At 37.1% G+C, this 57,671-nt stretch carries 63 protein-coding genes and 1 riboswitch (1 of these 64 cut by a window edge); of the genes, 43 read left to right on the top strand and 20 right to left on the bottom strand.

What is annotated here, in order from left to right:
- On the top strand, window positions 1-396 hold a 396-nt coding region (locus tag ACQKMV_RS03770), incomplete at its 5' end, for a hypothetical protein (RefSeq protein ID WP_427502417.1).
- On the opposite strand, the gene ACQKMV_RS03775 is transcribed toward ACQKMV_RS03770, so the two are convergent.
- The 5 genes from ACQKMV_RS03775 to ACQKMV_RS03795 all read right to left on the bottom strand — a co-directional run bounded on the left by ACQKMV_RS03775 (window position 314) and on the right by ACQKMV_RS03795 (window position 3,757).
- On the bottom strand, window positions 314-946 hold the full coding sequence (locus ACQKMV_RS03775; protein ID WP_427502418.1) for a response regulator: 633 nt from the start codon (window positions 944-946) through the stop codon (window positions 314-316). The genes ACQKMV_RS03770 and ACQKMV_RS03775 overlap by 83 nt on opposite strands.
- Entirely contained in the window at window positions 921-1,958 is a 1,038-nt protein-coding gene (locus ACQKMV_RS03780; RefSeq protein ID WP_427502419.1) for a sensor histidine kinase, read from the bottom strand. The genes ACQKMV_RS03775 and ACQKMV_RS03780 overlap by 26 nt, the downstream gene beginning before the upstream one ends.
- The gene (gene liaF, locus ACQKMV_RS03785; protein ID WP_427502420.1) at window positions 1,955-2,638 is read right to left on the bottom strand and encodes a cell wall-active antibiotics response protein LiaF; all 684 of its coding nucleotides are present in this window, start codon (window positions 2,636-2,638) and stop codon (window positions 1,955-1,957) included. Before liaF ends, ACQKMV_RS03780 begins: the two co-directional genes overlap by 4 nt.
- Window positions 2,639-2,749: 111 nt before the next feature.
- Complete coding sequence (locus tag ACQKMV_RS03790) at window positions 2,750-3,388, bottom strand: PspA/IM30 family protein (RefSeq protein ID WP_427502421.1); 639 nt, start codon at window positions 3,386-3,388, stop codon at window positions 2,750-2,752.
- A 15-nt stretch (window positions 3,389-3,403) separates the two neighbouring features.
- Window positions 3,404-3,757, bottom strand: coding sequence for an ABC transporter permease (locus tag ACQKMV_RS03795; protein ID WP_427502422.1), 354 nt, complete (start codon window positions 3,755-3,757; stop codon window positions 3,404-3,406).
- A gap of 284 nt (window positions 3,758-4,041) precedes the next feature.
- On the opposite strand from ACQKMV_RS03795, the gene sirA reads away from it, so the two are divergent.
- From sirA to ACQKMV_RS03810, 3 genes are all read left to right on the top strand, one after another.
- Window positions 4,042-4,467 (top strand): sporulation inhibitor of replication protein SirA, encoded by a 426-nt coding sequence (gene sirA / locus ACQKMV_RS03800; RefSeq protein WP_053594363.1) that lies wholly within the window; start codon window positions 4,042-4,044, stop codon window positions 4,465-4,467.
- Between the two features lie 104 nt (window positions 4,468-4,571).
- Complete coding sequence (locus ACQKMV_RS03805) at window positions 4,572-4,790, top strand: YneF family protein (protein WP_427425249.1); 219 nt, start codon at window positions 4,572-4,574, stop codon at window positions 4,788-4,790.
- 111 nt (window positions 4,791-4,901) lie between these two features.
- A complete protein-coding gene (locus ACQKMV_RS03810) occupies window positions 4,902-5,405 on the top strand; it encodes an S-ribosylhomocysteine lyase (protein ID WP_427502423.1) in 504 nt (167 codons plus the stop codon).
- Between the two features lie 289 nt (window positions 5,406-5,694).
- Here the strand turns inward: ACQKMV_RS03810 and ACQKMV_RS03815 are convergent, their stop codons facing one another.
- Window positions 5,695-6,666 carry an alpha/beta hydrolase gene (locus ACQKMV_RS03815; protein WP_427425251.1) on the bottom strand — a complete coding sequence of 324 codons (972 nt, stop codon included), beginning with the start codon at window positions 6,664-6,666 and terminating at the stop codon, window positions 5,695-5,697.
- 256 nt (window positions 6,667-6,922) lie between these two features.
- On the opposite strand from ACQKMV_RS03815, the gene ACQKMV_RS03820 reads away from it, so the two are divergent.
- Both ACQKMV_RS03820 and ACQKMV_RS03825 read left to right on the top strand, forming a co-directional pair.
- On the top strand, window positions 6,923-8,107 hold the full coding sequence (locus ACQKMV_RS03820; RefSeq protein ID WP_427502424.1) for an acetyl-CoA C-acetyltransferase: 1,185 nt from the start codon (window positions 6,923-6,925) through the stop codon (window positions 8,105-8,107).
- Between the two features lie 23 nt (window positions 8,108-8,130).
- Window positions 8,131-8,397, top strand: a complete 267-nt coding sequence (locus tag ACQKMV_RS03825; RefSeq protein WP_427502425.1) for a YqkE family protein — start codon at window positions 8,131-8,133, stop codon at window positions 8,395-8,397.
- A gap of 58 nt (window positions 8,398-8,455) precedes the next feature.
- Here ACQKMV_RS03825 and ACQKMV_RS03830 read toward each other — a convergent pair whose 3' ends face one another.
- Window positions 8,456-9,031 carry a Fic/DOC family protein gene (locus ACQKMV_RS03830; protein ID WP_427502426.1) on the bottom strand — a complete coding sequence of 192 codons (576 nt, stop codon included), beginning with the start codon at window positions 9,029-9,031 and terminating at the stop codon, window positions 8,456-8,458.
- Complete coding sequence (locus ACQKMV_RS03835; RefSeq protein ID WP_337991185.1) at window positions 9,015-9,191, bottom strand: Zn-dependent hydrolase; 177 nt, start codon at window positions 9,189-9,191, stop codon at window positions 9,015-9,017. Before ACQKMV_RS03835 ends, ACQKMV_RS03830 begins: the two co-directional genes overlap by 17 nt.
- A 392-nt stretch (window positions 9,192-9,583) precedes the next feature.
- On the opposite strand from ACQKMV_RS03835, the gene ACQKMV_RS03840 reads away from it, so the two are divergent.
- Window positions 9,584-10,084: a GNAT family N-acetyltransferase gene (locus ACQKMV_RS03840; RefSeq protein WP_427502427.1), complete on the top strand. Its 501-nt coding sequence runs from the start codon at window positions 9,584-9,586 to the stop codon at window positions 10,082-10,084.
- A 27-nt stretch (window positions 10,085-10,111) separates the two neighbouring features.
- Here the strand turns inward: ACQKMV_RS03840 and ACQKMV_RS03845 are convergent, their stop codons facing one another.
- Window positions 10,112-10,582: a VanZ family protein gene (locus ACQKMV_RS03845; RefSeq protein ID WP_427502428.1), complete on the bottom strand. Its 471-nt coding sequence runs from the start codon at window positions 10,580-10,582 to the stop codon at window positions 10,112-10,114.
- Window positions 10,579-11,478 (bottom strand): aldo/keto reductase, encoded by a 900-nt coding sequence (locus ACQKMV_RS03850; RefSeq protein ID WP_427502429.1) that lies wholly within the window; start codon window positions 11,476-11,478, stop codon window positions 10,579-10,581. Before ACQKMV_RS03850 ends, ACQKMV_RS03845 begins: the two co-directional genes overlap by 4 nt.
- 76 nt (window positions 11,479-11,554) lie before the next feature.
- Between ACQKMV_RS03850 and ACQKMV_RS03855 the strand changes: the two genes are divergently transcribed.
- The 12 genes from ACQKMV_RS03855 (at window position 11,555) to ACQKMV_RS03910 (ending at window position 22,418) form a co-directional block, all read left to right on the top strand.
- Window positions 11,555-12,091: an NUDIX domain-containing protein gene (locus tag ACQKMV_RS03855; RefSeq protein ID WP_427502430.1), complete on the top strand. Its 537-nt coding sequence runs from the start codon at window positions 11,555-11,557 to the stop codon at window positions 12,089-12,091.
- 73 nt (window positions 12,092-12,164) lie between these two features.
- Window positions 12,165-12,677 carry a hypothetical protein gene (locus tag ACQKMV_RS03860; protein WP_427502431.1) on the top strand — a complete coding sequence of 171 codons (513 nt, stop codon included), beginning with the start codon at window positions 12,165-12,167 and terminating at the stop codon, window positions 12,675-12,677.
- 125 nt (window positions 12,678-12,802) lie between these two features.
- Entirely contained in the window at window positions 12,803-13,267 is a 465-nt protein-coding gene (locus ACQKMV_RS03865) for a Fur family transcriptional regulator (protein WP_427425258.1), read from the top strand.
- Between the two features lie 167 nt (window positions 13,268-13,434).
- On the top strand, window positions 13,435-14,337 hold the full coding sequence (xerD, locus tag ACQKMV_RS03870; protein WP_427502432.1) for a site-specific tyrosine recombinase XerD: 903 nt from the start codon (window positions 13,435-13,437) through the stop codon (window positions 14,335-14,337).
- 89 nt (window positions 14,338-14,426) lie between these two features.
- Complete coding sequence (gene deoB / locus ACQKMV_RS03875) at window positions 14,427-15,608, top strand: phosphopentomutase (protein ID WP_427502433.1); 1,182 nt, start codon at window positions 14,427-14,429, stop codon at window positions 15,606-15,608.
- A gap of 14 nt (window positions 15,609-15,622) precedes the next feature.
- Complete coding sequence (locus ACQKMV_RS03880) at window positions 15,623-16,873, top strand: thymidine phosphorylase (RefSeq protein WP_427502434.1); 1,251 nt, start codon at window positions 15,623-15,625, stop codon at window positions 16,871-16,873.
- A gap of 355 nt (window positions 16,874-17,228) precedes the next feature.
- Window positions 17,229-17,582 (top strand): anti-sigma F factor antagonist, encoded by a 354-nt coding sequence (gene spoIIAA / locus ACQKMV_RS03885; protein WP_427425263.1) that lies wholly within the window; start codon window positions 17,229-17,231, stop codon window positions 17,580-17,582.
- Window positions 17,575-18,015, top strand: a complete 441-nt coding sequence (gene spoIIAB / locus ACQKMV_RS03890) for an anti-sigma F factor (protein ID WP_049668625.1) — start codon at window positions 17,575-17,577, stop codon at window positions 18,013-18,015. The genes spoIIAA and spoIIAB overlap by 8 nt, the downstream gene beginning before the upstream one ends.
- 10 nt (window positions 18,016-18,025) lie before the next feature.
- Window positions 18,026-18,817, top strand: coding sequence for an RNA polymerase sporulation sigma factor SigF (sigF, locus tag ACQKMV_RS03895; protein WP_427502435.1), 792 nt, complete (start codon window positions 18,026-18,028; stop codon window positions 18,815-18,817).
- A 15-nt stretch (window positions 18,818-18,832) separates the two neighbouring features.
- Complete coding sequence (locus ACQKMV_RS03900) at window positions 18,833-20,275, top strand: spore germination protein (RefSeq protein WP_427502436.1); 1,443 nt, start codon at window positions 18,833-18,835, stop codon at window positions 20,273-20,275.
- 249 nt (window positions 20,276-20,524) lie between these two features.
- Complete coding sequence (gene lysA, locus ACQKMV_RS03905; RefSeq protein ID WP_427502437.1) at window positions 20,525-21,844, top strand: diaminopimelate decarboxylase; 1,320 nt, start codon at window positions 20,525-20,527, stop codon at window positions 21,842-21,844.
- Window positions 21,845-22,043: 199 nt separating this feature from the next.
- Complete coding sequence (locus tag ACQKMV_RS03910) at window positions 22,044-22,418, top strand: GNAT family N-acetyltransferase (RefSeq protein ID WP_427502438.1); 375 nt, start codon at window positions 22,044-22,046, stop codon at window positions 22,416-22,418.
- Here ACQKMV_RS03910 and ACQKMV_RS03915 read toward each other — a convergent pair.
- Window positions 22,412-22,918, bottom strand: a complete 507-nt coding sequence (locus tag ACQKMV_RS03915; protein ID WP_427502439.1) for a DUF309 domain-containing protein — start codon at window positions 22,916-22,918, stop codon at window positions 22,412-22,414. The two genes, ACQKMV_RS03910 and ACQKMV_RS03915, sit on opposite strands and share 7 nt — an antisense overlap.
- Before the next feature lie 55 nt (window positions 22,919-22,973).
- Between ACQKMV_RS03915 and ACQKMV_RS03920 the strand changes: the two genes are divergently transcribed.
- From ACQKMV_RS03920 to ACQKMV_RS03985, 14 genes are all read left to right on the top strand, one after another.
- Entirely contained in the window at window positions 22,974-23,753 is a 780-nt protein-coding gene (locus ACQKMV_RS03920) for a segregation/condensation protein A (RefSeq protein WP_427502440.1), read from the top strand.
- Window positions 23,725-24,318 (top strand): SMC-Scp complex subunit ScpB, encoded by a 594-nt coding sequence (gene scpB, locus ACQKMV_RS03925; protein ID WP_427502441.1) that lies wholly within the window; start codon window positions 23,725-23,727, stop codon window positions 24,316-24,318. The genes ACQKMV_RS03920 and scpB overlap by 29 nt, the downstream gene beginning before the upstream one ends.
- A gap of 91 nt (window positions 24,319-24,409) precedes the next feature.
- Window positions 24,410-25,480, top strand: coding sequence for a D-alanyl-D-alanine carboxypeptidase family protein (locus tag ACQKMV_RS03930; protein WP_427425271.1), 1,071 nt, complete (start codon window positions 24,410-24,412; stop codon window positions 25,478-25,480).
- A gap of 170 nt (window positions 25,481-25,650) precedes the next feature.
- On the top strand, window positions 25,651-26,238 hold the full coding sequence (locus ACQKMV_RS03935) for a hypothetical protein (RefSeq protein ID WP_427502442.1): 588 nt from the start codon (window positions 25,651-25,653) through the stop codon (window positions 26,236-26,238).
- Window positions 26,239-26,810: 572 nt separating this feature from the next.
- The gene (locus ACQKMV_RS03940) at window positions 26,811-27,542 is read left to right on the top strand and encodes a pseudouridine synthase (RefSeq protein ID WP_427502443.1); all 732 of its coding nucleotides are present in this window, start codon (window positions 26,811-26,813) and stop codon (window positions 27,540-27,542) included.
- A 349-nt stretch (window positions 27,543-27,891) separates the two neighbouring features.
- Window positions 27,892-28,425, top strand: coding sequence for a thiol-disulfide oxidoreductase ResA (gene resA / locus ACQKMV_RS03945; RefSeq protein WP_427502444.1), 534 nt, complete (start codon window positions 27,892-27,894; stop codon window positions 28,423-28,425).
- 13 nt (window positions 28,426-28,438) lie between these two features.
- Window positions 28,439-30,112, top strand: a complete 1,674-nt coding sequence (resB, locus tag ACQKMV_RS03950; protein ID WP_427502445.1) for a cytochrome c biogenesis protein ResB — start codon at window positions 28,439-28,441, stop codon at window positions 30,110-30,112.
- On the top strand, window positions 30,109-31,296 hold the full coding sequence (ccsB, locus tag ACQKMV_RS03955; RefSeq protein WP_427502446.1) for a c-type cytochrome biogenesis protein CcsB: 1,188 nt from the start codon (window positions 30,109-30,111) through the stop codon (window positions 31,294-31,296). The genes resB and ccsB overlap by 4 nt, the downstream gene beginning before the upstream one ends.
- Window positions 31,297-31,544: 248 nt before the next feature.
- Entirely contained in the window at window positions 31,545-32,261 is a 717-nt protein-coding gene (locus tag ACQKMV_RS03960; protein WP_049668637.1) for a response regulator transcription factor, read from the top strand.
- Window positions 32,254-34,029, top strand: a complete 1,776-nt coding sequence (locus ACQKMV_RS03965; RefSeq protein ID WP_427502447.1) for an ATP-binding protein — start codon at window positions 32,254-32,256, stop codon at window positions 34,027-34,029. Before ACQKMV_RS03960 ends, ACQKMV_RS03965 begins: the two co-directional genes overlap by 8 nt.
- An 86-nt stretch (window positions 34,030-34,115) precedes the next feature.
- On the top strand, window positions 34,116-34,649 hold the full coding sequence (gene sigX, locus ACQKMV_RS03970; RefSeq protein WP_427425278.1) for an RNA polymerase sigma factor SigX: 534 nt from the start codon (window positions 34,116-34,118) through the stop codon (window positions 34,647-34,649).
- Window positions 34,646-35,929, top strand: coding sequence for an RNA polymerase subunit sigma (locus tag ACQKMV_RS03975; protein WP_427502448.1), 1,284 nt, complete (start codon window positions 34,646-34,648; stop codon window positions 35,927-35,929). The genes sigX and ACQKMV_RS03975 overlap by 4 nt, the downstream gene beginning before the upstream one ends.
- Before the next feature lie 253 nt (window positions 35,930-36,182).
- A riboswitch (FMN riboswitch) is annotated at window positions 36,183-36,380 on the top strand.
- Window positions 36,381-36,602: 222 nt separating this feature from the next.
- Window positions 36,603-37,193, top strand: a complete 591-nt coding sequence (locus ACQKMV_RS03980) for an ECF transporter S component (RefSeq protein WP_427502449.1) — start codon at window positions 36,603-36,605, stop codon at window positions 37,191-37,193.
- Between the two features lie 429 nt (window positions 37,194-37,622).
- Complete coding sequence (locus ACQKMV_RS03985) at window positions 37,623-38,990, top strand: sodium-dependent transporter (RefSeq protein ID WP_427502450.1); 1,368 nt, start codon at window positions 37,623-37,625, stop codon at window positions 38,988-38,990.
- Between the two features lie 201 nt (window positions 38,991-39,191).
- Here ACQKMV_RS03985 and ACQKMV_RS03990 read toward each other — a convergent pair whose 3' ends face one another.
- Genes ACQKMV_RS03990 through ACQKMV_RS04005 form a run of 4 tightly spaced genes read right to left on the bottom strand, consistent with a single transcriptional unit; the run spans window position 39,192 to window position 42,905 of the window.
- Window positions 39,192-39,578: an STAS domain-containing protein gene (locus ACQKMV_RS03990; protein WP_427502451.1), complete on the bottom strand. Its 387-nt coding sequence runs from the start codon at window positions 39,576-39,578 to the stop codon at window positions 39,192-39,194.
- 48 nt (window positions 39,579-39,626) lie between these two features.
- The gene (locus tag ACQKMV_RS03995; RefSeq protein WP_427502452.1) at window positions 39,627-41,321 is read right to left on the bottom strand and encodes a methyl-accepting chemotaxis protein; all 1,695 of its coding nucleotides are present in this window, start codon (window positions 41,319-41,321) and stop codon (window positions 39,627-39,629) included.
- A 27-nt stretch (window positions 41,322-41,348) separates the two neighbouring features.
- A complete protein-coding gene (locus tag ACQKMV_RS04000; RefSeq protein WP_427502453.1) occupies window positions 41,349-41,771 on the bottom strand; it encodes an ATP-binding protein in 423 nt (140 codons plus the stop codon).
- Between the two features lie 3 nt (window positions 41,772-41,774).
- Complete coding sequence (locus ACQKMV_RS04005; RefSeq protein WP_427502454.1) at window positions 41,775-42,905, bottom strand: SpoIIE family protein phosphatase; 1,131 nt, start codon at window positions 42,903-42,905, stop codon at window positions 41,775-41,777.
- Window positions 42,906-43,339: 434 nt separating this feature from the next.
- Here ACQKMV_RS04005 and glnA point away from each other — a divergent pair, with 434 nt between their 5' ends.
- Window positions 43,340-44,674, top strand: a complete 1,335-nt coding sequence (gene glnA, locus ACQKMV_RS04010; RefSeq protein ID WP_427502455.1) for a type I glutamate--ammonia ligase — start codon at window positions 43,340-43,342, stop codon at window positions 44,672-44,674.
- 111 nt (window positions 44,675-44,785) lie between these two features.
- On the opposite strand, the gene ACQKMV_RS04015 is transcribed toward glnA, so the two are convergent.
- Window positions 44,786-45,883 carry a hypothetical protein gene (locus ACQKMV_RS04015; RefSeq protein WP_427502456.1) on the bottom strand — a complete coding sequence of 366 codons (1,098 nt, stop codon included), beginning with the start codon at window positions 45,881-45,883 and terminating at the stop codon, window positions 44,786-44,788.
- 356 nt (window positions 45,884-46,239) lie between these two features.
- Between ACQKMV_RS04015 and ACQKMV_RS04020 the strand changes: the two genes are divergently transcribed.
- Both ACQKMV_RS04020 and ACQKMV_RS04025 read left to right on the top strand, forming a co-directional pair.
- Window positions 46,240-46,416, top strand: a complete 177-nt coding sequence (locus ACQKMV_RS04020) for a hypothetical protein (RefSeq protein ID WP_427502457.1) — start codon at window positions 46,240-46,242, stop codon at window positions 46,414-46,416.
- A gap of 22 nt (window positions 46,417-46,438) precedes the next feature.
- Window positions 46,439-46,651: a hypothetical protein gene (locus tag ACQKMV_RS04025; RefSeq protein ID WP_427502458.1), complete on the top strand. Its 213-nt coding sequence runs from the start codon at window positions 46,439-46,441 to the stop codon at window positions 46,649-46,651.
- A 133-nt stretch (window positions 46,652-46,784) separates the two neighbouring features.
- Here the strand turns inward: ACQKMV_RS04025 and ACQKMV_RS04030 are convergent, their stop codons facing one another.
- Window positions 46,785-47,171 (bottom strand): NUDIX hydrolase, encoded by a 387-nt coding sequence (locus ACQKMV_RS04030; protein ID WP_427502459.1) that lies wholly within the window; start codon window positions 47,169-47,171, stop codon window positions 46,785-46,787.
- A 471-nt stretch (window positions 47,172-47,642) separates the two neighbouring features.
- Between ACQKMV_RS04030 and ACQKMV_RS04035 the strand changes: the two genes are divergently transcribed.
- Complete coding sequence (locus ACQKMV_RS04035; RefSeq protein WP_427502460.1) at window positions 47,643-48,506, top strand: AraC family transcriptional regulator; 864 nt, start codon at window positions 47,643-47,645, stop codon at window positions 48,504-48,506.
- A gap of 57 nt (window positions 48,507-48,563) precedes the next feature.
- On the opposite strand, the gene ACQKMV_RS04040 is transcribed toward ACQKMV_RS04035, so the two are convergent.
- Window positions 48,564-49,088 (bottom strand): GNAT family N-acetyltransferase, encoded by a 525-nt coding sequence (locus tag ACQKMV_RS04040; protein ID WP_427502502.1) that lies wholly within the window; start codon window positions 49,086-49,088, stop codon window positions 48,564-48,566.
- Between the two features lie 214 nt (window positions 49,089-49,302).
- On the opposite strand from ACQKMV_RS04040, the gene ACQKMV_RS04045 reads away from it, so the two are divergent.
- Window positions 49,303-50,073 carry a GNAT family N-acetyltransferase gene (locus ACQKMV_RS04045; RefSeq protein WP_427502461.1) on the top strand — a complete coding sequence of 257 codons (771 nt, stop codon included), beginning with the start codon at window positions 49,303-49,305 and terminating at the stop codon, window positions 50,071-50,073.
- A gap of 417 nt (window positions 50,074-50,490) precedes the next feature.
- The gene (locus ACQKMV_RS04050) at window positions 50,491-52,845 is read left to right on the top strand and encodes a M13-type metalloendopeptidase (protein ID WP_427502462.1); all 2,355 of its coding nucleotides are present in this window, start codon (window positions 50,491-50,493) and stop codon (window positions 52,843-52,845) included.
- Window positions 52,846-53,093: 248 nt separating this feature from the next.
- On the opposite strand, the gene ACQKMV_RS04055 is transcribed toward ACQKMV_RS04050, so the two are convergent.
- Window positions 53,094-53,360 (bottom strand): Parvovirus coat protein VP1-like protein, encoded by a 267-nt coding sequence (locus tag ACQKMV_RS04055; RefSeq protein ID WP_427502463.1) that lies wholly within the window; start codon window positions 53,358-53,360, stop codon window positions 53,094-53,096.
- 217 nt (window positions 53,361-53,577) lie between these two features.
- Here ACQKMV_RS04055 and ACQKMV_RS04060 point away from each other — a divergent pair, with 217 nt between their 5' ends.
- The 3 genes from ACQKMV_RS04060 (at window position 53,578) to ACQKMV_RS04070 (ending at window position 56,737) form a co-directional block, all read left to right on the top strand.
- A complete protein-coding gene (locus tag ACQKMV_RS04060) occupies window positions 53,578-54,624 on the top strand; it encodes a DUF418 domain-containing protein (protein ID WP_427502464.1) in 1,047 nt (348 codons plus the stop codon).
- A gap of 149 nt (window positions 54,625-54,773) precedes the next feature.
- Window positions 54,774-55,463, top strand: coding sequence for a hypothetical protein (locus ACQKMV_RS04065; RefSeq protein ID WP_427502465.1), 690 nt, complete (start codon window positions 54,774-54,776; stop codon window positions 55,461-55,463).
- Window positions 55,464-55,477: 14 nt separating this feature from the next.
- Window positions 55,478-56,737 (top strand): glutathionylspermidine synthase family protein, encoded by a 1,260-nt coding sequence (locus tag ACQKMV_RS04070; protein WP_427502466.1) that lies wholly within the window; start codon window positions 55,478-55,480, stop codon window positions 56,735-56,737.
- 43 nt (window positions 56,738-56,780) lie between these two features.
- On the opposite strand, the gene ACQKMV_RS04075 is transcribed toward ACQKMV_RS04070, so the two are convergent.
- Window positions 56,781-57,254 carry a YbaK/EbsC family protein gene (locus ACQKMV_RS04075; RefSeq protein WP_427502467.1) on the bottom strand — a complete coding sequence of 158 codons (474 nt, stop codon included), beginning with the start codon at window positions 57,252-57,254 and terminating at the stop codon, window positions 56,781-56,783.
- Window positions 57,255-57,387: 133 nt separating this feature from the next.
- On the opposite strand from ACQKMV_RS04075, the gene ACQKMV_RS04080 reads away from it, so the two are divergent.
- Window positions 57,388-57,671, top strand: the 5' portion of a protein-coding gene (locus tag ACQKMV_RS04080; RefSeq protein ID WP_427502503.1) for a PstS family phosphate ABC transporter substrate-binding protein. The gene runs 865 nt beyond the window's last position; 284 of the gene's 1,149 nt are visible here — the first part of the coding sequence; it begins with the start codon at window positions 57,388-57,390; its stop codon lies beyond the right edge, outside the window.

The raw sequence follows: 57,671 nt of genomic DNA on the forward strand, positions 1-57,671 counted from the left end.
ATCGCTGATAAAAGCTTGGAAATCGCTGATAACCCAGGTAGAATCGCTGATAAAAGCTTGGAAATCGCTGATAACCCAGGTAGAATCGCTGATAAAAGCTTGGAAATCGCTGATAACCCAGGTAGAATCGCTGATAAAAACGCAAAAATCGCTGATAACCCAGGTAGAATCGCTGATAAGAGCGCGAAAATCGCTGATAACCTGGGTAGAATCGCTGATAAAAGGACGAAAATCGCTGATAACCCGGGTAGAATCGCTGATAAAAGGACGAAAATCGCTGATAAACCCAGCAAAATCACTGATAAATCAAAATTTACTTCGCTAGCCCGTTTTGAAAAGCGTAGACAACGGCTTGTGTGCGATCTTGAACATCGAGCTTCGATAGAATATTGCTGACATGTGTTTTTACTGTTTTTAAGGCAATGTATAAATCGTCGGCGATTTCCTGATTTGCTTTTCCTTTAGCCATTAGTAATAATACTTCCATTTCACGTTCGGTAAGCTGCTCATACAGTGGGGTACTATTACCGTGGCGCATGCGATGCATCATTTTTGATGTTACTTCTGGCTCTAAAACGGTTTCGCCACCCATTGTTTTGCGAATGGCTTCGGCGATTTGCTTCGCATTTGACGTTTTTAAAATATAGCTGACTGCTCCAGCCTCTAATGCAGGGTAGACTTTGTCATCATCTAAAAAACTTGTCACCATCATAATTTTTGCTTCTGGCCAAGCAGCTAAAATTTCAGCTGTCGCCTCAGCACCTGTCATGACTGGCATCACATTGTCCATTAAAATAATGTCAGGACGTAGGGCAAGAGCACGTTCCACTGCCTCTTTGCCATTTTCAGCTTCACCTACAACAGTGATATCTGGTTGTGCTGATAGATAGGCGGAAACACCAATCCGCACCATTTCGTGGTCATCCACTATTAACACTTGAATCATTCACTTCAACCTCCTTATGTAGGGGAATTTTAACCTCTACAATTGTACCTTCTCCAGGCACTGATACAATTTTGTACGTACAGCCAATTTCTACAGCGCGTTCAGCAATGTTTTGAAGTCCATAAGAAGTAGATTTATCGGCTTCGACATCAAAGCCGAGGCCATTGTCCTGAATACGTAAAATGGCTAAGTCATCGCGGGCAACAAGCAGTAATTCAACTTCGCTAGCTTTTGCATGGCGTAACGTATTCGATAAAGCTTCTTGTGCAATACGGAATAAATGATCTTCTTCCGCTTTAGATAATGACATTTCTTCAAGCTCATATTCAATATGAAAAAATACTTTTTGTTGCAGCTCAATAATAAGTTCTTCGAGCCCTTGTGCCAGTGTCTTATTATGCAGAGCTACTGGACGTAAATGTAATAATAATGCGCGCATTTCAAGCTGTGCCTGTTGTACAACTTTTTCGACCTGCTTTAAGCTTGTAGCATTTTCATCGGTTTCGGTTAATGCGGAAAGCAACATCGAAGCTGCGAATAATTGCTGTGATACAGAATCATGGAGTTCACGAGCAAGGCGTTGACGTTCAGCGATAATTCGCTCTTGAATAATTTTATCGTTAGCTTCTGCACGCTCATTGGATAAGCGCTGTAAGCTTTTTCGTTGAGTATCAATTAACTCACTTGTTTGAACTAAAGCTTTTTTCAATGGTTTTGGTAAAGGCTGTTTTTTAGGTAATACAAAATCAGGTTCAACTAACTGTTTCACGATACGGGTTGCCTGAGCTTCTCTTGCACGGGCGGTCATACTGATCCAGCTTGCAATCAGTAAACTAAGCCCAAAAAGTGTGACGACAATGAAACCACCTAGTGGGAAATTATTGTAATTCTGCTGCCATAATGGCTCCCATGTTTTTTCGTTTGGCTCGCCCCAAACAGTGACAAGGAGACCAAATGCAGCGCTCATTAAAATAAAAAATAGAGTAAATATTCTTGAGATAAAGGCAATCATTTACGTAGTACCTCCAAGTCTCCAAGCCATGTTGCAACATGTATAACTAGTGTACGCTTTGCATCCTCAGGGTTTCCATCTGAGAAACTTACACTTTCATTAAGTATACGTTGTGGCCCAACATGTAGGCATTTTAATTCACCAAACAAGGTCGTATATTGTAAGCGGAATGGAATTTCATATGGGATATAAATTTGTACCTTACCAATGCCTTGTCGAATCGTAATGAGACTTGTACCAGCTGGTAAAATTGTTTGTGTTGTATCAATCGTAATGTCGCCTGCAAGTCGTTGAATTTGAACATCTTGCCATTTGTAGGCTTCTAATGGTGCAGGCATTGTACCAAATAATTCGTTTTTCGCAGCAGGAAGCTTTTCGAAAAGCTCCAAACCAACAACTTTCGGTTCGTTTTCTTTTTGCAAGTATTGATAGAGCATATATAAGAGAATGATGACGATAAATAAGCGTAAACTCCACATTGTAAATAGTGCAATCGAGATAAAGAAAATTCCTGTCCATTTAAAGAAACGATTTTTTTTCGAGAAACTTAAATAGAGAAGTCCTGCCCCAATCAATAGACAAAAGGCGCCACCGTTATTAAAAATTGTAAGCTCCACAAAAACGAGTAAAAAGAAACATAGTACCAAAAATGTGAGCTTATTAGTTGTGATACTTTTCAAGAGGGTCACCCTTCCTTCTACTAAGAGTATAAGAGAGGGAATGGGTCCCTCTATTTCAAAACGTGAAAGAATGCGCCTCTAAATATGGCGCATTTCTTTCATTATAACATGTTATTTATTTTCAATTAGCAGAGGTGCGTTTTCTTCAGTAGCATTTTTTTCTAGCTGTGCAAGACGAGCTTCAAAAGTTGTTACTTCATGATCTTTGTCGATTTGGTTAGCAAGCTTATCGATATATGATTCTAAATCTTCAAAGTTGGCTTTATTGTTTTTAGCAATCATACCGTCCATTTGATGGTGAGCACGGGTTACGTTTTCTTTGCCCATAAGCTGTAATTGACGTACTTTCATATCTTTAATTTTGTGTTTCATTGTTTCAAATTTGCGTTCAAGTTCAAAGTACTCACGTGCATTTGCTTCAATACTAGTTTGTAATGTATTGTTACGTGCTGTATAAGCAGCAACTTCATCAGAAGCAAAATCGATTAAATCTTGCTCACCGCTAGTAGTAGCTAATTTAAGTTGAGCCTCACGTTTAGCAAGTAATTCTGCGTTTTGCTTAAATTCCTGCTCTAGTTTTTCTTTTAATTGACCTTGACGCTCTAATAATTTCCCAGTTTGCTCAGTTTGTTTTTCTGCTTCACGAATGTATTGGTTTAACATCGCAATTGGATTTTTTTGTTCCTTCTTATCAAATGCATGATGTAAATCTGCCTCTATTGTATATTTAAAACGTTGAAATAAATTCATTTAAAATCTCTCCTTTTATTTTGTTAAGTTTGACCATTCTTTTTCAAAGTTTGTAAATGGATCTTCTTCTTTAGCTTCAATCGTTGGGATTTTTACATCTTCGCCATTCCATTTTTTATAGATAACATAGATGATAGCGATTGCTGCTAAACCAACCATTGCTGGGATATTAGATACTGCTGATAGAACACCAATCAGACCTACTGTAAACCAAAAGATTTTGCCGAATGTCGATTTGCTTGCAATGTAGAAGTGCATGCCAAGTGCTACAAACAATCCAGAAAATAGTAGACCTGCAAGTGGTCCGATTAATGCAAGTGCAACACATCCTGCGATGATGCCTCCTGTTAGTAGAAAAAATTTTCTCATATGTTTTAGCTCCTTTCGTTTGTAACTTTATATTACCTATTTGAGAGCTTTGCTAAAACGGACTGGAAATTGATTTTTCTCTAGGTCTTGAGGCTGAGAATATTCTAAGCACTATAGAAGAAGCTCAAATTTGTAGAAACTTAATTAGCCATAAAGCATTTGATAGAACCGAAAGTAGAAAGTTTTCGACAAAAATAGAAGATGAATACCTCCTTCTTTTGACAAATAAAAGAGTTTGGATGAGCTATACTTATGAAAAAGAAATGAGCGAAGGAGGATTTCTAGTGAGAACCTATTCCATATATAAAATAAAAGAAGAGCATTTAACGTTTATTTTTGGCAGAGAGCGTAAGTTATTAGAAATGATGCAAGGCTGTGAAGACGCTAACGAGAAATCCTTAAAAGAGCTTGCGTATATATGTGAAACCGTTCGCTTCGATGAAATTGCTGCGATGCTAGAGGCGCAACTAGATTCCAAGTATGCACATTTAGAGAGAGCTCGCAATGCTTTATTTTTAGAACATCCTATAAAAGGAAAGATGGCTATTTATTTAGTGGAACGCAAAATTTGTGTCTATTGTGAGGGATCACGTATGCTCGATTTGGATCTGTTCCAAATGCTTGCGAAGATGAGCGAGCGCTTTATTGCATTTAATAAACAAGATAATGAATGTGGATGGTTGAAACCCATGAAGTATACAATGCATTAAGAAAATTCACTATAATATATATAGTAACACGCTTCTATTTGGTGTATAATGGAGCGTGGAGAGTTTTTTTCTCGGTATATATTGTAGTGGAGGAGGTTGGTTGTATGCCTACATGGGGCTGGATTATTATTGTAGTTATCGCATTAGCAGCGGGCGCAGCACTTGGTTTCTTTTTAGCTCGTCAAGCTATGATGAAATATTTAAAAGAAAACCCACCGATTAATGAACAAATGATTCGTATGATGATGGCGCAGATGGGTCGTACGCCGTCTGAAAAGCAGGTACGTCAAATGATGTCACAAATGAATAAATTCCAAAAATAAGAGGAATTTTTAAAGAGCAACTAGTCCAAGCCAGGGTTAGTTGTTTTTTATTGTATTGATAATTCCGATAATTCATAAAAAACATACAATTCTATAGGAAAACTCGTTATAATGGAAATATTCTATATAAAGGGGTTGTGTGCATTGCAGAAAGAAAAAACAAATGTTGAAAGCTTTGATTTAGATCATACGAAAGTAAAAGCGCCCTATGTACGTTTAGCAGGTGTTAAAACAGGAAAAAATGGCGATGAAGTATACAAATATGATATTCGTTTTAAACAGCCAAATAAAGAGCATATGGAAATGCCTGCATTACATTCCTTAGAGCATTTATCGGCAGACATTATCCGCAATTACTCTGATCATATTGTTGATTTCAGTCCAATGGGGTGCCAAACAGGCTTTTATGTGTCGCTAATAAATCACAATGATTATGAGGACTTATTAAATATTTTGGAAAAAACATTTACGGATGTAACAAAGGCCACTGCAGTCCCTGCGTGCAATGAAGTGCAATGCGGCTGGGCAGCTAGCCATAGTCTAGAAGGTGCACAAGCGTTAGCTAAAGAATTTTTAGCAAAACGTGATGAATGGCATATTGTTTTTGCTGAATAAAAAATTAAAAAACCTTGCGTGCAGTTCAGTCGCAAGGTTTTTTATGTTGTCTGTGAGAGTCATGCCACTTTGCTTTTACACAAATACATTGTTGAAGGAATTATAATGACATACTGAGTGAATTGGTTGATTGGAGTGAAGACTGACGCCCTCAGGAAGCTCCGCTCTGTGCGAAAGCAAAGCGGCAGCGATAAAAGCGCCCAGTCGGAACGGAAATCAACCCCTCGCTTTGCAAGAACTATTTTTTATTTAAATGACACCTTTTGACACATTAGTGTTTTCATTCGTCCTAAAAATGAAATGGAATGACATTAGACGAAGAAGAATCACGATTAATTTTTTGATAAATGAAATTTTCTAAAAAGTCATGGATTAAATCCTCATATTCAGCCATATTTTCATTAAAGGATTGAGCATGAGCACCGTTATCAAATAGCTTCAGCTTCTTAGGTCCAGTTTTTTTATTGTATAAATCCAATGTCATGGAAGCTGGAATAAATGTGTCAGGAATACTATGGATAAAAAGTACTGGATTTTCAATGTTTGTCACAGCTTCGGAAGGTGTCACACTTTTAAAAGAATAACCGTCTCGCAAGCGGACAAAGAAATCTGCAAAACGAATTGGAATAATCGAGCCGTATTTAAATTCTGTCTTCGCAATTTGTCTAAGCAGCATTGAAAAATCAGAAAACGCACAATCAGAAATATAGAAATCCGCACCATCCTCTATAGTTCCTGCATATAGTAGCATTGTTGCGGCACCCATTGACTCCCCATGAATACCAAGAATGGCGTCTTCACCAATCATTGCCTTTACGGTTTTGACAACTGCGTCAAGGTCATTTTTTTCATAATAGCCGTAGCTAGTTGTTTTCCCACCTGTCTCCCCATGCCTACGATGGTCAAAAATAACGGAGTTGTAGCCAAGTCGTTCAAAAAGTTGAGCATATTTTACGGAGTTGATTTTATTTTCTGTAACCCCATGACAAATAATGATGGTATTATTCGTTTCCAATGGCTGAAACATAATACCACGAATAGTATAGCTATTTGGAGAGTCAATATTTAATTCACATTTTAAATTTTTATTGTACCAAGCTTCGTCAAAACGTTTAGCAGTGGTTTCACGTTCACGAACAAATTCAGGATCCTTTTGCTTAATGTACATTAATTTATTGGAGAGCGCGAAGCCAAACAGACCTGTTGCTGCTGCGGCAATCGTCGTCGTTATACCTGAAAATAAAAGCATTTTCTTTTTCATTATTAACACCTCCACGTCCTGTTTCTTTTGTTGTCTAGGCATACAAGCGACATCATTCGTATGTATGCACTTTTCTTATTTGTAATGTTCCCAACTGAGATTGTTTAAAACACGTCAACATTTTACATTATCTTTGGCAAAACTGCGATTATTTCTATTATCGAAAATCGTCAAAATATTTGTTAAAATAGATATATCTGCTAGTAGCATATGCATGCAGTGTTCATTTTTGAACGGGGAAAAGGGGAGAATGTTTATGTCGAAAGAGGTAGTAATAGTGAGTGCTGTACGTACAGCTATTGGTTCATTCCAAGGAACATTAAAGGACGTACCAGCGACAAAATTAGGGAGTATTGTTATTAAAGATGCATTAGCACGTGCTGGTGTAGCAGGCGGACAAGTCGACGAAGTCATTATGGGGAATGTCTTATCGGCTGGACTTGGGCAAAATCCAGCTCGTCAAGCAGCAATTGAAGCAGGTTTACCACATGAAGTATCTGCATTAACGATTAATAAAGTTTGTGGCTCAGGTCTAAAAGCAGTTCACTTAGCGACACAAGCCATTTTAGCAGGTGATGCGGATATTATCGTTGCGGGTGGCTTTGAAAATATGAGCCTAGCACCCTATGTTTTGAAAAATGCACGAGAAGGCTTCCGCATGGGAGATCAAAAAGTAGTTGATACGATGATTCATGATGGATTATGGTGTGCTTTCAATGACTATCATATGGGCGTTACAGCTGAAAATTTATGTGATGCCTATGAGATTTCTCGAGAAGAACAAGACGCCTTCGCAGCACGTTCACAACAGCGTGCAGAAGCGGCAATTGAAGCAGGGAAGTTTAATGATGAAATCGTAGCGGTGGAAATTCCTCAACGCAAGGGCGATCCTATTATTTTTGATAAAGATGAATTCCCGCGTCAAGGCGTTACAGCTGAGTCTCTATCAAAACTACGTCCTGCCTTTAAAAAGGATGGCTCCGTAACAGCAGCAAACGCATCAGGCATTAACGATGGTGCAGCAGCTGTCGTTATCATGTCGAAAGAAAAAGCGGACGAGTTAGGCATTCGACCAATGGCATTAATTACAGCGAATGCAAGCGCGGGTGTTGACCCAGCTATTATGGGAACTGGCCCTGTAACGGCAGTAAAGAAAGCATTAGCAAAGGCTGATGTAACGTTAGAAAATATAGATTTAATTGAAGCAAATGAAGCTTTTGCAGCACAATCTATTGCTGTAGATCGCGAACTAGGCTTTAATCATGATAAACTAAATGTGAACGGGGGAGCAATTGCTCTTGGCCACCCAATTGGTGCAAGTGGAGCGCGTATTTTAGTAACGCTTTTACATGAGATGGAAAAGCGTGATGCAAAAACAGGTCTCGCAACACTATGTATCGGTGGTGGACAAGGTGTGGCTACTGTAGTCAAGCGCCCTTGAAGTGAATAAGAAGGTGAATTGCAATGGGAAAGAAACGAAAACAACAGCAACGCGTGGATAGTAGCGTGACAGCTAGTCTACCAAAGCAGGAGGCAGTTACATTAGCCGATCAATTAGGCTGTGACGTGCTTGCTAAATTAAAAGCGGCAAAGCAAGATTTAACAGCGAAAGAGCAGGCCGCAGAAGAAGAGCGCCAAGCAAAGCTAGCCTTTGAGCGCAAGCAACGTGAGAAAAACAAATCGTTTGAAGAACTACTAAACGAATATGGCGATAAAGGCTCAAAATTCTAAAGAGAAACAGTGAATCCAAATGCGGGTTCACTGTTTTTTATGTGTTATCAGATTTTGATTAGATAAATTCGGTTGTATGAAAAAATAACCTTTCTAATAGTTCTGTATTGGTAACAGATTGAATCATCGCGTTTAAATAAGTTTCTTTATTCATATTTGTAAAGTTCCAATTAACACCTTTAGATTGTGCATATGCTTGCACAAAAATACGAATAGTACGCCCGTTACCCTCTCGAAAAGGGTGTAACATATTCAATTCGGATTTGTAATATGCCAATCTATTTGCTGCTTGATTAATTGTAGTCCAGGTGGGTTCATTATTTAATTGATAAAACAATTCATCTGCATAGGAATTAATAAATTGAAATTGACAAAACCTGGTAGAACCTTTCATTAATTGAACATCTCTAAAATGTCCAGCGAACGGATAAATATCTTGAAATAAATGAGCATGCAAACTTTGGAAGTCATGAAGATGGAACGACTTGATTCTATATGTTCCTTGTTCAATTTGTGTGGCTCTTAGAGAAAAAACAAATGCTTCTGCTAATTCAAGACTTTTGTAATCAGTAATGTCCAGAAGATTTGTTTTTAAAAGGAAGTCATCATTAAGTTTTTTATTGTACTTTTCCATTATTCAGAACTTCCTTAATAATGGTCGGTGAAATTTGTATACCAGAATTAACGATCTCAAGTACTTTTTTCTGAAGTGTAGGAGTTAGTGATAAATTTTCAAATTGTAAATTTTTAAGTACACGATTAAATTCAGGAGAGTTTAATTGGATTTGTTTCATTTTAAATTGCTCCCTTCTCTTACTTTTTATTATAAGCTGTTGTGACAACTTCGACAATCAAACACTTTCGCATAGTATCTTTCAAAACAATATGGAGTTCAATCAATTTTAATAGTCTAGAGGTTTTATTTTAATGACAAATTATTATTTCTATATTATTGCTTTATTGATAAAATGAGGATTAATCACTGAAGGGTGGGAGTGACTACGTATGTCAAATATAAGTTGATTGTAGTGGAGATTGGGCGCCCTAGGAAAGCGCTCAGTCGGAACGGAAATCAATCCTACTTTATGGTGATGAGCCTTATTTATTTAAAAATAAAAATCGGGAGACGCTGCCAATACATATATCTCTTAATAGTTTAGATAAAATCTATGATAGGAGAGAAAAAATGTTTGAATTAAGCACTAAAAGATTAAGATTAATCCCATTAAATGCAAAGTATTTAGAATTACTAATTCATGAAGAGAAAACATTGGAAATAGAGTTGTCATTAAATAAAGCAGTTTTTCTTGATGAAGAACTAAGACATGCTTTGAAGTTTAGACTATCGAAAGTATTAGAAGATGAAGAAAATTATATTTGGCATACAAATTGGTTAATCGTATTGAAAGAAAAAAACTGTATCGTTGGTGGCATTATGCTAAAAGGTCTACCGAATGAACAGGGTGAAGTCGTAATCGGGTACTATACATTTTCGCAATATCAGGGAAAGGGATACATGACGGAAACTGTTAGATTGATTAAAGATTGGTTACTACGTCAATCTAATGTAAAGTATGTGATTGCCGATACTGATAAAAATAATATTGCCTCACATAAAGTATTACAAAAAGCAGGGGCAACGTTATATTCAGAATCTGAAGAACTATATTTTTGGAGATTCCTATAAGATTATAAAAAAAGACAAAGGGAACTTTTAAAGTGCCCTTTGTCTTTTGAAAATTTTCCTCCCCAAGACGACAATTCCAACAAAAAGAATCGCCCCAGCAGTATCCAAAATAACATCCTGTCCGCTCATCATGCGACCTGGTGTAAAGCTTTGACGAATTTCATCAAGCGTTGCTATAAGAGCTGTCCCAGCAATAGCGACACCTGCGGCGAACCGACGTTTTCCCCATGCAAAGTAAATACCAAGTCCGATACATCCGAATCCAACAAAATGCGTTAATTTCCGAATTAAAAATTCTACAAACTTAAAGTAACCACGTTCTTCAACAGAAACAACTGTGTCCCAATAAGGAATTTTTAAAACAGATAATTGCTTTTCAAACGGTTTATTTGCTAATACTTGCTCCAATTCAGGAATAATAGACTGTTGTTCATAGGTCATACTGGAGGAAATCGCAAGTATTACTAAAAATGCTATTAAGATAAGCCATTTTTTCATCGGTGCTCCATGTATTGTTCGTCTTTGGTTAGTTCATTTGCAGCTTTAAAATCTGTTATCGAATCAATTTTTTCATAGGCAGCGAGTGTTTGCGCAAGCTGTTCCTGAGAGCTTGCACCAATCACTGTTGAAGCTATAGTAGGTTCTTTCAGATTAAAGGCGATTGCTAGTGCATGTAAATCGTCATAATGTGAAGATAAACCTGTTAATACTGCTGTTAATTCGTCCGCTGTGTATGTGTTAAAGCCATTGACACGCTGTAACCGTTCTTTCCAGCTATTTGTTAGTAAACCCTTTGCAACAGTACCACGTGTTACAACAGAAGCACCTTCACGTGCGATAAAGTCGAGCCATTCCTCTGGGCGACGATCTAAAGCACTATATTGCATCATGACACTTTTTGCAGAACTCTCTGGTAAAAAACGCTTTAGGACATTTGGTCTAATAGAAGAAACGCCATATTCTCGAATCAATCCATCCTTTTTTAAATCTTCAAATGTGTCGATAATTCCATCCCAATCGTCCTCGATAGTACCACCATGCAACTGATAAACATCGATATAATCAGTACCTAGTCGTTTCAAGCTAGCGTGTAGAGCTTCCTTTATATAAGAGGGAGATGCATCCCAATGCCAACCTTCTACACCTTCTGTCCATCGATTCCCAACTTTCGTAGCGACTACAACATCCTGACGACGCTTCCCTAAAATAGCTCCAATAATTTCTTCATTTGCCCCAAAATCATATAAATCGGCTGTATCGATGTAATTAATACCAGCATCTAATGCCATATCAACAATCTCAGCAGCCTTTTTCTTATCTGTCGAAAGAGACATGCCCCCTAAACTAATTTCTGAAATAAACAATTCACTTGAGCCAAGCTGTCTTTTTCTCATGCTAATGCCCTCCTTCGATTTCTCTACTTGTAATGGTACAATGAACATATCTGAAGAACAAGCGAGGTTATAGTCAATGAAAAAGTTTGAAGAAAAAACGACAAAGACTACACCCATTTATGACGGGAAAATTGTGAAACTACAAGTTGATGATGTCACTTTACCGAATGGTAATGTTGCAAAAAGAGAAATTATAAAGCATCCTGGTGCAGTTGCAGTTATTGCTATTACAGATGAGGGCAAGTTAGTATTAGTAGAGCAATATCGCAAAGCTCTAGAACGTTCAATAATTGAAATTCCAGCTGGTAAGCTTGAACCTGGTGAGGAGCCGATTGTGACGGCGCGCCGCGAATTAGAGGAAGAAACAGGTTACGGTGCACAAAGCTTAACTTATTTACAAGCATTTGCAACATCCCCAGGCTTCGCAGATGAGATCATCCATCTATTTGTGGCAAAAGATTTATATGAAATTGAAAACAAAGCAGATTTAGATGAAGATGAATTTGTCGAATTATTAGAAGTTTCGTTGGAAGAAGCGGGGCAAATGGTTGCAGATGAGCGTATATACGACGCCAAAACAGCGTTTGCTGTACTTTGGCTTGCGGTACAATAAGATAATAATCTTTAGCATAATAGAAGCGGACGAGCATAAGCTGTACAAACCTTGATAGAAAAGGAGCATGTTTATGTCTCGTACGGTGTCTTTATTTTATCACGCTTCCATCATTGCTGTGAGTTTCGTTTGTGGCGTTATCTTATTTCATATTATTGGTGGGCCGAATGCAGAGCCTTTTATTTCATTTATAGAGCCTCGTTTATCAAATGGGGACAGGCATTCTCTATTTCGTTTAGTGTTACCTGTTGCTGTTTCAATAGCTCTTGTACTATTGCTGGCAACACATAGTGTCTTGAAGGTTTTAGTACGTGTAACAGTAGCGATGCGTGCTACCTTTTTTGGCTTTAGCTCGGTTTTTTTATTACAAAAGCTTGAAGCTTTCTGGGTTTATACGATTTGGTGGTTTCCATTTCAGCTCATCTATTGTATATTGTTGCTAAACCTATGCAATTTACTTGTACCAGCTTGGTCAAAGAGAAAAATCGGGAAAATGATAGATGGTCGGACAATTTTGTTGAATTTTATCGCATTTTTCATCATAATAGTGGCTGAGTTTATTGTTATTTCTTATGTATTAAAATGATAGAAACAACTTACGTAAATTAAACATCAGGTAAAATCATACAAAAGCATATTTGAAATCTATTCACTATCTTGTAATAGGATTTACTCCTTTGGTATAATGGAATGAGTTTAGGGGGGCGTCACATGGAGAGCCGAATTGATCGTATAAAAAAACAGTTGCATAGTGCTAGTTATAAGCTGACGCCGCAGCGTGAAGCAACAGTTGCTGTACTGCTGGAGCACGAGGAAGACCACCTAAGTGCAGAAGATGTTTACCTTTTAGTAAAAGAAAAGGCACCTGAAATTGGTCTTGCTACTGTCTATAGAACATTAGAGTTACTAACTGAGCTCAAAATTGTCGACAAAATCAACTTTGGCGATGGCGTTTCGCGCTATGATTTACGCCAAGAGGGAGCTGCGCATTTCCACCATCATCTTGTTTGTATCGAATGTGGTGCGGTTGATGAAATTCAGGAAGATTTACTTGAAGATGTGGAAGCCGTTGTTGAAAATCGTTGGAACTTTATCATAAAGGATCACCGACTAACTTTCCACGGCATTTGCTGGCGTTGTCATGATAAAAACGACGAATTGAATGAAGAAAAATAACAAGAAGCTGTCTGTTTTAATCTTAAGTATAGATTGAATCGGGCAGTTTTTTGTTTTATACAAAATTAGTATTTTAGTGTAATAGCTAAACGAATAGGGGGGCGTTTTAGCACAATTCCAATAGCCGTGATAAAATAGAGAATAATTGACAGTAAGGGGGCGCTGTGATGAATGAATTTCAATATGCAATAGAGGATTATATCCATTTTATCCAAGTAGAACGACAATTATCTGAGAATACATTAGCATCTTATCGCCGAGACTTAGAAAATTACGTGAATTTTTTACGGGAAGTAGAGGGAATGTCTGATTTTCGTAAAGTGGAAAGAACGACCATTTTGCGTCATTTAGAGCAGTTGCGTATGCAAGGAAAGACAAGTCGTACTGTTGCCCGCCATATCTCCTCCATTCGTAGTTTTCATCAATTTTTACTCCGAGAAAAGCGAGCTGAAACAGATCCGACAGTCCATTTAGAAATGCCAATCATTGAGCAAAAGCTACCAAATATCCTCTCTATTGAAGAAATTGAAGCTTTATTAGCGACACCAAATCGCAGCAAACCACAGGGTGTACGGGATATAGCAATGCTAGAGCTATTATATGGTTCAGGGATGCGCATTAGTGAGCTGATTGCGTTGGATTTAGCTGATATTCATTTAACGATGGGTTTTGTCCGAGTTTTTGGTAAGGGAGGCAAGGAGCGTATCATTCCGCTTGGGAAAAGCTCCCTTTCTGCATTAAGTACTTATTTAGATGGTGCACGGAGTCAATTACAAGGAAAATATCCAAAAACAGATGCTTTTTTTATAAATCAAAGAGGAAAACGTTTAACAAGACAAGGTTGTTGGAAATTAATGAAGGAGCACGCTTTAAAAGCAGGCATCAAACATGAATTAACGCCACATACATTACGTCATTCCTTTGCAACACATTTAGTGGAAAACGGTGCGGATTTACGAGCAGTACAAGAGATGCTTGGACATGCCGATATTTCTACAACACAAATTTATACTCATATTAGTAAATCTAGACTATCAGAGGTTTATAAGCAGTTTCATCCACGCGCTTAAAAGAGAAAATTATTTGTTAGTCGGAGGTCTGACCTTTATTTTTCGCTGTTTTTTGGTAAAATAGAGACAAGAGATTAGGAGGCAAAATTATGAATAAACCATTTAAAAAAATCCATGTAGTAGTATTGGACTCAGTTGGAATTGGTGAAGCTCCAGACGCAGCGAATTTTGGAGATGTGGGTTCACATACTCTAGGACATATCGCTGAAAAAATGAATGGGCTTACAATGCCACATATGGAGTCTTTCGGCTTAGCAAACATCGAACCATTACAAGGTATGCAAGCTACTGACAAACCAAAAGCATACTACGGAAAAATGCAAGAAGCATCTGTTGGAAAAGACACTATGACAGGGCATTGGGAAATAATGGGGTTGAATATCGATAAACCGTTTAAGGTGTATCCAGAGGGATTCCCTGCTGAGCTTATTGAAGAGCTTGAAAAACGTACAGGCCGCAAAGTCCTATGCAATAAACCTGCAAGTGGAACACAAGTGATCGAGGACTTTGGCAAGGAGCATATGGAGACAGGAGCGATTATTGTCTATACATCTGCTGACCCTGTTTTGCAGATTGCTGCACATGAAGAAATTATTCCATTAGAGGAATTATATAAAATTTGTGAAATTGCTCGTGAGCTAACATTACAACCAGAATATTTAGTTGGCCGTGTTATTGCTCGTCCATTTATCGGTACACCAGGAAACTTCACACGTACATCTAATCGTCATGACTATGCGTTAAAGCCATTTGGTCGTACAACGATGAATGTCTTAAAGGATGCAGGTTTAGATGTTATCGCAATCGGAAAAATTTCTGATATTTTCAACGGTGAAGGAGTTACGGATGCAGTACGTACGAAAAATAATAAGGATGGTATGGATAAGTTTGCAGAGGTAGTACGTCGTGATTTCCATGGTATAAGTTTCTTAAACTTAGTGGACTTTGATGCGAATTTTGGACATCGTCGTGACCCTCTAGGTTATGGTAACGCACTACAAGAATTTGATGCACGTTTACCAGAAATTACTGAGGCAATGACAGAAGATGATTTACTAATCATTACAGCAGACCACGGGAATGATCCAACATTCCCTGGGACAGACCATACACGTGAATATGTACCGTTAATTATCTATTCACCACGCTTTAATGGTGGTAGCGAGCTAGCACTTCGTGAAACTTTTGCAGATATTGCAGCAACCGTTGCTGAAAACTTCAAAGTAGAAGCACCAGCTTTCGGTAAAAGTTTCTTAAATGAGCTGAAATAAGGGGGATTATCGATATGAATATGGCGCAGCTGTTTGAAAAGAAAAAGCACGGCAAAGAGCTATCACAGGCTGAAATTGAGTATTTTGTAGAGGGTTACACTACTGGTGCAATTCCCGATTATCAAGCAAGCTCCTTACTAATGGCAATTCGTTTATTGGGCATGACATATGACGAAACATTTTATTTAACAAAGGCAATGGTAGAATCTGGAGACGTTATTGATTTATCAACTATTGAAGGTTTTAAAATTGATAAACACTCAACAGGTGGTGTAGGCGATAAAGTCACACTAATTGTTACTCCAATAATTGCTGCACTAGATATTCCAGTGGCGAAATTTAGTGGTAAGGGTCTAGGTATTACAGGTGGTACAATCGATAAATTAGAATCGATTCGTGGCGTTAAAACTGAGCTTTCATCACAAGAATTTATCGACAATGTCAATAAACATAAAATTGCAGTGGCTGGTCAAACAGGTAATCTTGTACCAGCTGACAAAAAATTATATGCATTGCGAGATGTGACGGGTACTGTCGATTCCATTCCACTTATTGCCGCGTCTATCATGAGTAAGAAAATAGCAAGTGGAGCAGACGGCATTGTGCTCGACGTTAAATGTGGCTCAGGTGCATTTATGAAGACGGAAGAAGAAGCACAAGTGTTAGCTGATACGATGACTGCAATCGGTGAAAAGCTAGGGCGTAAAGTAGTTGCGCATATTAGTGATATGGATAATCCATTAGGTAAAATGATCGGCAATAAGCTTGAAGTAGTAGAAGCATTTGCTTTGTTAAGTGGACGTATGGACGAAACGCATGAGGATCTCTTTGAGGAATGTATTATTATTTCTTCGCTTATGTACCAAGTTGCAGCAGGTGTAAATGAGACTGAAGCAACAGCTGCTGTTAAACGCGTATTAGAGGATGGTTCAGCTGCTGCAAAATTTGAGGAATTCATCGTAGCACAGGGTGGCGATTTAGCGGATATCGTGCAAAAAGACACAGCAAATAAAGTAGCTATCAAAGCACCTACTGAAGGCACTGTAGGGACGATTAATGCATTATTAATCGGGGAAGCTAGTGTTGGTCTTGGTGCAGGTCGATTTACTAAGGAATCTGAGCTTGATTATGATGCTGGTATTCAATTGATTGCCAAAAAAGGCGACCATGTTCGTGCTGACGAGACGATTGCTTATCTATATTCAAATCGTCAAATTGATGAAGAAACAATCGAAAAAGTGCAAAAGGCTTATACAATTGCATAAATAAATTTGAGCGAGAACTCTCTTTAACAAAGAGGGTTCTCGCTTTTTTCTGTTCTATGGATAGAAAAAGTCGAGAGTCAGAGCGGCGGAAAGAAAAGTCGGAACGACGGATTGAATTACCAAATAGACGGATAGACTTCGTAACAAGGTTTTTGCATCTTGCTGAGATACCTAAAAAATAAGTTTAAATCACCTGCCACGTTTAAAAATTGTTGATTTATCCCATACTGCATTTAACCTAAAAAGCTATAAGTATGTCGATTTGCCACTATTTCGGAAGACTTTGCACTAGTTCTGTCAGCCGCAAGGAATCACCACATTAAATGTGGAATTGCACGAGGAGGAGGCGATGTTCATGCATTTTCAATTAGAAATGGTAACAAGAGAGACAGTAGTTATACGTTTGTTTGGGGAGCTCGATCATCATGCAGTAGAGCAAATTCGAGCTAAAATTTCTACAGCAATTTTTCAGGGCACTGTAACGACCATCATTTGGAACTTAGGGGGGCTATCTTTTATGGATAGTTCAGGTGTAGGTTTAGTGCTTGGTCGAATGCGTGAGTTAGAGGCAGTCGCTGGACGAACAATTTTATTAAATCCATCGCCGACAATGCGCAAAGTATTTCAATTTTCAGGTTTAGGGCCGTGGATGATGGATGCAACAGAAGAAGAAGCGATTGATCGAGTTAGGGGGATTGTAAATGGATAACGAAATGACATTAACTTTTTTAGCACTTAGTGAAAATGAAGCCTTAGCGCGTGTGGCTGTTACAGGTTTTATCGCACAATTAGATCCAACAATTGATGAGCTATCCGAATTTAAAACGGTTGTCTCAGAGGCTGTTTCCAATGCTATTATTCACGGTTATGAAGAGAATGGTAAGGGCGTTGTTACAGTTCATGCAAAACGTGAGGATGATATTGTAACCGTGTCTGTTTTGGATAAAGGTATCGGTATTGAGGATGTAAGCCAAGCGATGGAGCCGTTATTTACGACGAAAAGTGCGATGGAACGTTCAGGCATGGGCTTTACCATTATGGATAGTTTTTCAGATCAGTTGACAGTAATGTCCAAGTGGCAAGAAGGTACAACTGTCACGTTTACGAAGAAATTTTACTCGGTTCGCACACCGGTAATGTGAGGCTGCGATATTGAAGCCACTAGAACAGTCGTCCGATAAGCTATTGTCACAGGGAGAAATGCGAGATTTAATTGCACGTGCACAGCAGGGCGATCATGAGGCTCGTAAACGAATGATTGAAGGGAATACGAGGCTTGTGTGGTCTATCGTCCAACGCTTTACAAGCAGGGGCGTGGAGCTCGAGGATTTATTTCAAATTGGCTGCATAGGGCTCATGAAGTCTGTGGATAAATTTGATCTAACGTATGATGTTAAATTTTCGACATATGCTGTACCAATGATCATCGGAGAAATCCAGCGCTTTCTAAGAGATGATGGTATGGTGAAAGTTAGCCGATCTATTCGCGAGCTTAATTTTAAAATTCGTCATGCAACTGATGAATTCATTAAAAATAATGAGCATCCACCAACCATTCATGAATTAGCACAGGTTCTTGGTGTTACAGCTGAGGAAATTGTAACTGCCTCAGATGCATTGAGAGATCCTGCTTCCTTGCATGAACAATTGTATGAGAGTGAAGGGGATTCTATTACATTAATGGATCAGATGAAGGACGAAAAATCTGAGCAGCCATTTGACTATATACCACTTAAAGAGGTGCTTACAAGGCTTGAGCCTAGAGAGCAGTCAATTATTTATTTACGATATTTCTCAGATTGTACCCAGACTGAAATTGCTAACAGGTTAGGCATATCACAAGTTCAGGTATCACGATTAGAGAAAAAAATTCTTGCTCAATTAAAAAATTGGATGGCCACAAGTGCCACAGTTGAAGAGGAAGCAGTAAAAAACGACATCTAAGAAAATGGTGACAGCATGACAGATAAACTATTTAACAGCTTAGAAGAAGCCGAAAATTTTCTTAAAGAGCAATTTGGTGACGGCGAATCGTTTGACATTAGTATTACGCATGTATTTGTCAAAGATTTGCCGGTTCTTTGCATATATATAAGCGGACTTGTGGATGGAATAGTGTTAACACAATTACTCTCTAATATGTTGCCTGATGAGGACATTGATATTGAGGATGAAAAGGAGTATTTTGAAGCCTATTTCAATTTCCAAGGTCGTTCAGAGCAAACCAAACGTGAAGCCATTTTATTAGCCATATTAAGTGGACAGGTAGCCTTTATAACTAAAAATGGTTATGGCTATGTTGCAGAGATACGAAGTTATCCAGGACGTACCCCTGAGGAGCCTGACAATGAAAAGGTAATTCGAGGATCTAGGGACGGTTTTGTTGAAGGTATTTCACAAAATGCTGCTTTGATTCGTCGACGAATTCGCAATAGTAATTTACGTTTCGAGCTACATAAAATATCCGAAATCGGTCAAACCGATGTTGCGCTAGTGTTTATAAAGGGTATTGCGAGTGATGAAACGCTCGATAAATTGCGACAGCGTATTAAACAAATTAATCATGATGGTTTGACTATGACTGATAAATCACTAGAGGAATGGCTATTTAAACAGAAGTTTCATCCAGTTCCTTTTGTACGATATACGGAACGACCAGATATTACCGCAGCGCATTTACTTGAGGGACATGTAGCCATTGTTGTCGATACGTCTCCTTCTGTAATTATTGTGCCAGCAACGGCCTTTCATTTACTGCAGCATGCTGAGGAGTATAGGCAGGCACCATCAATCGGAACCTTCGTCCGTTTTATGCGCTATTTTGGAGTAATTACTGGTTTATTATTATTACCTATATGGTATTTATGTGCAACGCACGGGATACATTTACCGGATGAGTTATCCTTTTTAGGGGCAAAGAAAAAGTCACATATCCCCCTATTACTACAAATACTTGTTGGAGATATAGGGATAGAATTTTTGAGGATGGCCGCCATTCATACCCCATCACCATTATCCACTGCGATGGGGTTGGTTGCGGGTATAACTATTGGTCAGATTGCTATTGATGTTGGGGTATTCTCGCCAGAAGTAGTGTTATACACAGCCATTTCAGCTATTCTGACCTTTATAATTCCGTCTTATGAACTGGGTATCTCCATTAAACTCTTTAGAATATTGTTGTTATTAATGACTGGAATTTGGGGAGTTAATGGGTTATTTATTGGGTTCTTTATATTATTTACGTATTTATGTTCATTACGTCCGATGCAAGCGCCATATCTGTGGCCACTTATTCCGTTCTTTCCAAATGCGATGCTTCGCGTACTTGTCCGTTTCCCAATGACAGCAGATGCATTAAGACCTTATGTAGTTGATTCCGAACATCGAAAAAGATCATAAGAGCCGTTGCACTCGTTTTTTTCATGTGATAAAGTTCACATATAGTATTTTGTGATTTTTGCGAAAATTGTCTTCATTCATCAAAAGGCTCACCACGACACGGTGCTGGCATATATATGATATTAGCCCTCGTGTACTGTTCGAGCCATTGTCGAATGATACCTCTGAAAAGGATAGTAGTACTGCTATTTCCATTTTAGGTGCAATTTTTATCACAAGATGGAACGATGTGAAAAGGGAGAGATGCACATGCATTTATATGGAACACAAGCGATTTCTGAAGATGGACATTTAACGATTGGACAGGTAGATACATTAGAGCTTGCAAAAGAGTATGGTACACCTTTATTTGTGTATGATACAGCGCTTATTCGTAAGCGTGCACGCGGCTTTATTGATACGTTTAAAAAACTAGGTGTAAAAGCAGAAGTAGCTTATGCTTCAAAAGCATTTGCATGTGTAGCTGTATACCAGTTAGCGGCAGAAGAAGATCTATCTTTAGATGTTGTCTCTGGAGGAGAATTATTTACAGCTTTAAAAGCTGGATTCCCCGCAGAGCGTATACATTTCCATGGTAATAATAAAAGCATTGCTGAATTAGAATTAGCCTTTGACTCGAAAATCGGTTGTATTGTAGTGGATAACTTCTATGAGATTCAACTTTTACAAGAAATCTCAGAGCGCCGTCAACAAAAAATGCGTATTTTACTACGTGTCACGCCAGGTGTTGAGGCACATACGCATGATTTCATTACGACAGGCCAAGCAGATTCTAAATTTGGCTTCGATTTAAATAATGGCCAAGCAGATGAAGCTTTCCAACAAACTTTTAACCATGAATACCTAGAGCTTCTAGGATTACACTGCCATATTGGCTCTCAAATTTTTGATACAGCGGGCTTTGGCTTAGCAGGAGAAAAACTAATTGATAAAATTTCTGATTGGAACAAGACTCACGATTTTACGTGTACTGTGTTAAACTTAGGAGGGGGCTTCGGAATTCGTTATACCGAAGAAGATGAACCGCTTGAGCCACAAGTATATGTAGAGGATATGATTACAGTTGTAAAGAATAAAGCGACTGTACTTGGTTTAACTATGCCGGAAATATGGATTGAACCAGGGCGATCACTTGTGGGCGATGCAGGAACATCACTTTATACAATTGGTTCACAAAAAACAGTACCTAATGTTCGTAAATATATTGCTGTCGATGGTGGTATGAGTGATAATATTCGTCCGGCATTATATGATGCGAAGTATGAGGCGGTCATTGCGAGTAAAGCGAATGAACCCAAAAATGCAACTTATACAGTGGCTGGTAAACTTTGTGAATCAGGCGATAAATTAATTATTGATGCTAAGCTTCAGGAAGCAGCTTCTGGTGATGTGCTAGCAATCTTCTGTACTGGTGCATATGGATATTCTATGGCGAGTAACTACAATCGTGTGCCACGACCAGCAGTTGTATTTGTAGAAAATGGAAAGCATCAATTAGCAATTCGACGCGAAAGCTATGAAGATATTGTACAAAACGATCTCCCGCTAACGTTAAAAAAGGGTGAGTAAATTTGAGAAAAAACAAATGGGTATTACTAGCGTCCATTTCAACTTTTATTTTGTTGTGGGGCGTTGTCTATTGGGTATTGGCGTCTAAAGGTATTCTCGGACCTGGTTCGTAAGACAGAAATTGACTTGCGGTAAAAGTACAAATCGTGTAGGATAATCAAAGATTATGTACAGCTAGAAAAAGAGGGAATAGACAAATATGTTAATTCGATATAAGAAAGCTTTCGAGAAAATAGCAATGGGGCTACTCTCGTTTATGCCTAACGAAAAAGACATAAAAAAGCTCAAAGAGACAATCCACTCCTATGAAAATGATGATAATTGGGTTTTATATTTATGGAAAAAGAACGATGAGTATGTTGGCATTGTTGGACTTGTAACAGACAGTAATAATATAGCTACGATTCAACATGTTTCCGTTGTCCCTTCTTATAGAGGTGAAGGTGTTGCTAAAGAAATGCTACAGGAAGTGGCAGAACTTGGCCAGTACGAAAGTGTGCGTGCAACGGAGGAAACACGTAATTTTGTTCAAAAATGTATAAATTGTATCGATGAAGAAGCAGACGATCATTGACGTCTGCTTTTTCTTTGTTTGCTTTCTTGACGCTCGGCAAGAATATGTGAGCGATCTCGAAGCATATGTTTATGAAGAAGATAGTTATAGCTACTTGATGGTAAAAGCTGTATGCGAGCAAATACTAATTCCTCCAATATAGGTGAAAGAGGAAGCTGAAATGCATGAAAGGACTTGCCCATTTGGATAGCAGAAAGTGAATTTAATAGTTGTGTTAGTAGTATTTCGTAGTCGATTTCGTCAAAAAAGATATGTCCCATATTATTTTGAAAATTATTGAGTGCTTTTTCTAAGATTCGCGCAGCGCCAATATTATTGTCACGTCGCCAATGATATAAACCTGTTGCGAGCTGTACGTATCCAACGAGAGGATGCTTTTTATCACCTGGAGCAATTTCCTTCCAGTATTCTTCAAGGACTTCATGGCATTCAAAAAAATCTTGATTACCATTAAAAAAAGCACAATAGTCGATAAATAAAGTGTGATGCTGTGGATGCATTTTGGACTCCTTTCTACTATACTAAAAGAACATAGAATCTCAGGGTGGTAAAACAATGTCTTATGAAGTAAAATTAGAAGCCTTTTCAGGGCCTCTTGATTTATTATTGCATTTAATTCACAGATTGGAAATTGATATTTATGATATCCCAATGGCTGAAATTACTCAACAATATATCGACCATATACATGCTATGCAGGTACTGGAGTTAAATGAAGCTAGTGAATATTTAGTGATGGCTGCAACATTATTAGCCATTAAAAGTCGAATGCTCTTACCAATTCACGAAGGTGAGCTAGAAGATGCCGAATTAGAAGTCGACGGCCCAGACCCTCGTGAAGAATTGGTGCAACGTTTAATAGAGTATAAGAAATATAAAGAAGCAGCGAGTAGCCTGCAAGAGCTTGAGACAGATCGGGCACAGGTATTTACACGGCAGCCAGCAGATTTATCAGAGTTAACATCGGATGAACAAATGGCGTTATTTGATTTGAACGTCAACATCTATGACATGATTGGGGCATTTCAAAAACTGATGCGCCGAAAAAAATTAAAAAAACCATTAAAGACAACTGTAGCGAGACAGGAACGCTCAGTGAAAGATCAAATGCGTTCGGTTGTCGATTCATTACGAACTACAGGTGGACGTGCATCATTTTTCGAGCTTTTTCCCTATGAAGATAAGCCAACGCTTATTCTGACGTTTTTATCCATTCTTGAACTAATGAAACGTCAGATCGTCATCGTAGAGCAAAATGGTAACTTTGAAGAATTAACAGTTACTTTACAGAAGGAGGAATGGGATGATGACGAAAACATTGATGCTACAGAGTAGAATAGAAGCCTTATTATTCGTTGTTGGAGACGACGGTTTAACTATTAAACAATTGTCGCAACTTTTAGGCGAACCGGAAGAGTTAGTGTTGCAGACAATGGCAGCGTTAAAAGCAACATATGAAGAAGATTTAGAAAGAGGTATTACTGTAAAAGAAATAGCTGGAGTTTATCAGCTTATCACAAAGTCTGAATTAGCAGATACCATTCAAAGATTAGTAGAAAATCCAACTGTTCAATCATTATCTCAAGCCTCGCTTGAGGTATTGGCTATTGTGGCATACAAACAGCCAATTACACGTGTAGCAATTGAAGATTTGCGTGGTGTGAAATGTGAAAGACCAATTCAAACGCTCGCTGCTAGAGGGTTAATTAAGGAAGTTGGCCGTTCAGAAGGGACTGGGCGTGCAATCTTATATGGTACAACAAAAGAATTCTTAAATTACTTTGGTTTAAATAATATAGAAGAAATGCCGCCTTTACCTGAAGATGAGCTAGTTGAAACAGAGCAAGAAACAGATTTATTTATGACTAAATTCCAAGAAACCTTTAGTGGAGTAAAGTAAATGAGCAAGGTGTGAATTAAAGGTATAATGCTTTGTTTGAAGCATAAATATAATCTATATTTTCCTATTACTTATAATAAGGAGTGGCTCGTTGCTTCGGTTAGTACGTTTAGTATTGTTAATGATAGTCGTGGTAATGTTAATGCTTCCACAAACCAGTTTAGCACGAGGAGGTAGCGGATATGCTGTCTTAGATGGTGATACGGGCCGTGTTTTATTTGAATCAAATAGTGATGTACGGTTACCAATTGCTAGCTTAACAAAAATTTGGACAGCACTCGTTGCTATTGAAAATAGCAATCTTCAAGATGAAGTGGTTATTTCACCGAGAGCTGCAACGGCTGAGGGCTCGTCAATTTACTTGCAGGCGGGTGAAACAGTTACAGTAGAAACACTGTTATATGGTTTGATGCTTCGCTCAGGAAATGACGCAGCAACCGCTTTAGCAGAGCATGCTGGTGGATCGGTAGAAGGATTTGTAAAGTTAATGAATGAGCGGGCTGTTGTTGCTGGTCTCACAAATACAGTATTTATGAACCCGTCTGGCTTGCACCATGATGAGCATTTATCGTCAGCGAGAGATACTGCTGAAATGTTGAGAATTGCTCTTCAAAATAAAACTTTCAAGAAGATTGCCTCTACAGTTCTATTTCGTGCCAATACTGAAAACGGGATGTTATGGGAAAATAAGCATCGTTTATTACGAGAAGGGTCAGGGGTTGCAGTCGAAATAGGCGATGAGACACAACAACCTGTTAATGCATTAAAATCAGCAAAAGGTTCAGCATTTGCCGGAAAAACAGGCTTTACAAAGGTGGCTGGTCGTACCCTTGCAACTGCCTTCCAAAAGGACGGGCAAACCTGTATTGTCGTCACTTTGAATGAATCCGATGACTGGAATGTACATCGGGGTTTAGCCAACAAGGTTTGGCAAGATTACAGTCTTGAGACTGTAGTGAAAAAAGGTAAATATAAAGTCAATAAAAACCTTTCCATTCGTTTAGAGGAACCAATTCTTTTACAGTTAAATAAAGAAGAAAAAGAAAGTGTAAGACAAGTTTTGCATGTTTCCAGAAAACGTAAGGAAGGTGTACTATCCATCTTTATCGGCGAAGAGCGTATTTATGCAGTGCCAGTAAAAGTTGAATCAGCGGATCGTTAAAAGCGATACGCTGATTTTTTTTTGACACACATACAGGATAACGTTTGTGCGCCAGTTCCTATCGAGCTGTGTAAATAAGATTAGTTTTATTTAACAAGTAATAAAAAATATGGTAAAATTAATTATGATGATATTTAATTGAATTTTCTAATATTTATAGGGGGGTATTTATGACCAAAGAATCAAAGAGTAAGCAATATCAAATAGGGTTTATAATAATTTTATTCTTGTCAAGCTTTATCGCTCCCGTTATCTTTTTATATCCTATTCAAGAGTTGCTCTATCGACCTAAAGATTACTACTTTTTTGATCCTTTTTTCACAGCTTATATTATGATGATGGTAGTATTAATCATGCTAGCAGTCACAGTATTAGTCAATTTTTTAGTGACTCCTAAAACAAAAAAAAGTAAGAATATTCAACGAGGAATCGTGGTAACATCGTTTGTAATTGCTGGTGCATTGATATTTTTATGTATTAATAACTATCAATATATTGATACAAAAGGACTTCATATGAATCATTTTTTTAGTTTGCAAGAGGATTTTACAAGCTGGGAAGATATTGTGAAAGTTGAACAGACTATTGTAGAAAAAAATGGTGTGAGTTCACCAGATAAATTGATTTTTACATTACAAGATGGTGCAACAATTGAACAATCTTTAACAGGAAAGTTATCAAGCGCTAAACAATTGATTAATGAAGAATTAAGTAACTATGGACTTAAAATCGAAAATAAATATAGTGAAAATGAGTAATTTTGAAAGGCTGCCGAAAATGGTAGCCTTTTTTCTGTTTTATTGAAAATTTTTAAATGTGATTGCTATTTGATTAAAAATAATAAGAGGGTATGGATAAATTTGATTATCGCCAAATGTTGGGGTGACATTTGTTAAAACGTATGCCAATTATCTTCATTCAGTAGAAGACTCCTACCTCTACAGGTGGTGAGCTGAATAGTCCAAACAACTACTGAAATAGAGGAATTCATACTAAGACCGCCACGCTCTACTACGTTAACACTTCGCTTTCGCGCAAAAAACATCTGCTGGCCCAACTTCTCATCGGACACCTCCAGTCGGAATGGAAATCAATCCCATGTAATGGTGATGACTCTTAAAATTCAAGTGCAAATTATCCAGAAACTAGTTGATAAAAACTATTTCAAATAATTTAATTACTTATGCATAATTAGTTTTTCTTTAATAATGTATAAAAGTATGACATAATTTTCACAGATTAGCGGGAAAAATAACCTTATTCATAAAGTGTGAATGAGGTTTAAAGTTTGGTTTCTAAACCAAGGTGAATGAAAACTAGAGGTGAAAGAATGGAAAGATTACAAAAGGTCATTGCCTATGCTGGTGTAGCGTCTAGGCGTAAGGCGGAACAATTGATTTTAGAAGGTAAAGTAAAAGTGAACGGAGTCGTAGTGCGTGAGTTAGGGACAAAGGTTTCCAACTCAGATACGATAGAAGTAGAAGGCGTGAAGCTTGAGAAAGAGGATAAAGTTTATTATTTACTATATAAACCACGTGGTACGATATCGGCTGTAACAGACGACAAAGGACGTAAAACTGTCACAGATTTGTTTAAGCATATTCCGCAACGAATTTTCCCAGTTGGCCGTCTCGATTATGATACATCGGGCTTATTGCTATTAACAAATGATGGTGAATTCTCTTATATGCTGACACATCCGAAGTTTAAAATCGACAAAACATACATTGCTCGTGTTAAAGGTGTTCCAACGATTGAAGGTTTAAAACAGCTTCAACGAGGAATTAAGCTTGAAGATGGCAAAACAGCTCCAGCAAAAGTTAGTATGACTTCATTTGATGAAAAAGCAGGTAAGGCAATCTGTGAAATTACTATTCACGAAGGGCGAAATCGTCAAGTGCGTCGCATGTTCGAGGCAATCGGTACTCCTGTTGTTAAACTAAAACGTGAACGCTTTGCCTTTTTAGATTTATTTGGACTATCGCCGGGGGAATATCGTGAATTATCAAAGCATGAAGTGAAGCAATTGCGAGTGTTAGCGGAGACAGGAAAAATCGGATAAATAAGCATTTTTCTAAAAGAAAGTGAAATACTTCTATGTGTAATAGTAATGTATTCACTTTCTTATTAGTGTAATCGTTCATAAATCATTCATAATTATTAGCTAAGCGTTTGTGTTTCATTTTGCTATAATAGGTGGGAATGGTATACCTAGATTAGTTTTATTCTGATGAAATCGGTTCCATCATTTATCAGGCGGTGTTCGACGCATAAGTGAATGACAAATATAAAATTTGACAAACATAAATGATGTAAATTATACGGTGAAAAACTATACATATGAGTGTTTGTATGAAAGCTTAGCGTCAATTGGAGTTACTCTAAGCCATAATTGATAGGGGGTTATTAACTTGGAGAAAAAGAAAAAACGTCTCGTAATTCGTACCGTAATTTTGGCAGTTTTAGTATTAGCAATTGGTTACACGGTATACGGAACAGCGACAAAGGATAAAGTAGAGTTAATAGCAGTTGGCTCTAAAGCACCAGACTTCACGTTAGTAGATTTAAACGGTGAGAAACATAAGCTGTCTGATTATAAAGGACAGGGAGTATTTTTGAACTTCTGGGGTACTTTTTGTAAGCCTTGTGAGAAGGAAATGCCTGCAATGGACCGTCAGTATAAAGTTTATAAAGATCAGGGTGTACAAACATTGGCGGTCAATATTGCACAAACAGATTTTGAAGTACAGAATTTTGTCGATAGACACGAATTAACGTTCCCTGTAGTTATTGACAAAACGAAAAGTGTTATGACTGCCTACAATGTAGGTAATTTACCAGCAACTGTCCTTATTGATCCAGATGGTAAAGTAGTCAAGATTACTACTGGTGAAATGACGGAGGAAAATATTGCATCGTACATGGAATTAGTGAAGCCAGAATAAGGAGAAAATGACTATGGAAAACATCATTTGTGCTTGTGGTCATAGTAACCCATACGGCACGAAGCTTTGTGAGAAATGTGGTCGTCCTTTAACAGAGGAAGGTAAACAAACAAAAGTTGTTGATATGCGCTACGACGGAACGGCGATTCGTTCAAAAACGTATAATAAAACAGTCATCGATAAAATTTGGAATTTCTTCTCGAATGTAAAAGTGGGGATTGCCCTCATTATTATAACGTTGGTCGCAGCGTCAATTGGAACAATACTACCGCAAGCGATTTATGTTAATGCCCCGGAACCTAGTAAAGCAGAGTATTATGAGAAAGTGTATGGTGTGTTGGGCAAACTCTATAATAATTTAGGACTTTCTCATTTGTATAACACTTGGTGGTTCCAAATTTTAGTGGGTATGCTTGCGGTATCTATTATTGTTGCGAGTTTAGACCGTGGTTTACCATTGCATAAGTCTCTAAAAAATCAACGAGTTAAACGTCATGAAAGTTTTATGAAGCGTCAACGTATCGTTGCGGAAGGACAAGTGTCAAACCCTGATGAAACGCTAGATAAAGTTGAGCAAAAAATGACTGAATTAAAATATCATGTTCGTCGTGATGGAAGTGCACTTCTAGCAGAGCGCGGTCGTTTTGCTCGGTACGGCCCATACATAAATCATGTCGGTCTCATTATCTTTTTAGCAGGTGTTATGTTGCGCTTATTACCTGGTTTTTATGTGGATGAGACGATTTGGATACGTGAAGGTGAGACACGAGCTATACCAGGTATGGACGGCTATTTTATTAAAAATAATAAATTTATTTTGGAAACCCATGGTAATAAGCCTCAGGACGAGCAAATGAACCAAGGTGTAAATGCTATGGCGAAAAATTATCAAACAGACGTCACATTATACAAACAACCTGAGGGAGCCCTTCCTGGAGATTTAGACAATCTTGAAAAATTAAGAGATTACTCTATTCGTGTTAATCATCCGTTAAAAGAAAACGGTTTTGCGCTGTATCAAATGAATTATCGTCTTAACGAATTGAGGCAGATGAATTTTAACTTGGTGAATAAAACAACCGACGAATCACAAGGTCAAATTGAAATTGATTTAACGAATCCTAAAAAAGAATATGATTTAGGAAATGGTTCCTCAGTACAGATTCTTGTTTATACACCAGATTTTGCTGGCTTTGATAATGGTGAACCACAGACAAAATCATCGATACCAAATAATCCAGCATTTTTATTTAAAATGACAACACCAGAAACTCCAAAAGGTGAAGTAAGCTTTGTAGAAATTAGGAAGCCACCACTTGAACCACTTGGTGAAAACAAATATAGAATGAAATTCGCAGGAGCAGAGATGCGTAATTCATCAAACTTTACAATTCGTAAGGACAGTACGATACCAATTTTATTTGTAGGCGGTATTATTTTCATGATTGGTGTAGTAATTGGCTCGTATTGGAACCACCGACGTTTATGGTTACAGGTGGAGCCGGATGGTCAAGTGTTGATGGCAGCCCATGTGAATAAAAATATGTTCAGTATGAAAAAGGATTTAGATGCAGTCACTACTTTTGCTGGTCTACCACCATATATAGATCAGGTAGATAAGCCTGAAGATGACAAGAAATCCACTAAGCGAGGCACTAAAGAAAAGGAAGGTGACAACACATTATGAGTTTGATTGACATAAGTGGAAACCTATTATTTGTAGCATTCATTGCCTACCTAGTTGCAACTTTATTATTTGGTGGTTCGATAAAGCAATCGAATGCAACAGGCAAAAATACCGAAAAATGGGGCAAGGCTGCAATTGTTGTAACAATTATCGGTCTACTTGCGCAGCTTGGTTATTTTATTACTCGTTGGATTTATTCAGGCCATGCACCAGTTAGTAATATGTTTGAATTTACGACTGCGTTCGGTATGTTCGTTGTTGGGGCATTCATTTTAATTTATTTTATTTATCGCGTGACTGCTCTAGGCTTAATAGCATTACCTGTGGCGATATTAATAATTGCTTATGCGGCGATGTTCCCGACCGAGGTTAGCCCTTTAGTGCCGTCTTTACAAAGTTACTGGTTAACAATTCACGTTATTACAGCTGCTTTAGGTCAATCAATTTTAGCAATTAGTGCAGTAGCAGGACTAATTTATTTATTAAAAGTAGTTGATTTAAAGAAGCCTTCTAAACAACGTTTCTGGTTAGAAGCGGTAATGTTCTTCCTTGTGGTAGTCGTTGGTTTCGTGGTTGCTACATCAGTTTTTAAAATGATGGATTACGATTCAACATATACTTATGCTGATAAAGAGGGTAATGAACGTCAAATTACCTACCAAATGCCGCCACTATTTGGTATGAATGAATATAAGGCAGTGGAAGAACATGGCATGTCTCCGTTAGTAGAAATGCCTGCACTCATTAATGCGAAGAAATTAACAACAGTTGTGTGGTCATTATTAGTAGGATCTGTTTTATACTTATTAATTCGATTAATTGCACGACGTCGAATTAGTGCGATTTTCCAACCTTTTGTCAAAAGAGTGAATTTACAATTAGTGGATGAAATTGGTTATCGTTCAGTGATAATTGGCTTCCCAGTATTTACGTTAGGGGCTTTAATCTTTGCAATGATTTGGGCACAACTTGCGTGGAGTCGTTTCTGGGGATGGGATCCAAAGGAAGTGTGGGCACTTATTACATGGTTATTCTATGCTGCATTCCTTCACTTACGTTTATCAAAAGGCTGGGAAGGTGAAAAATCTGCATGGTTAGCATTAATTGGTTTCGGAATTATTTTATTTAACTTAATTGCTGTTAATTTGATCCTTGCAGGTTTACACTCATACGCTTCAGCGTAGACTAATTAACTTCTTTCAGCAATTGTTTCCCACCTTTATTGGTGGTGAGCTGAATGCGAATTTAAGTTACTTTTCAGCGGATGTCCAAACACCTGCTGAGATTTATAGCACATATGAGATTTTTACGTCGCTAGTATTAGAAAGAAAAGCCTTCTTGCTGTGGCAAGAAGGCTTTCTTTTCTTTTCAATATGTACTGTACCATGTACAATAGAGGGTAGAGAAAGATTAGAAGAGAGGGATCGTTAAAGTGTCAGAAAATATTTCAGTATTAGTAGTAGATGACGAGGATCGTATTCGACGCTTATTAAAAATGTATTTAGAGCGAGAAGGGTACCTTGTTGACGAAGCAGAAAACGGTGAACAAGCGATCGAAAAATCTTTAGAAAAAGAGTATCACTGTATTTTACTAGACATTATGATGCCTGAAAAAGATGGGCTTGAAGTATGTGCGGAAATCCGTGAACGAGCAGCAACACCGATTATTTTATTAACTGCAAAAGGCGAGGAAGCGAATCGTGTACAAGGCTTTGAGCTTGGAGCAGATGATTATATTGTAAAACCATTTAGTCCTCGTGAGGTTGTGTTACGTGTGAAGGCTATATTACGTCGTTCACAAGCCTTCTCACCTTCGACAAATGCTTCTTCTTCAAAAGATTTAGTTGTATTTCAACATTTAATGATCGATCATGATGCTCACCGTGTAACAGCAGAGGGGATCGAAGTAAATTTAACGCCTAAAGAGTATGAATTGCTTTATTTCCTAGCGAAATCACCAGACAAAGTATTTGACCGTGAACAATTACTAAAAGAAGTTTGGCATTATGATTTCTTTGGCGATTTACGTACAGTTGACACACATGTAAAACGTTTACGTGAAAAGCTCAATCGTGTCTCTGAAAACGCAGCGAAGATGATCGTTACTGTATGGGGCGTTGGCTACAAATTTGAGGTTGTCAATGAATAGAATATGGAATAGTGTTGTCGGGAAGCTATGGGTAACCATATTGCTTCTCGTTTCATTTGTATTATTTGTTTTCACGGTTTTAATGCTTGAGTTTCTTCAGAATTACCATATGCAGCAAGCAGAAAGCTCTTTGCGTCAAACAGCAGCAACCGTTGCAAGTATAGTAGATGATAAAAAAACAGCAGAGTCGACGTCGGAATTATTAAAAGATATTTTACCCGAAAGTACGAATGCGCTAATTGCTATTAACCATGACAGAGTTTCTTTTGCTTTGCAGGAAGGTGTAAATAAAAAAGAAATCCAGAATATGATTTTAGCCAATAAATCGTTCCAAGAAGTTTTTCAATCAGATAAACCGATTATTAAGGAAATGCTGATGCCATCTTCTACAGACGAAGAAAAAATGGAATCGTATGTTGTGCTAGGTTTCCCGCTAAATGTGGAAAATACAGTGCACGGGGCTGTTTTTATTTATCAAAGTCCAGATGCACTGCATAAAACATCGAAAGAGACGACAAAAGTTGTCTTTTTATCTGCCTTCATTGCCTTCGTACTAACGACATTTTTTGCGTTTTTCCTTTCATCGCGTATTACGTCACCATTACGTAAAATGCGTGAGTTGGCATTTGAAATTTCTAAAGGGAATTTTGAAGCGAAGATGCCGACTACGCAAAATGATGAAATCGGCCAGCTTGCTGTTGCTTTTAATCAAATGGGACGTCAATTGAAACACAATCTAGAAGTGATCAATCAAGAAAATGAACAGCTTTCAAATATTTTAACATCCATGACAGACGCAGTTATTACGTTTAATCGTGATCGTACAATATTATTAAGTAATCCGCCAGCGGACCGTTTAATGCAAAAATGGTTTGTCAATAAAGGTTCACAAAGTGCGAAGCCAATTCCGCCAGAGCTTTATCATATGCTCGATCATGTACTGATGTTTGAGGATAAGCTTGAAGAAGAAATTGAGATGGATGGAAGTTACTATACGTTTACGATTAGCCCTCTTTATAGTGAGGAATCGATACGTGGAGCGGTTGCAGTTATTCGTGATATGACTGAGCAGCATCGCTTAGAAAAACTACGTTCAGACTTTATTGCCAATGTGTCACATGAGCTGCGAACGCCGATATCGATGCTCCAAGGTTATTCAGAGGCCCTAATGGATGATGATTTTATTCAGGATCAAGAAGAACGTAATGAGATTACAAAAATTATTTATGATGAATCGAAGCGTATGGGACGTCTCGTAACAGATTTATTAGACCTTGCGCGTATGGAATCGGGGCATATGACGCTTTACAAGGATGAACTCCCAATTAATTCAACATTTGAACGTATTACTCAAAAATTTGCACAGGTTGCAAAAGAGAAGCACGTTCGTCTGATATTTGACAGTGAATTTAATGACGAAGCTACGATTAGTATAGATGAGGATCGGATTGAACAAGTATTAACGAATTTAGTTGATAATGCTCTCCGTCATACTGATGAAGGGTCTGTAACAGTGAAGGTTGAGAAGGAGCCAACCTTTGCCAAAATATCTGTCCAAGATACAGGGCATGGTATTCCACAAGAGGACTTACCATATGTCTTTGAACGTTTCTATAAAGCAGATAAGGCACGTACTCGTTCTAAAGGCGGAACTGGCCTAGGTTTAGCTATTGCTAGAAATATTGTCAAGGCACATTCAGGCAATATTATGGTAGATAGTGTACTGAAAGAGGGGACTACCTTCACGTTTTATTTACCGTTCGATTAATATCATTGCTATTAAAATGGTATTAATTGGCTGTAACTTCTGAGAACATTTAGACGACAAATATAATAGAACGGGGGTGGAGTGCTTTGAATGACTCCGTGTTCCATCGGTTATACGATGCATATCATCAAGACGTGTTCCAGTTTCTTATTTATTTAGTAAAAAACCGTACACTTGCTGAGGATTTAGCGCACGAGGTTTATGTTCGCGTATTACGCTCATATGATCAGTTCGCAGGAAATAGTAGCGAAAAGACATGGCTTTTTGCTATTGCAAAAAATGTCGCTATTGATCATTTTAGAAAGCAGGCTGTACGTCAAAAACATTCACTTGATTTTTTTGACTGGGAAACGGAACAGCTACATTCAACCACACCATCACCGGAAGACATGTTGCAGGCCAGTGATGAATTTATGCAAGTACAATCAGCACTTGAACATTGTACAGGTGACCAAAAAATGGTCATTATTATGCGCTACTTCCAAGATTTATCGATTGCAGAAACAGCGCAAATACTAGATTGGACAGAAGCGAAGGTAAAAACCACTCAGCATCGTGCCATTAAATTTTTAAGGCAACAGCTACAACAGGTTAGAGAACAGGAGGCGAAACGGCAGTGACACATAATCAATTTGATGATGACCAATTTGAACATGTATTGAATAATGCCCCTAAGCTTTCTGACCGCCGTTCGAAAGAGGAAATATTAAATCGATTATTGGCAGATGCTCGTTTGCAGGATAATGTCCATCTTCAAGAAGCTATACAACAACCATTAGATGATGAAATAACATCGCAAGAGCAACAAAAAAGTACCTACACAGCGATACTAGAGAAGAAAGTTCGTAAATGGCCAATCTTTATGAGTGTTGCAGCTGTTTTCGCTTTAACAGTACTTACAGGCTCCATGTTCATGAAAAACAATGATGCGAAGATGGATCAGGCCAATGCTCCTGAAACTTCTCAATATTCAACAATACAGGATAATCGTGCAGCAAAAAGCTCTATCAACCATGATAATCTTATGGAGTCCAATATAGTAGCAGAACATAAACGGATCATGTCTCTACGATCATCCGTTTATGAGGAAGATTTAACAGATGCAGTGGTGTTCCGTATTGGTTTGGCAAATCGTGATAAGGAAAGTGTACCGATGACATATATCATTCCAAATGAACGAGTTGCTACTGATTTTGGGAAGAAAAAGCCTACAACATTACAAATGTATGAAAAGTATGCGCCGCAAATTGATGAGAAAGCTAATGGTTTTACTAACTATCATCCGTATCAAGGCGAATTGAAGGAGAAGGGTGATAAACTAGTTCATGTATTGCCAAAGAAAAATGACTATGATGTCGCTTCTGCAGATACTGGCGAATATTTAGGAACTTTACAGGATACATTCTCAGACTCAGAGTATAAAGATATTGAGTTTGAAAATCCAGATGGTACAGCATATGAGTTATCCAAGAAAGAAGAGCCTAGTAAGATTATGGAATTAACAAACTCAAATCATTTTAATTATTATTTATATAAAGATGATAATGGGTCTGAATATTTATCACCCGATTCCCGTAAAACTTTTCCCACTGTAACAGAAGCTCTTACCGTTATGCGAACTAAAAATGATGATGTATACGTTCCAGTCGTACCGGAAAATATAACATACACTGTGAAAGAGGTAGCAGAAGGCGTTATTGTTACTTTTGATGAGCCGCTTGATTTATCGACAATGGATGCTGTTCGAGCAACTCAAATGATTGAAGCTATGATGCTTACTGCTGCAAGCTTTGATAAACAAATACGTCTAGACAATGTTGTACAGGAGAGCTGGGAGGGATTTGATTTTAAAAATTTCTTGCCAAAGCCTGTGGGAGCCAATAAACGATATATGCCATAAATAGCATGACGCTAATCTTCAACAAATGGATGAACAGAAATTAATAAGTAAATTTTTTGAGCATTCTCGCCGCTGTATGTGCGTGAATGCTCTTGTCAGTTTAATGACGGGCAGAGTAATCAGTGGGAGATGAAGAAAAGGCTATTAGCGAGAATCTGTAAAACATACAAGTTTAATCGGGATTTTTTAAGCAAAGCTATTTACTTTTCCTTAATAATTCTTTATAGTAAGGCTATGAAACAAAAAAATATTGATTCATCTTCGGGGCAGGGTGAAAATCCCGACCGGCGGTAATAGAGTTGTAAATCGCTAATATTTCATTTTAGAGACATTAGCTCGAATGATTTACTAAATACTCTTCAGCCCGCGACCTGTGCAAATTACTTTTTGCATGGCTGACTTGGTGCAATTCCAAGGCCGACAGTTAAAGTCTGGATGGGAGAAGATGGAGGTACGATCGTCATTCATTGTTATGAATTTAGCTATGTATGAGCGTTTTTTTTGATGTGGATTCACACATCGCATGCTCAAAAATAGTTAATTAATGGCGTTTTTTAATCATGCCTATTCTCCCTTATGCTTTTTTGCATAAGGGTTTTTTCATGATAATAATTGATTAGGTCGTAACCTTTCTTCTTGCGAGATTGAATCAGCAAAGAGGAGAGAGTTTACTATGAAGAAAAATGTTAAACTTCAATCGTTTATTACGATTGGCATGCTGAGCAGTATTTCGTTTTTATTAATGCTTTTTAATTTCCCTATTCCGCCATTCCCAGCGTTTTTGGAAGTGGACTTCAGTGATATGCCAGCATTACTTGCAGCGATCACAATGGGGCCGGTAGCCGGTATTTTAGTAGAATTATTTAAAAATGTGTTAGACTGGATTTTCTCAGGTACGCCAACAGGAGTACCGGTAGGACATATTGCGAACTTTGTAACAGGTATTTTATTTATTCTACCAGTAAGCTTTGTTTTTAATCGCTTCAAAACAGTTAAAGGTCTTATCGGAGGATTAGCTACTGGAACAATCATAATGGCAGTAGGAATGAGCATTCTTAACTATGCGGTATTTTTACCTATGTACACTTACTTTTTAGGTATGGAGCCTGTTGTAGGTGATTCACTATATAAAATGATCGTGGCTGGTATCTTGCCATTTAACATTGTGAAAGGTATTTTAATAACTGTCATCATGGCATTACTATTCACAACAATGCGTAAATGGATTATTAATCAGCGTTCTATGTATTTACAAAATAATTGAAATGAAACCTCGAGCTGTTAAGTGCTCGAGGTTTTTTTATATGAAACGGATAGGCTAGACGAGTAGAACTAGTAAAGGATAGGATTTGAGTCAAAGTGAAGGAAAGAACCGTAAAGCGAAAGATAGAAGAGCCAGAGCGACGGAAAGAAAGGTCGGGACGACGGATAGAAGAGCCAGAGCGACGGAAAGAAAGGTCAGAGCGACGGAAGAACCGGCAGAGCGACGGAAAGAAAGGTCAAAGCGACGGATAGAACCGGCAGAGTGACGGATAGAACTTTCAGAGCGACGGAAAGAATCTGCAAAGTGAGGGATAGAATGGTCAGATCGACGGAAAGAAATGCCGAAATGCCGAATAGGATAATCAAAGTGATCGATAGAATTAATCTAGTCGAGCTTAGTATTTTAATGTAGAATAAGGAAGAGTTTAGTATGTTAGAGGAGTTTGAAGAGATGAGCGAAAAAAAGAGTGAGTGGTCTAGTAAACTAGGCTTTATTTTAGCATCGGCAGGAGCTGCGATCGGGCTAGGGGCAATTTGGAAGCTCCCGTATGTTACTGGACAAAGTGGTGGGGGAGCGTTTTTCCTTATTTTTGTCTTATTTACATTGTTGATTGGTTTACCGATGCTATTATCAGAATATGTTTTAGGTCGCGGTACACAGTCTGAGGCTGTGACTGCCTATAAAAAAATTGCGCCTACGAAAACAGGCTGGGCTTGGGTTGGACGTATGGGCGTGCTCGGTTGTTTTTTATTATTAACTTTTTACAGTGTTGTAGGAGGTTGGATTTTTATATATAGTGGCCTTGGTGTGACTGGGGCTGTTATTGATCCTGGTAATGATCCTAGTGAACTATTTGGAAAGATTGTGGGAACACCTTGGATTACATTACTAGGATTGGGGTTATTTACGCTAGTGAATGTACTAGTCATTTCACTTGGTGTGCAAAATGGTATAGAGAAGGCAAGTAAGTGGATGATGCCTTTATTATTCATTATGTTTATTGTGCTTGTTGTGCGAGCCTTAACATTAGATGGGGCAATGGAGGGAGTTAAATTCTTCTTGTGGCCTGATTTTTCCAATATAACTGGGAAATCTATATTAGAAGCGTTAGGGCAGTCCTTCTTTGGCTTAGCGGTTGGATTTTCTTGTCTTGTGACGTATAGCTCTTATTTAAAGAAGGATGTAAGCTTACCGAATTCTGCAGGATCCGTTGTTATTCTTACTGTGCTTGTATCGTTTTTGGCAGGATTAGCAATTTTCCCTGTTGTATTTGCTTTTAATTTAGAACCAGCATCTGGACCGGGCTTATTATTTATGGTTCTTCCAACAGCATTTAGTCAAATGCCATTTGGTGAAGTATTCTTAGCGATGTTTTTATTATTATTTTTATTTGCAACGCTAACTTCTTCCTTTAGTTTATATGAAATTATTGTAGCTGCATTTATTGAGAAGGGGCGTATGTCTCGTTCTACATTGACAATGCTACTAGGTGTAGTAGTCTTTATTGCCGCAATCCCAGCAGCGCTTTCATCAAGCACGTTAGCGGACGTATCGATCTTTGGGAAAACAATTTTTGATGCAACTGATTTTTTAGTTTCTAATTTAATGCTTCCGTTGGGCAACTTATTGATTGCGATCTTTATTGCGCATGTAGTTGATAAAGAATTTGTGAAGAAGGAATTGTTAATAGGAAGTCATATGGGGCAGGGGTTCTATTCAACATACCGTCTATTGATGTTAATAGTAGTACCTGTTGTGATTATCGTTGTGTTAGTGAATATGCTTTTACAATATTAAAAAGAGTAGGTTGTGTTCCGTTTTACGGGAATGCAACCTACTTTTTTATCTTCATTCAGTAGCACGCTCCCACCTCTGAAGGTAGTGAGATGAACACTGATGTGATTCCTTTTCATTAGGTGTAGCAATTTATCTGTGCGAAAGCGAAGCGACAGCTATAATTACGTAAGGTAAAATGGAATGATGGGGGCAACAATAGCATTAATATTCGCTAAGCGATAGTTCGCCTAACCAGCCTTCTTTAATGATCTGTCTTGCTTGCTCTTCGCTTTTAGTCATAGGGAATACTTTATCGACTTGCGAAATAGCGAACAAGTTGCGAATAAAATCATCGACGACAATAATGGCGATTTTCTTTTCTTTTACAGATACTTTCTTTGCGAAATTGACGATCATGCCAAAGCCAGTACTATCAATGTTTGTAACTTTTTGCGTATCGATAATGTATCCAAGCTTTGTTTCCAAGTTTAATGATTGAAGCTCTTTTTTTATCTCTTCAATCATCCCGTATTCTAAATCGCCAGTAAACGCAATCAAAATATAATCAGCCTTTGTGTCAATATCCATCGCAATTTTCTTCTGATTCATACTATAGCGCCTCCATTTTCTTTTTCGTGTTAGAAAATCCTTTAGAAATTAAAACTTGAATTTATTGACTTCATTTTGTAATTTATCAGCGACTGATGCTAATTCATCTGAACTTTGTGTGATTTCTGCAACGGTTGCATATTGTTCTTCTGATGTTGCGGCAATTTCCTCTGTTGCTGCTGCTGAGTCTTCAATGATACGGGAAATATCTTGAATGGCTTGTTGAACACCTAAGGAGTTGTTGTTTACATGTGTAAATGCAGCCTTCATTTGCTCAACGCCTTTTTCTGTTTCTTCGACTTTTTCAACAATTTCCTTTAAAGCAGTTCCTCCTTTATTGATAATTGTTACTTGTTCCTCTACTGCTAGCAGATTACTTTCCATCGTGCGAACTGTCACGGAGGTTTCAGCCTGAATATCATTAATGAGATTTGTAATTTGTCCTGATGCTAAACTTGATTGTTCAGCTAGCTGGCGTACCTCTGATGCCACAACGGCAAACCCTTTTCCTTGCTCACCTGCCCGTGCAGCTTCGATGGCTGCATTGAGAGCCAGTAGATTTGTTTGCTCTGCAATACCGGTAATAACGGTAATAATGCCACCAATTTCCTCAGAGCGTTTACCGAGTTTTTGGATAGAATCTGTCGCGTAAGACACTGTTTGCGTGACGTCGCTTAAATGCTTGATAGCCTCATTAATTGCCTCTTCACCTTTGCGTGCGATATGTGTCGATTCTATAGCATTATTTAATGTGTTCTCAGCCTTTTGTAAACTACTCGATACTTCTTCAATTGTTTTTTGCATCATTGACACTATTTGTTCAGCCTGATCAGATTGAGTCGTAGTGCCAACTGCAATTTCATTCATCGTAAGTGCAATTTGGTTAGAAGCTTCACTTGTTTGATGTGATGATTCTGCTAATGAGTGCGATGAGTTAGCTATTTGGTTGGCGCTACCAGCTACGATTGTCATTGTCTCTGTTAAATGATTTTTCATATCACTAAAGGCATTTGCTAAAACAGCAATCTCATCTTTACCTTTAGGGTTTAATAACTTTACATTTAAATTTAAATTTGCTAACTCTTTGGCATTTGTACTTAAAATATTGATAGGAGTGATGATTTGTCGCTGTAAAAACCAACTAATTCCAACAATTATTAATATGGCAATTCCTAAGGAAATCGCTACATTTTCCAGTGCAGACTTTGTGGCAATGCTTATATAAGGGGCGGTTGGAACTGCTGTCGCCCATACTCCGATAACATCCCCTTGGCTATTCAAAATTGGGTCATAAGCTCCTTGATGCATACTACCTAAGACATTTGCTGATCCGATAAAACGTTTTTTTTCTCCTAACACAACTTTGGCAACTTCATCAGAAACCTTTGTATTTAAAGCGCGTTCTCCATTCTCGACTATATTTGTACTAATACGCGTATCGTTTTGGAAGATTGAGACCACGTTTCCATTTGTTAGCTGTCCAACTTTATCAGCTGCTTCGAAATTTTCGACCATATTAATGTCGCCTTTATACAATTGATTGTTTTTTATGGACCATTCACCAGGAAATTTAGCATCTAAATATTCATAGCCCAATTGAATATCTGATAAAAGTTTTGTATTTGCGCTTTCTAAAAGATTTTTTTTGGCAACATAAAAGTTTATTCCTGCTAAAAGTGTGGTAAGTAACAAAATACACCCGAATATTAACAGACTCATTTTTTTTCGGATTGACACCTTCATAAAAATTCCTCCAATTTTACGCTTACTTTATATATGAATCTTTTTTGAAATACCAACTAAAAATTTTGTTTCAGAAATATTTTCAAACCAAATATGGTCGACCATATTTTTAACAAAAAATAAACCTCGCCCACGATCTGAATAATCCAATTCGTTTAAATCGAATTGTAGAACCTTGTCCCAATCATTTTCAGCAATCCCTTTCGCTTCATCGATAACTGTTATTTTTATTTCTTCGTTAGAGCGGTATACGTGTACTTGAATTGCTTTTTTGGAGTATGGCTCGATTTTTTCCATGGCTTCAATAGCATTTATAACTAATTCGTGTACGACAAATCGTAATTCTCTTTTAAAAGGTAGATTATATACATTTGTAAAATTCTCCATAACTTGATCTATGTAAGCTATAGATTGTGAATCAGGATTTACATTGAGTATGAATACCATCATCAATCACCGGCCCTGTAATGTAATTGTTATTGAGACTACTGTTATATCATCGCTGAAATCATTGTCGAATAAATCGTATTTTTGGGAAAATTTTTGCAAAGCATAGCTATTATCTTGTGAAGCATAAGAATGGAAAAAGTCCATATCAACAACATGTTGCTCATTTATTGTCAATAATCCATCTGTATAAAGTATTATGCGATGCCATCCAGATAAAGGTATCGTTTTTTTATTGATGCGAATGGTTGGGAATAACCCTAGAATAGGTGTATTTGCTGGGAGGAACACTGTCTCTCCATATTTTCCGAATAAAAAACCAGATGGATGAGCCGCATTAACATAGTGTAAAGTTCCGCTTTTCGTATCAATGAGTATGTAGATAGCTGTCATTAAAAAACGGTCCATATCTTCATTAGAAAATAACTCGTAAATTTGGCGGTTAAGTTCTCGGATTACTAAAACTGGATCAATTAATTTCGTAATTATTCCTTTTAACAAAGATCTAATGGACATTGTAACGAGTGATGCAGCAATGCCATGTCCCATTGCATCGTAAAGAAGAATGGCAGTTAAATGTTCATTAATCTTAAACCAGCAGTACATGTCACCTCCTAATGTATTAGATGTAACGTAAAGCCCATCGATCTGAATATGCTCAAGATTCAATGGAGGAGATAATGCGTTTTTTTGGAATTTTTTTGCGACAATTAAATCTTTTTGAATAGTGCTTTCTTTCTGCTTTCGAAGCTTGGTTTCCTTTTGATATTTAAGAGCCACTTGAATCCGAGTTTTAAACTGCGTGAAATCAAATGGTTTTAAAATAAAATCAAAAATCCCGGCTTCAAAAACCCTATCAATTGTAATGTTTTTTTCGTAAGTAGTAGAAAGAAGGATAGGGGCATCGATCCAGTTTTTTAGTTCGTCGATTAGCTGACAAATGTTCTCGCAATTTTTAAGTGTCATTTTTGCATCGAGAATAATTAATTCCAGCTCCTCTTTCAAAGAATCCGATAAATAATTCATTGCTGCTTCAGTTGTTGTGAAGCAATGAACATTTTTGATGTCGATACGATGAAAATATTTTTGCAGACGCAACACATCATTACTTACGTTGCCAATAATTAATACTGACATGCTTCTTACATCCACCGCCTTATGTATCTTTAACAGAAGATTTTTGGAATTCGCACATAATAATTTCCGACTAGTATTATATACGCCATATTTACTTATTTGATGAATATAAAAAATTCTATTTTGCTATAAATTTACCAATAAATATGACGTTATACAAGACTATTGTGATATAAAATATGGAAAAAAAGTTCTTGCTTCAGGCCATAAAGTCAAAAAAATTATAACTAAAACACTTTTTGTTGAGTCTAAAGACCTTAAATGATATGCAGAAAGAGAGGTAGCTCTATTCATCTGAAAAAAAGATTAATATATTCGATAAAATATATGTAATAAAACCTTACATAGATATTGTGTTTTTTGTTCTTGTGATGTATTTTAAAAACAGTTATAAAAGAATTGTGTTAATTAAAATGACATTGGAGTGGTGAAAAATGAAACGTTATTCAAAAGAAGATATTAAACGCCGTGTTAAGGAAGAAAATGTGAAATTTCTTCGCCTACAATTTACTGATATATTAGGAACAATAAAAAACGTTGAAGTACCAGTTAGCCAATTAGAAAAAGCATTGGATAATAAAATTATGTTTGATGGGTCATCGATTGAAGGTTTTGTACGCATTGAGGAATCGGATATGTACTTGCGTCCTGACCGTGATACCTTCGTAATTTTTCCTTGGACCGCTGAAAAAGGCAAGGTGGCTCGTTTTATCTGCGATATTGTTAGACCAGATGGTACACCGTTTGAAGGTGACCCACGCTCCAATCTGAAGAGGGTTTTAAAGGGGATGGAGGAGTTAGGTTTTAGCTCATTTAATTTAGGACCAGAGCCAGAGTTTTTCTTATTTAAGCTAGATGAAAAAGGGCAACCAACGCTTGAGTTAAACGATAGTGGTGGATACTTCGACTTAGCCCCAACTGACTTAGGAGAGAACTGTCGACGTGATATCGTTTTAGAGTTAGAAGAAATGGGCTTTGAAATTGAGGCATCACATCATGAGGTTGCACCTGGTCAACATGAAATCGACTTTAAATATGCAAGTGCTATCGAAGCATGTGATAATATTCAAACGTTTAAGCTTGTTGTAAAAACGATAGCTGCACAGCATGGATTGCACGCAACCTTTATGCCTAAGCCACTATTTGGGGTTAACGGTTCTGGAATGCACTTCAACTTATCATTATTTGAAGGGGATAAAAATGCGTTTTATGATGAAAATGCAGAATTGCAATTAAGCCAAACAGCACGTAGCTTTATGGCAGGAATACTAAAACATGTACATGGTTTTACAGCTGTAACGAACCCGCTTGTTAATTCCTATAAACGATTAGTGCCTGGCTATGAGGCTCCTTGCTACGTAGCATGGTCTGCACAAAACCGTTCACCACTTATTCGAATTCCAGCTTCACGAGGATTATCAACACGTATCGAGCTTCGTTCTGTCGATCCAGCAGCCAACCCTTATTTAGCGATGGCCGTTATTTTAGCATCTGGGCTTGATGGAATTCGCAAAGATCTAACCCCTCCAGACGCTGTAGATCGAAATATTTATAAAATGACAAGAGATGAGCGAGAATTAAATGGCATTGACAGTCTCCCGGCATCATTGGAATATGCACTCATCGAACTAGAAATGGATCCAATCGTACGTGAAGCACTTGGAGATCATATCTTTGAGAAATTTACGGCTGCTAAAGAAATAGAATGGAATAAATACCGAACACGTGTCCACAATTGGGAGCGGGAAGAATATTTGAAAATGTATTAAAAGAGGAGTGTTGGGGCTTTGGTGCTCCAACACTTTTTTGATCCGAAATGTGGGAAATTGAGTGTCAAAGTAGAAGGCTATCCCTATTTTTCAGTGATAGGGATAGCTATTTTAGTTAGGGAGTTCACTTTGGATAATTAATTTGTATTTTTCATTTGGGAGTTCTTGGTCATAAATATAAATATCATTTTCAGCTGGATATCTAAACAAATAAGGTGCTTCCAACCAACCATCTTCGACCAATAAATGATCCTTTATCTTAAATTTTTTATAGTATTTATAGGCATTAGTGTTTAAAAATACTTGATTATTAAAATCAGTGAGAAGATTATTTACATCTAACATATCCGAAACAACTTCTTGAGTATGATTGGTCGAAGCGTCATAAAAAATCAGCTTACGATCACCAGTTGGAGGTTCAGAAGGTTCGTCAAACGTTAGGTAAACCCATTGTTGATTACTTAGTAGCCTTGCAGAACCAATAAATTCATATGAACTTTTAAATTCTTTTATTTCTTTACTTTTAATATCATACAAATAGAGGTATCCAAATTGATCTTTTTTATCAGTAAATAATATTTTCCCATCCTTTGCAGACAAATCCGTATTCATATAAGTATTTAAATTAAATATACTAATTGTTTTGCTTGTTTTGAGATTCTTAAGCATAACTTCCGCTTTTTCATCTTTTCTATTCATTTTAATCCAAGCTGCATAATCCCCAATTAGTATGGGAAAATCATTAGTAACATTTTCTTCATTTTCTTTTGTCAATGGTTGAATTTCTTGCGTCTTTAAATTCATAAAATATGGATTTAGATACCCTCCATGTTCATCAGTATCTACCCACAATAACCAAGTATCATTTAATTCTACCCCTTGAACTGATGGCAATTTAAATTTGCTATTAAATATTGTTTTGTATTTCTGAGTCTTTCGATTATATTCAACAATTTTATTATCAAGAGAAGGACTCTCTTGATCTACACTCATATAAATAAAGTCAGCATTACCCCTATATGAGTGAATATTAGTAAAAGGTACGTCAACTGTTTTATTGAAATCCTTATCGATTATTTGATAATAATTTGCACTTTGGGGTTTGATCAAAGATCTATTTGACTGTACACCATTGTATACGGCTTTAAAAACAATGAATAGGAATATGGCAGCACATGATAGTATTATCGTTCTCTCTATTATTTTCAATATGAATCTCTCCGTTTAGACTAAGGTTTATTTACAAAAACTTGATTTAAAGGGAATGTCTATCTATTAAATCTTGAATCTTGTATTTTTAGTGGAAAATATCCCGGACATTTTAATAATACATTACCATGTAAATGGTTATTTACCTATTTTTATCAATTGATATAAAGGAGATAATATAAAATTAAAACAGCTTCTTTTGGATTGTTTGATTTCATATTTATTAGGGGACGATATGAAGTACTATTTTAATTGGGCTACGGTACTTTAACTCTTTGGCTTCTCCTATTGAGATAACATTTTTTGTGACAAATACTTCCTGTTAATCTATGATTAGAAGAAAAGGAGAAAAATGTATGACGCAAGCGACTCAAGTAGTATCGATCCAAAACAATGATATTGTGCAATTTGAAAATGATATTAATAACGCTCTATTAGATTTAAGCGAATATTTAATAGTGGATATTAAATACAATACGTTATATATAGGGGAGCATACAGTTATACATTCAGCTTTAATTATTTATAAATGATTGATCCGGAGGGAGAAATAACTTGTCGAAAATATATTGGGTATCAATTGCTAAAAGAACAGATGATGAATCTGGGGTGGAGAAGAATGTCATTGAAAAAATATTTGCGAAGAAATCTGAGCTAAAGGATTTTTTAGAACAAGAAGGCTATTGTAAGGCAGCGAAAAATCAATATATTAAAATTGATGATGAATTGATATATGAAGCTGCCGTTGAAAAAGTAAAAATGAAGTAATCATAATATAAGAGTTATCCGCGGGTGAAAGGGAAATACCCGCGGTTATGGATATATGCGAGAGGTTATGCCAAGTACTAAGCTTTTGATAGGATCTTCCTAACACCATCCATCCTAATTCATGATGATTCGATTATTGAAATAATGATAATAGAAATTGTCTATCTTCAGGAAAGGTTAATGTTAAATCTAGTAAATCCTCCTTTGATTTCCACGCGATTTCATAAATTAATTCATCGGGATCATGAATCATCATTTGTCCACCTTTAATGATTGTTTCGAAATAACGAACTTCTATTACATCATTATTTTTATGTAATACTTCTCTGACGATGTCTACTATAAATCCTGTTTCTTCATACACTTCGCGAATACAACATGTCTCAAAATTTTCAGTAGCTTCTATTCCGCCTGATGGTACTGCCCATGTTTTTTCTTCCTCTTTAGTACCTTGCAAAACCATTAATAATTGATTGACTTCATTTAAGCAAATTCCTGCGGCCCCTTGCCATTTAACCAATCTCAAAACCTCTAATCTAATTTTTCATACTATTTTAACCTATATTATCCAAAAATGGGTATAACTTTTGTTGATTCTATGCATATAGGTTGATTGGAGTGGAGACTGGTCGACTCCTTGGGGATCAGCGAAAGGGGAGCGAAGGCTAAAAGCATCACGTCCTGTGATAACGCCTTCGTGACCAACATCGGTGTCGTTGCCGCTTCGCTTTCGCGCAAAAAACATCTGTTGGCCCAAGCGGCTCATCGAACGTCCCTAGGAAGCTTTGTTCTGTGCGTTAGCGACAATGTTTTATCTGTGCGAAAGCGAAGCGACAGCAACGAAGCGACCGGTCGGAACGGAAATCAACCCCACGCTATGGTGATGGGTCAATAAAAATATAGCTTTCTTTTTAACCAGTCCAAAGTTAGCATAAAAAGACAGGAATAACTAATTATGATGTTTTAATCTATAAACAAGGAGTGAGAGCAGTTGAGTTGGATTGAGTCGATTCAAAAAGCAATAAATTATATCGAAGAGCATTTATTAGATGACATCACAATGGAGCAAATTGCACGAGAGGTAAATTCTTCGGTCTTTCATTTTCAACGGACTTTCTCGATTTTAACGGATATGTCTATTGCAGATTATATAAGACGTAGAAGGTTAACATTAGCTGCACAGGAGTTAATAAATACAGAGCAAAAAGTTATCGAACTCGCCTACAAATATGGCTACGACTCTCCTGAAGCTTTCACTAAGGCATTTCGTAAGCAGCATCACGTAACGCCTAGTGAAGCAAGAAAGAAGCAAGGACAACTACAATCATACAATCGCCTAGTCATCCAGGTGAGCCTGAAGGGAGCAGAACCAATGAAGTATAAAATCGTAGAAAAAGAAAAGTTTCAAGTGGTGGGGGTAAAAAGAACATATAATTGTCAAAATGGTGAGAATTTACGAGGCATTTCTCAATTTTGGATTGAGATGAATTCGAAAAACTTCGATCATCAACTTATCCAACTAAATAACGGAAGCATTAAAGGTGTGCTAGGTGTTTGTGTACCAAATACAAGCCAAGAGCAAAGTGGTTTCATTGATTACTGGATTGCTACGGATCATGTAGGGGAAGTGGGAGAAAATCTATTATCAATGGAGGTACCTGCGTCGAAGTGGGTTGTCTTTGAGGTGCATGGGCCTATGCCAGATGCGATGCAAAATACTTGGAAACAAATTTATTCAGAGTGGTTCCCATCCAATCCATATAAAGCTGCAGGAACAGCCGAACTAGAGGTTTACCCTGATGAAGATGCATATAGCCCTGATTCATATTCTGAAATTTGGATTCCGATTAAGTAACAGAAATGAAAGCAGCCAAGAATGTTCATTGGTAACATTCTTGGCTTTTTAATCAATTTATTTTATTAAAGTATAAATATTAAGGTCATAAAAAGATTCTTTTGATTCTTCATATTCTTGAAATGTTCCTTCAAAAGTAAAATTCAATTTCTCTACTACTTTTATAGAATTTATATTACCAGGCTCAATTTTTGCTTCGATTCTCTTTATGTTTAAAGTGGTGAAAGCATAATCAATCAAAGCCAAAATACCTTCTTGCGCATAGCCATTTCCCCAACAAGCTTTAGCAAGATCATAGCCAATCTCTGCTGAGGCGTTGTCTACGTCAAATGAATTAAATCCACAGGAGCCGATTATTTCGTTCGATCCCTTCATGATAATTGTAAAGCGAATAGCCTTACGCTCCGCAGCTAATTGATCAAAAAGAGCAATCATTTCCTTCGCTTGTTCTTCATGAGTAAAATTAGTGATATTCATAAATTTTGTAACTTCCGGATCTGACCAGATATTAAATAGACTGTGTGCATCCGTCATCTTCATTTTTCTTAAATATAATCTTTTTGTGTAAATTTGTTCGATCAATACTTTTACCTCCAAGTTAAAGCCTCCGGACGCAATTATGCCGATGCATAATTGATATAAGTTTGGATGAAAAATATTGCTATCTGCACATAATTCAGTCCCTTCAAATTTTATGTACCCATTATATGATATTTAAATATTAAACAGTAAACCTAATAATTTCTATTAACGATATAATGTATGAAGATATATCAAAAGAATAGGAGAAATGATAATGATCAAAGTAACGGCCGAGAATTATTCGATTATAAAAGAAAAAATAGAAAGGGCGCCAACATTTGTTTATAGCATACTAGATCGTGTAATAGATGGCATTGTCTACGCTGACAATGAAAACCTACATTCACTACTGTTTCAAACCAAATCGGGAATATACTATGTTTATGGCGATTCATTCAGCGAACAAGTCGTGAGTAAACTCGCGGCTTTACTACAAGAATCTATTGAAGAAAGTAAACGTTTCACATTATTTTCTTTTTCAGATGATTGGAACGATAAAATTGAACAACGGTTAGATGGTCATATAAAAAAACTAGAAAGATATACGTTTACTTTTGCTAAAAATGCTTATAACGATAGAGAAAGAAGAGAGCTACTTGACTACGAATTCATTAAAATCAAGCAACCTCAAATTGAACATAGTTTAGAATTTGACAATCAATATTATGAGGAATACTGGGGTTCTACTAGTAATTTCCTTGAAAATGGCTTTGGTTTTTGTTTACAGCATGGAGACAACATTGTTAGTGAAGCCGTCTCTATTTTTAAATCACGCCAATTTGCAGAGATTGATATAGTAACTGATCCGAATTATAGAGGAAAAGGATTAGCAAGCTTAATTGCAGAGAAATTTATTGATTATTGCCTTTTAAATGATATACAGCCTTGTTGGGATTGTGATATTCATAACCAAGCATCTTATCATTTAGGCACTAAGCTAAGCTTTTCTAATCCGCAAAAATATGCAATTTATATAAAATCTTAATACATAAAAAGTGCTTACGGTGAAAAAATATTTTATTAAAAGCCAAGGCTGAAGCGATTTTAAATAGTGAATGCCACACATTATATGTATAGAAATTAAACGGATAGAAGAGCCTAAATAAATTCGCTCTATCTATCCTCTTTTACACCAGAAATGACCCTTTTTACTACAACAACTAATTTGTTCGTTAATCAATCTAATGTTGCGGTAATTCAAAAGGAGCTCTCAAAGATTGTTGCTTCTAGTTTGGTTATCTTCCTCAACTAAAGCCTCAGTTTGTTTAAGTGTGAAAATGAAAAAGCTTCTTACATATTTTCAAATTGAAAAAAATCGACTACAATGGTTTGTAAATGGTATAAATTTAAATTTTATACATTTATCTTTATTTATACAAATTTACTTAAGAGGAGCTCCAAGATGAAAAAGAAGTTTTTATCCTTACTCATGTCCATAATTATGGTCCTATCAGTTAGCGTATCGGTGTATGCTGATGAAACGTCGCCACCAGCGACAAGAGGAGAGATCGTTAAAACCTTGTTGATTGCAGCAGACGCTTATCAACCAGGAATTAAAAAAGAAGCCATTATGCAAGGCTCTAAAAACGGAGATTTAAGAGAGAATGAGCCTGCTAAGAAGATTGAAGCTTTAGTCATGTTGAGCAGGGCATTCGGCGAATTGCCAAAGCCTGTCGGAAATGATCTGCGCAGTGGAACATTTGAAGTCAAGTTCACAGATGTGCCCACTTGGGCTAAGAAAGATATCGATAAACTAGCGAAAGCAGGCGTACTGACGGGCAACCCCGACGGCACATTAGGCGCAAATGACACTATTACAATCGATGAGTTCCAAAACATTATCGCCAGAATTTGGACGCTTAAAGGCTCTCATTTAAATGACGATTTTTATGAAGCAATCAATAAGGAATGGTTAAATAAATCGACCATTCCGGCAGGAGAAATCATGGGCGGCGTCTTTCCCGAGCTGTACAAGCAAAATAACGATAAAATAGAAAAAATAATAGATGAGCTCGCTGGCAAACAGTTCGCAGAAGGAACAAAAGAACAAAAAATTGCCGACTTCTATACGACAGCGTTGGATTCAAAAAATAGAAATAAACAAGGGATTGAGCCCATCCAAAAATATGTAAAGGCAATTGACGGGGCTAAAACGCTTGATGAACTCGTTCAAGCAGATCTTATCTTGGAGAAAGAATTGGGTCTAACCTCATTATTCAACTTTTTAATCATGAACGATGCAAAGAACAGCAGTGAAAACGCTTTGTATTACTCTGGATTAACTACTGGTCTGGATAAGAACAGCTTTGTAACGGAAGACTCGAAAGCAAAAAAAGCCTATATTCAATATATGTCCAGACTTCTTGTAGCATCGGGCGAGGAAAAGTCTGCTGCCAATGCACATGCCGAAAAAGTATATGATATGGAGAAAAGCTTAGCTTCCGTATCACTTGAACCTCATGAACAAGGCGACTTCAATAAATTCTATAATCCGTATACAATCAAACAATTCGATGACATGTTCAAAACAATAGATATGAAACAAGTCTTGAAATCGATGAAAGTCGACAGCGTCGATAAAGTGATCGTAACCGATGTGAAGCTGGCGCAAAAAGGCGCGGATCTCTTGACTGAGACTAATCTTAACGTACTAAAAGCTTACTCCAAAGTGCAATTGCTTATGGCAACAAGTGGTTCGTTGTCAGATGAATTCAGAGAAGCTGCTATTGAGTTTGACGCAACGTTATTAGGCGTTACAGGTGAAAAAACAGCTCAAGAAATAGCAGTAGCTAAGACAACAGGCACAATGGGCGGATATTTGGAGCAAATGTTTGCCGAGAAACATTTTTCATCAGAAGCTAAAAAAGATGTTGAACAAATGGTAAAGAAGTTAATTGCTACGTATGAGGAAAGAATCAAATCTCTTGATTGGATGTCAGAAACTACAAAAGCTAAAGCAATTAAAAAGCTGGATACGATGATAGTTAAGATCGGGTACCCAGATAAATGGGATACGACATTAGATAAAGTAGCTATCAAGACATATGACGAAGGTGGTTCGCTGTTCTCTAATACCGTCTCAGTAAACAAAGCATACAGTGATAACATGAAAGCCGAACTAGGAAAACCTGTTGATAGAACGAAATGGAGAACGAGCGTATATACTGTAAATGCTTTCTACAATGCTCTTAATAACGAAATTACGTTCCCAGCAGGTATTCTACAAGCGCCTTTCTATGATATTAACGCTAAACCTGAAGCAAACTATGGTGCCATTGGCATGGTCATTGGCCATGAAATCAGCCATGCATTTGATAACAACGGATCCGCATACGACGAAAATGGAAATGCAAATAACTGGTGGACAGAAAAGGACTTTAAGAAATTCAAAGAGAAAAACCAGAAACTGATTGAGTTCTATAATGGAATTGAGATTATTCCGGGTGTGTTGAGCGATGGTCAGCTTACACAGAGCGAGAATGTCGCTGATTTAGGTGGAATGGCGGCTTCATTGCAAGTTGTATCCAACATGAGTAATCCGGATTATAAAGCATATTTCGAAAGTACTGCAAAAATATGGAAATCTACAACTACAAAAGAATTTGCAGCGATGCTGAGCAAAAACGATGTACATTCAGCCGCAAAAATTCGGGTAAACCGCACGATTGTGAACTTCCAGCAATTTTATGATACTTATGGAATTAAGCCTGGAGATGGTATGTATGTAGCACCGGAGGATCGAGTTTCTATCTGGTGAAAATTAGAGGAGATAGAGCTAATTCCTATAGTTTTTACATCACTGTATAACCTGGTGTGTTGAATTAACCTACAAATTAGTTGTTGTAGTAAATATGTTCATTTTTTATAAAAAAGAGGATAGATAGAGCGAATATTTTTTAGCTCTTCTATCCTCCTTTTTATTTCAATACATATTATGTGTGAAAATAGTTTCAGCCTATAATTTTATTTTAATGAAAAAATATCATTGTGAGCATTCTATATTGTTTAAAAGAACCGATTACGCGCTTCGAAGATATTGTAAAACAATTTGGCATCTCTTGCCATTTTAGTATTAGCGTTCATTTTTGGTCGTAAGCAATTTTGGAACATTTCATCGCAATATCTTGATCTACCATATCGATCATAACATTCGTCGTGTAATTTGCAGCATGAATCTACAGCGTTGATAGGTCTACCTGGTCCTGAACATCCTGGTCCACAATATCTATATCCAGGGTAGCAAAAACCAAATCTGCGGTGTCTATACATCATCTATTCTCCTTTTTAAAAGTAATAATTGTTACTATAAAATATGAAATTTTTGCTTTTAGAAGGGGATTAAAAACTAATGTATGTGAAAAAAGGTGTTAACTTATGGGACAAATTTATAAATGTAAGGTTTCTGTAAGCTTTTAAAAAAACTGCTGTAAGGATGGGAAGCTATGATAGCCATAGCGCAATAAAGTATGAAGATAAGGAGTTTTAAAGAATGAATCCATCCGTTACTCAAAAAGAGAGAATTGTTTCCTTAGATATTATTCGTGGGCTAGCGTTATTTGGCATTTTGTTCATAAATGTAGCAGCATATCAGATAATAGTAGAGGAAGGACCGATGCCTGATTATAGTGGAATTAATGGTATTATTGATACGCTTATTGATATTTTTATTGAGAAGAAATTCTTTTCGATTTTTTCATTCCTCTTTGGTGTAGGTTTTTATATTTTTGCTTCACGTGCAGAGTCTCGTGGCGATAAGCCAAGATGGCGTTTTGCAAGACGTTTACTAGCTTTATTGTTAATTGGCATTGTTCATATTTTTATTTTCTGGGGCTCTATCCTTGCTTTCTATGCAGTAATAGGTTTTTTCCTCATACCTTTCTATAATGCAAAGATTTCAACAATTAGTAAATGGCTATTTGCTATCATTACTGTTCATGTCTTGTGCATTCTTGGACAAATATTGATGCCAAATCAAGAAGCCTTTTTAACTGTTTTTGCTTTAATAGGAAATGATGCAATAACTATTTTCATCATGTTTTTAACTGGTTTTTTAGTAGCAAAAGCTGATTGGATTAGTCATGTAAGTGAATACTCAAAACAAATAAAATGGATACAATTTGTGACATTCCCACTCTTTGTTGGCATTTCGATATGGATTTGGTTTGCCTCTCAAGGGGATTATCAATATCTAAATTCCGTTATTAGTTTAGGGGTAATTCCAACAACGTATTTTTATTTAGCTTGTCTATTTGTTATGTTGGAGAATAAGAGAATCGCGAAGCTCCTTAAGCCAATTGGACGAGTTGGTCAGATGGCATTTACAAACTATTTGGCTCAAAGCTTTATTGGCCTAGCTATTATTTCTTTAATGGGGCTTGAAGTTGTTTCGCCTTCTGATGTAGTGATCATTGCCATCTTAATTTTTGTTATTCAAATTATCTATAGTGTGATCTGGTTCAAATTCTTTAAAATAGGGCCATTTGAAAAGGCATGGCGCTTTATGACATATGGAAGAAAAGTAGTGCCGAATAAATAAACAATTTTATGCGAAACTCTCTGGTGGTAAATGCTTTCAATCCGCCGGGGGGTTTTAGTGTTATGATAATATGTATGAATTTGTAAAAAATGAAACCTAACGAAGGAGACATCCGTAAAATAGGTATCGAAATAAAGGAGAAATATGATATGACAAAACAAATGAAAAAATACATAGCAGTAACAACAGCGTCATTTATGGCTATGCAATTAGCTGCGTGTGGGAATACAGAAACCCAGACTGTCAAAGAGTCTACTGCTACTACAGATAATACAACGGAAGAAAATAATACTACAACAGCAGGAAATGGTGTGCAAAGTGTTTATGACAGCGACATGGCAAATGCATGTGATAAATGGAAAGAAAGTGACGATGGTTCGTTTGAATGTTTAGATGAGAATTCGCCGCATTATGCACATCATTTCTTTAATGGGCTTATGTATGCAACTACCGGCGCAATGATAGGAAGTGCCATTTATAAAAGTCGCAATCTAAGAAATGGTACAGATAGAGAGGATAAAGGTGGCAGTTCAGCAGTGCCACGTACTACTCGTAGCAATACTAGCGAAAGTAAAAATACAAATTCAAATGGAATCACGACGAATGGCTCTCAAAATCCGTCAGGTACAACATCTAGTAGCTCAAATAACACAACAAATAGCTCAAATTCAAATACAGGCGGTTCCAAGTCTTATTCGAGTGGTAAGCGTTCATTCTCCAATAGCTCAGGTTCATCAACGAATAGTTCTAATTCTTATTCAAATCACTCATCATCCAGCACAGGGAAATCAGGTTTTGGCTCAGGTGGTGCCTCTCGTGGTGGCTCTTCATCTTCTTAAAAGGAGAACTCAATATGGACAATCATTTTCAACAACGCCAAGCGTTTTATTCTCGATTTCCTAATTTCTTTCCTGACTTTGAGGATCTAGAGTATGCCTTATACGATGTGTTAGATTTACCTAAAGAGAAAATCGATGAAATTAAGTATGCATCAAATATACTTTGGAAAATATTTTTGAAGGTTGGTAAACAATTTAAGCACTTATCGGATGAACAACTTTTAGCACTAGGTATTCGTTCTGAAATGCTGCCATACATCCAATTAGATTACTTACAGCAACAATCGATACTAGCTCGCTTTGATTTCATTTGTACAGAGGACGGACAAATAAAATGTCTTGAATTAAATGGTGAAACGCCATTTCTTGTCCAAGAAACCTTTGAGATAAATGAAGCACTTTGTCAGTATTTAGGATTTGATAGTCCGAATGATGTTTCGGCATTACATAAAACCTTATCTGGTGCACTCTTTGCTGCTTTGCATTATTTAAATGATTTGAAAAAACCTAAAATCGTCATTACAGGGAAAACGGCTTCGGAAGATTATGAGGAATATTGTCAGGTACAGTTTTTAAAGAAATGTATACCTTTTGATGTAGAATATGTGCCTATACAAGAGCTAATAATTTATTCTAGTGATACTGCTAATATAGCTCGAGGACTTTATACGCCTGCGATGGAGAGAATTGATATTTTGTATCGGCCTGCACACCCAGTAGAGTTTTTGATAGATGATGTGTCTTCCGATGGTGATCGTATTGGTCTGCATTTACTGGAACTTGTAAAAGATGGACAGCTTGCTATTATCAACGCACCCGCTGCATATGTGCTGCAATCGAAAATTTTATTGTGGCTAATTTGGGAACGAAAAAATGATCCACTTCTTTTTGATGCAGAAGAACGTGCGGCTATTCAAAAATATATGTTGCCAACGTATCTTTCAGCAGAGCCATTTGTTCAGGAAAACTTGCCGTTTGTAAAGAAACCTGTCTATTCACGAGAAGGTAATACAGTAGAAATTTATGCAGGGGATGGGACTAAAACGAATGCCTCTGAGTATACCCATTATGATGATAATTTGTTTATTTATCAGCAGTATGTGGAAATGCCCTCTATAACGATAAAGCTCAAGAATGGATTACAGACAAAAAAATGGTTAATCGGTTCATTTATCGCTGATAATCGGGCATGTGGCTTATCATGTAGAGTAGGCAATCAAATTACAGAATGGGATTCTCACTGGTTAGCCGTTGGATATAGGGAAGAAACCTAAAAAAATCGGCGAGACTTTCTATAAAGTTTCGCCGATAATTATTTTACTCGTTCCAGCCTTTGCAGACGTCAATCCATTCTTGATATGGAGTATAGGTTTCTAGTTCAGAAATAGTAAGCTCAATGGCGGAGTTGCTACTACCGCATGCAGGGAATACAGTTATGAAGCGTTTAAGTGATTCATCTAGATAAATAGCAACGCCCTCATTTACGCCAAAAGGACAAACGCCTCCTACCTCGTGTCCAATCTTTTCAAGTACTTCATCTTTTCCAAGCATTTTTGCCTTTGTACCAAAGACAGCTTTATATTTTGCATTGTCGACTTTGGCATCGCCCGCAGCAACAATTAATATCGCGCCATCGTTCACAAGAAACGATAAGGATTTCGCAATGCGTTCAGGCTCGCAACCGAGTGCTTGTGCTGCTAGTTCAACTGTCGCTGAGCTTTCATTTAGCTCCTGTATTTTGTGTTCAACATTCCATTGTGCAAAATGTTCACGTACTTTTTCAATGGACATATGTAATACCTCCTTACAATACTACGCTTTATTTTAACATAATTTTCAGAATATATTATTGTTTATCTTCCGAATATAACCTATTATAAATTCGAGTGGTATAAAATCACACATCAGGAGATGGAATCCAATGATTATGAAAGTGCTTCAGTCACTGTTTGTACTAGTAGGATTACTATTTTTTACAGGGATAGTCGCTCTGTATATAATTTTTAATGGTGCGCTACATTTTAAGGGACTACTCTTTACCGTTCCATTATGTATATTCGTACTATTTGTTTGTTTAGTTTTTGATTGGTTGAAAACGAAGAAGCGGAAGATATGGTTAGCTGGGGTAATGGGCATTGCGCTATTGATTGCCTCAATTGCGCCTATTCAATACTACTACAAAATGAGTATTCCAACTGTTGATGCAGA

It is taken from the genome of Lysinibacillus sp. NPDC094403 (assembly GCF_050278745.1).
GTDB lineage: Bacteria > Bacillota > Bacilli > Bacillales_A > Planococcaceae > Lysinibacillus.

Coding starts and splice junctions, on each gene's coding strand:
- ACQKMV_RS03775 (WP_427502418.1), bottom strand. CDS start 946: ATGATTCAAGTGTTAATAGTGGATGACCACGAAATGGTGCGGATTGGT.
- ACQKMV_RS03780 (WP_427502419.1), bottom strand. CDS start 1,958: ATGATTGCCTTTATCTCAAGAATATTTACTCTATTTTTTATTTTAATG.
- ACQKMV_RS03790 (WP_427502421.1), bottom strand. CDS start 3,388: ATGAATTTATTTCAACGTTTTAAATATACAATAGAGGCAGATTTACAT.
- ACQKMV_RS03795 (WP_427502422.1), bottom strand. CDS start 3,757: ATGAGAAAATTTTTTCTACTAACAGGAGGCATCATCGCAGGATGTGTT.
- ACQKMV_RS03805 (WP_427425249.1), top strand. CDS start 4,572: ATGCCTACATGGGGCTGGATTATTATTGTAGTTATCGCATTAGCAGCG.
- ACQKMV_RS03810 (WP_427502423.1), top strand. CDS start 4,902: ATGGAAATATTCTATATAAAGGGGTTGTGTGCATTGCAGAAAGAAAAA.
- ACQKMV_RS03815 (WP_427425251.1), bottom strand. CDS start 6,666: ATGAAAAAGAAAATGCTTTTATTTTCAGGTATAACGACGACGATTGCC.
- ACQKMV_RS03820 (WP_427502424.1), top strand. CDS start 6,923: ATGTCGAAAGAGGTAGTAATAGTGAGTGCTGTACGTACAGCTATTGGT.
- ACQKMV_RS03825 (WP_427502425.1), top strand. CDS start 8,131: ATGGGAAAGAAACGAAAACAACAGCAACGCGTGGATAGTAGCGTGACA.
- ACQKMV_RS03830 (WP_427502426.1), bottom strand. CDS start 9,031: ATGGAAAAGTACAATAAAAAACTTAATGATGACTTCCTTTTAAAAACA.
- ACQKMV_RS03835 (WP_337991185.1), bottom strand. CDS start 9,191: ATGAAACAAATCCAATTAAACTCTCCTGAATTTAATCGTGTACTTAAA.
- ACQKMV_RS03840 (WP_427502427.1), top strand. CDS start 9,584: ATGTTTGAATTAAGCACTAAAAGATTAAGATTAATCCCATTAAATGCA.
- ACQKMV_RS03845 (WP_427502428.1), bottom strand. CDS start 10,582: ATGAAAAAATGGCTTATCTTAATAGCATTTTTAGTAATACTTGCGATT.
- ACQKMV_RS03850 (WP_427502429.1), bottom strand. CDS start 11,478: ATGAGAAAAAGACAGCTTGGCTCAAGTGAATTGTTTATTTCAGAAATT.
- ACQKMV_RS03855 (WP_427502430.1), top strand. CDS start 11,555: ATGAAAAAGTTTGAAGAAAAAACGACAAAGACTACACCCATTTATGAC.
- ACQKMV_RS03860 (WP_427502431.1), top strand. CDS start 12,165: ATGTCTCGTACGGTGTCTTTATTTTATCACGCTTCCATCATTGCTGTG.
- ACQKMV_RS03865 (WP_427425258.1), top strand. CDS start 12,803: ATGGAGAGCCGAATTGATCGTATAAAAAAACAGTTGCATAGTGCTAGT.
- xerD (WP_427502432.1), top strand. CDS start 13,435: ATGAATGAATTTCAATATGCAATAGAGGATTATATCCATTTTATCCAA.
- deoB (WP_427502433.1), top strand. CDS start 14,427: ATGAATAAACCATTTAAAAAAATCCATGTAGTAGTATTGGACTCAGTT.
- ACQKMV_RS03880 (WP_427502434.1), top strand. CDS start 15,623: ATGAATATGGCGCAGCTGTTTGAAAAGAAAAAGCACGGCAAAGAGCTA.
- spoIIAA (WP_427425263.1), top strand. CDS start 17,229: ATGCATTTTCAATTAGAAATGGTAACAAGAGAGACAGTAGTTATACGT.
- spoIIAB (WP_049668625.1), top strand. CDS start 17,575: ATGGATAACGAAATGACATTAACTTTTTTAGCACTTAGTGAAAATGAA.
- ACQKMV_RS03900 (WP_427502436.1), top strand. CDS start 18,833: ATGACAGATAAACTATTTAACAGCTTAGAAGAAGCCGAAAATTTTCTT.
- lysA (WP_427502437.1), top strand. CDS start 20,525: ATGCATTTATATGGAACACAAGCGATTTCTGAAGATGGACATTTAACG.
- ACQKMV_RS03910 (WP_427502438.1), top strand. CDS start 22,044: ATGTTAATTCGATATAAGAAAGCTTTCGAGAAAATAGCAATGGGGCTA.
- ACQKMV_RS03915 (WP_427502439.1), bottom strand. CDS start 22,918: ATGCATCCACAGCATCACACTTTATTTATCGACTATTGTGCTTTTTTT.
- ACQKMV_RS03920 (WP_427502440.1), top strand. CDS start 22,974: ATGTCTTATGAAGTAAAATTAGAAGCCTTTTCAGGGCCTCTTGATTTA.
- scpB (WP_427502441.1), top strand. CDS start 23,725: ATGACGAAAACATTGATGCTACAGAGTAGAATAGAAGCCTTATTATTC.
- ACQKMV_RS03935 (WP_427502442.1), top strand. CDS start 25,651: ATGACCAAAGAATCAAAGAGTAAGCAATATCAAATAGGGTTTATAATA.
- ACQKMV_RS03940 (WP_427502443.1), top strand. CDS start 26,811: ATGGAAAGATTACAAAAGGTCATTGCCTATGCTGGTGTAGCGTCTAGG.
- resB (WP_427502445.1), top strand. CDS start 28,439: ATGGAAAACATCATTTGTGCTTGTGGTCATAGTAACCCATACGGCACG.
- ccsB (WP_427502446.1), top strand. CDS start 30,109: ATGAGTTTGATTGACATAAGTGGAAACCTATTATTTGTAGCATTCATT.
- ACQKMV_RS03965 (WP_427502447.1), top strand. CDS start 32,254: ATGAATAGAATATGGAATAGTGTTGTCGGGAAGCTATGGGTAACCATA.
- ACQKMV_RS03980 (WP_427502449.1), top strand. CDS start 36,603: ATGAAGAAAAATGTTAAACTTCAATCGTTTATTACGATTGGCATGCTG.
- ACQKMV_RS03985 (WP_427502450.1), top strand. CDS start 37,623: ATGTTAGAGGAGTTTGAAGAGATGAGCGAAAAAAAGAGTGAGTGGTCT.
- ACQKMV_RS03990 (WP_427502451.1), bottom strand. CDS start 39,578: ATGAATCAGAAGAAAATTGCGATGGATATTGACACAAAGGCTGATTAT.
- ACQKMV_RS03995 (WP_427502452.1), bottom strand. CDS start 41,321: ATGAAGGTGTCAATCCGAAAAAAAATGAGTCTGTTAATATTCGGGTGT.
- ACQKMV_RS04000 (WP_427502453.1), bottom strand. CDS start 41,771: ATGATGGTATTCATACTCAATGTAAATCCTGATTCACAATCTATAGCT.
- ACQKMV_RS04005 (WP_427502454.1), bottom strand. CDS start 42,905: ATGTCAGTATTAATTATTGGCAACGTAAGTAATGATGTGTTGCGTCTG.
- glnA (WP_427502455.1), top strand. CDS start 43,340: ATGAAACGTTATTCAAAAGAAGATATTAAACGCCGTGTTAAGGAAGAA.
- ACQKMV_RS04020 (WP_427502457.1), top strand. CDS start 46,240: ATGACGCAAGCGACTCAAGTAGTATCGATCCAAAACAATGATATTGTG.
- ACQKMV_RS04045 (WP_427502461.1), top strand. CDS start 49,303: ATGATCAAAGTAACGGCCGAGAATTATTCGATTATAAAAGAAAAAATA.
- ACQKMV_RS04050 (WP_427502462.1), top strand. CDS start 50,491: ATGAAAAAGAAGTTTTTATCCTTACTCATGTCCATAATTATGGTCCTA.
- ACQKMV_RS04055 (WP_427502463.1), bottom strand. CDS start 53,360: ATGATGTATAGACACCGCAGATTTGGTTTTTGCTACCCTGGATATAGA.
- ACQKMV_RS04060 (WP_427502464.1), top strand. CDS start 53,578: ATGAATCCATCCGTTACTCAAAAAGAGAGAATTGTTTCCTTAGATATT.
- ACQKMV_RS04065 (WP_427502465.1), top strand. CDS start 54,774: ATGACAAAACAAATGAAAAAATACATAGCAGTAACAACAGCGTCATTT.
- ACQKMV_RS04070 (WP_427502466.1), top strand. CDS start 55,478: ATGGACAATCATTTTCAACAACGCCAAGCGTTTTATTCTCGATTTCCT.
- ACQKMV_RS04075 (WP_427502467.1), bottom strand. CDS start 57,254: ATGTCCATTGAAAAAGTACGTGAACATTTTGCACAATGGAATGTTGAA.